This window comes from Lysinibacillus sp. PWR01 (assembly GCF_043359455.1).
Classification (GTDB): domain Bacteria; phylum Bacillota; class Bacilli; order Bacillales_A; family Planococcaceae; genus Lysinibacillus; species Lysinibacillus fusiformis_F.
The window spans coordinates 57,672-115,342 of record NZ_JBHERJ010000080.1; the positions used below are offsets into that span (position 1 = coordinate 57,672).

Below are 57,671 nucleotides of genomic sequence, written 5' to 3' on the forward strand. Positions count from 1 at the left end.
TGAGATGCTATCCTTTATTTTTGCTAGGTTTATCATCTACATTTGGATTTCTATCCACGCTGTGTTGCTCTATCCTCTACATTTGAGGTTCTATCCGCTACTTTTTAGATGTTATCCTTCACTTTCCTAGTTTTATCCTCCACATTTGGACTTCTATCCACGCTTTGCTGCTCTATCCTCTACTTTTGAGGTTCTATCCGCTACTTTTATGATGCTATCCTCCACTTTGCTAGTTTTATCCTCTACATTTGGACTTCTATCCACGCTTTGCTGCTCTATCCTCTACTTTTGAGGTTCTATCCGCTACTTTTATGATGTTATCCTCCACTTTGCTAGTTTTATCCTCTACATTTGGACTCCTATCCACGCTTTGCTTTTCTATCCTCCACTTCTGAGGTTCTATCCTCTACTTTTTAGATGTTATCCTTCACTTTCCTAGTTTTATCCTCCACATTTGGACTCCTATCCACGCTTTACTTTTCTATCCTCTACTTTTGAGGTTCTTTCCGCTACTTTTATGATGCTTCCTCCACTTCGCTAGTTTTATCCTCCGCATTTGAACTTCTATCCACACTTTGCTACTCTATCCTTCTCTTTACTAGTTTTATCCGATTGAAGCACAAAAAAACTACACTAGCTTCAGCACTAGTGTAGTTTTTGGATTGTTTTTTTGACTTTTTTAAACTGGATGAGCATCGCGATACGCCAAGGTACTAACATGGCAAAGGCTAATATCCAGAACATACCTGCTAATTCACCGACATCGATGGAGCTACTTAAAATCATTTTCGCCACCACTCGGAATATTAACAAACCGATTAATATAAATGCGAATGCTTTTGATCGTTTTAAATAAATATCTCGACCCCTTACTTCAAATTTTGAAGTGGCAATTAATATTATCGAGAACACCATTCCTACCGCGGTTGCCTCTAAAATTTGCATCGGTGGCACACGGAATTGTTCGAATAAAAACATCAGTGCACCGGAAGACATCGCTATTGGTGGAATAATAATTTTCTTCTCATTTGTCGGCATTTTGGAAGCTCTCATTCGTATGACCATTACAAAGCTCCCCATAAGAATGGCCATAATGGTCGACCCTATAACATAATAGTGAGAAGGGATACTACTTAACATAAAAAAAATCCTCCTCTAATGTCTAATTAACAATTTTGTCCAAGTAATTGATCAGCTACAGCCTTCAATCTCTCTGGTTCGAAAGGCTTTGTGATAAAATCCTTTGCCCCACTCTCAATCGCCTCGACGATTAATTTTTGCTGCCCTAATGCTGTTACCATAATGATTTTTGCATCTGGAAATTCTGGGACGATTTTTTTTACGGCTGCAATACCTGTCATAACGGGCATCGTTACATCCATTGTCACTAAGTCTGGTTGTAACTCACGATACATCGCCACAGCTTCCTTACCATTTACTGCCTTACCGACTACTTCATAGCCCCATTCTGTAAACATATTACTGATTGCAACACGCATAAAAAGCGTATCATCCACTACTAAAACTGTAGGCACATGTTCATCTCCCTCCACGTTAAAGTTCGGTATGCCTCTTTAGTTTAACAAATTAAAAGCCTGTAAATCCACCGAAAATAGGTTGTAAAACGCGTGTAATATACGTTAAGCCATCAAAGAATAATAAAATCCCAACGGCAATCATGATGTACCCGCCGATTTTTACAATCTTCTGGCTGTGTGTACGAATCCATGTCATGCGTGAAATAAAGAAAGATAACACGAAGAATGGAATTGCGAACCCTAAATAATACGCAAACATATAGCTAAAGCCCGCACCTGGATTTGTACTTGCTAGCATAATAATCGATGCAAGGATTGGTCCTGTACATGGTGTCCAGCCTGCCGCAAAGGCAATACCAATTAAGACGGACCCAAAATAGCCAGATGGTCTATTTTTAAATTGGAACTTTCGATCCTTCATTAAGAAGTCTATTTGCAATAACCCTACAATCATTAAACCGAATACGACGATTAAGATCGCTCCAACCTGTCGTAATAATGTTTGATAATTGAGGAAGAATTCTGCTGCAAATGAAGCACTTAGTCCAATAATGATAAAGATAATGGAAAACCCTAGTAAAAAGAATAGTGTGTGGAAAATGGCACGTTTTTGTAGCATACCTTTTTCTGATTTTAGCTCATCTAATGTCATACCCGTTATGTACGATAAAAATGCTGGATACAGTGGGAGAGTACATGGTGAAATAAAACTTAAGAACCCTGCACCAAAAGCTAAAAATACGTTAATATCAGATCCCATATTTTTTAATCGCTCCTTACAGTTACTGCATCCATCGTACCAAAAAACAAAATAAAAAGCGCCCTTCTAGTTTGTGAACGTTTCATGGCAAAATGATGAGATTTTTGAGAAGTAGCATCAAGCTACTTCTGCATTATGCGCTCCTGTTGATTTTCTGTCAACAAAATCCGCCAATCTTCCCCCTTTTCAAAGAGAGTATAGCTAATTTCTCTACCTTTTTCTTGACATTGTCGATTGCTTGTCGTTAATGTTGAAAGAAGCTTCAATATTTCAAATACACTATCACGCCCATGTTATAGTAAGAAACTATTTATTTTTTCATTCATCAGCAAATCTATCTGAATATCATGTCATCTGACGACCTTATTATAGGCTTATGTGATGCATTATATTTTCCCTAAATTTCGACAGTCCTCTACTCTACACAAAGTGTTCATGTTCAACCATGAGTAAATGACTTATTTTCATGTATAATGATAGGAAATGAGCGAGAAAAAGAGGTGTAGCCCTTGGAATTAAGAAAAATTAAACCAAAAAAAATTTATGAAGAAGTGTCCGAAATCCTGCATGAAAAAATACGAGCTGGTGTCCTCAAGCCAGGTGATCGGCTTGACTCAGTAGAGCAGCTTGCTGAACAATTACAAGTGAGTCGATCCGCTGTACGGGAGGCATTATCTGCTTTAAAAGCGATGGGATTGATTGAAATCAAACAAGGTTCTGGAACATTTGTCAAAAGTGTGCCAGCCAATCAGCTTGATTTTCCTTTATCCACAGCTATGTTAACGAATAGACAGGATATTGCCCATTTATTAGAAGTGCGCAAAATTATTGAAGTAGGCGCAGCAGGACGTGCAGCGCTCCAACGTACAGATCAGGATATTCAGGCAATGCTACAAATTTTAGAGGATATGAAGCAGGCCCATGGGGATGGTGAGCTTGGTGAAAAAGTAGATTATCAATTTCATGCAGCTATTTCCAATGCCTCTCAAAATCCCCTACTCGCTACCCTTTTAGATCAAATTTCGGGATTAATGATTGAAACGATGAAAGAAACGCGACGAATTTGGTTGTACTCCCAGAAAACAACGAGTGAACAATTATATGACGAACATATGCAGATATTCCTCGCGATTAAACAACAAAATGAAGAGCTAGCCAAACATGCAATGGCATCACATTTAAGCAATGTTGAGAAAGTGCTATTACAATATTTCGAAACGGCCGAATCCAATTCCCACTAAAATTACCTAGTACCCTCTAGGTAGTTTTTTCTTTTCTGAAAATTCATTAAAAATGGTTTTATCTCCTTATAATTTATTGTATGATTAAGTTATCGATAAGTCATCAGATGACCAGTTGTTTTAGAAATGGAGGATGCATATGAAAGTCACACTATTTGCCACTTGCTTAGTGGATATGTTTCAGGGGGATGTAGGAAAGGCCGTTGTTGAAGTATTAGAAAGACTTGGCTGTGACATCGATTTTCCAGAGGATCAAATTTGCTGTGGGCAGCCTGCTTACAATAGTGGCTATGTCAAGGACTCGAAAAATGCGATGAAAAAAATGATCTCAGCCTTTGAGCATGCTGAATACGTCGTCTCCCCTTCTGGTTCCTGCGCTTATATGCTGAAGGAATATCCAGAAGTTTTTAAAGGGGACACGACATGGGAGCCAAAAGCGCAAGCATTAGCAGCTAAAACCTATGAATTCACAGAATTTATTGTCAACGTATTAAAGATTGAAGATGTGGGTGCCCATTTAGAAGGCAAAGCTACCTACCATACATCATGCCATATGACCAGATTGCTAGGTGTGACAGAGGCACCCTTGCAATTATTAAAGAACGTCAAGGGCTTACACTATGTGGACCTCCCTGGTAAGGATCGATGCTGTGGATTTGGTGGTACTTTTTCAGTCAAAATGGGCCATATATCTGGAGAAATGGTCAATGAAAAAGTACACAATGTAGAAGAAACAGGTGCTGATATTTTAATAGGCGCAGATGCTGGCTGTTTAATGAATATCGGCGGTCGCATTCAACGTCAGGATAAGCCAATTAAAGTGATGCATATTGCAGAAGTATTAAATTGCCGATAAGAGGGGGAAATAAACATGGCCATGAAAACAAGTGATGATCGGTTTCAGCAACGTGTCACAAAAGAGCTAGATAATCAGTTTATGCGTCGTGCGGTTTCGAGTGCCCAAGAACGTTTTCAAACACGTCGCCTTCAACAAGCAGAGGAGTTAGGACATTGGGAAGAATGGCGCTCACATGGAGAGGAAATCCGCAAGCATGTTTTAGCTAATCTTGATTATTACCTCTATCAATTAAGTGAAAATGTTGCCAAACGAGGCGGGCATGTGTTCTTTGCGCAAACTGCACAGGAAGCAACCGACTATATTCAAAGCATTGCTAGAAAGAAAAATGCAGCAAAAATTGTGAAATCTAAATCAATGGTGACAGAAGAAATTAACTTAAATACGGCTTTAGAAGCACTTGGTTGTGAAGTGATTGAGACAGACCTAGGTGAGTATATTTTGCAGGTGGCAGATCACGAGCCCCCTTCGCATATTGTGGCGCCAGCCTTGCATAAAAATAAGGAGCAAATTCGAGATGTTTTTAAAGAAAAACAAGGCTACAGTCAAACAGAAAAGCCAGAGGAGCTTGCCCTTTATGTACGTGAAAAATTACGGCAGGAATATTTAAAGGCCGATATTGGGATTACAGGTTGCAACTTTGCTATTGCCGAAAGTGGCTCGATTACACTCGTCACGAATGAAGGCAATGCTGATTTAGTAACAGCATTACCAAAAACACAAATCACAGTTATGGGGATGGAAAGAATTGTTCCTACCTTTGAAGAAATGGAGGTCCTTGTTAGTTTATTAACAAGAAGTGCAGTTGGTCAAAAGCTAACGAGCTATATTACAACGTTAACAGGCGTAAAGGACGAAGAGGATACGGATGGACCAGAGGAATTCCATTTAGTCATTGTCGATAATGGGCGCTCTGCTATTTTGGGAAGTGAATTCCAGCCTATTTTACAGTGTATTCGCTGTGCTGCCTGTGTCAATGCTTGCCCTGTCTATCGTCATGTTGGTGGGCATACGTACGGCTCTATTTACTCAGGTCCAGTAGGTGTTGTCCTCTCCCCACTTTTGGGGGGCTATGATGATTTTAAAGAACTGCCCTATGCTTCTACATTGTGCGGTGCTTGTACAGATGCATGTCCTGTTAAAATTCCTTTACATCAGCTCATTCATCGCCATCGTCAAGTCATTGTTGAAAATGAAGGCAAGGCACCTGTTTCTGAAAAGCTTTTAATGAAGGCATTTGGTTTTGGGGCTTCCTCCCCTACCCTTTATAAAATGGCGACAAAAATGGCTGCGCCTGCAATGTCTCCATTTACTAAAGACAATACCATTTCTAAAGGTCCTGGCCCATTAAAAGCATGGACTGAGGCAAGGGATTTTCCTGCACCAAGTAAAGACAGCTTTAGAGACTGGATGAAGCATCGTACAAAAGGAGGCGGGCAATAATGACTGATATGATTCAGCATCGAGAAACCTTTTTAGCAAACATTGCGAAGCAACTCGGACGTTCACCTAAGACAGAGCTGCCACGACCAATTTGGCAGTATCAGCCACAAGATCGTGTGCTCAAAGATGCGACAAAGGACGAATTGGTAGAGATTTTAATCAAGCAATGTGCCAACATCCATACTCATATTGTCATTTCTAGTACTACTACACTTCCACAGGATTTACAGACTGTTGTTGACAATTATGGAGGGCAGTCCGTTATTACATGGCAGGATAAACGGTTCCAAGACTACGGATTATCTGCACTCATGAACGAACAATGGCCACAAGCCAATATTCAGCTTTATGAATGGGACCCACAGCAACCCGAGGAAAATATCCGCCAAGCTGAAAAAGCAAATATCGGGATAACCATTAGTGAAATGACGTTAGCAGAATCGGGAACAGCCGTGCTCTTTAGCAGCAAGGATAGAGGGAGAAGCATTAGCTTTTTACCAGAGAAGTCGATCATTTTAATTCCTAAAAGTACGATTGTGCCTCGTATGACACAGGCAGCTCGTTGGATTAGTGAAAAAATCCGTCGGGGTGAAAAAATTGCCTCCTGTATCAACTTTATTACGGGACCAAGTAACTCAGCCGATATCGAAATGATTCTTATCGTTGGTGTCCACGGCCCCATTCAAGCAACCTATATTGTCATTGAGGATCAGTAAAACAACAGGCATGCATTTCACTGCATGCCTGTTATTTTAAGTTGTTGTGTTAGCGACCCTTTCCGGTAGAGCTGCTTTTTCATAATACTCTGGATGTGCCTCTTTTAAAATAGAAGAGCGCAGCATCACGAGTGAAATGATAATAATAATGACACTCGTTACTGGTAAAATAATCGTAGCTGGTAATGTATCATATAGCATGCCATAGACTACCATACCGATTGGCATCATAGACATCGCCATTGTTTCCATTAGTCCAAAGACACGCCCACGATACTCTTCCGCTATAATTTTTTGCATATATACCCCAATCGGCATATTAATACCCATTTCGAAAATTGCGAAAATAAAGTAAATGATGAGGTAGAAGATCACGATCGCTATATAGGAAAAATCAGTGACTAATGGGATGACTGCTAAGCCAACACTTCCCGCCAATAGCAGTAAGCTGATTTTCGAAAAGCGTAAAGGTACCTTTACTTCAGGTCTTGTTGCGAAATAAAGGGAGGCCAAGAGCATACCTAATGCACCTGACGCTTCAATAAAGCCAAAGTGTGTGGATTTGATTTTTAGCAATTCAATGATGATGTACGTTCCTCCAACAGCGATGGCAGAAAAGAATAAGTTAATCCATAATGCTACCCACATAATGGTTTTAATGACGTTTCGTTGCTTGATGTAATAAAAACCGCTTTTCAGCCCTTCCCACATCTTTTCTTTTTTCGTATCTTCCCCTCTTGTACTATAGAGGTTAAAATCCATTGTTGCCTCAAGACAAAAAGCAATCGCATAGGCCACCATATTCACCATTAAAAATACATCCATATTAAAAAATCCATACATCATACCACCAATGACTGGTCCCCCAATCGCAGCTACGGACATTGACATTTGGTTAAATGACATCGCACGCTGTAATCGTTCTGGATTAACAAGTGTGGCAATAGCAGATGAAAACGTTACACCCGAAAAGGCTGAGCAAATTGTATTAAAAACAGTAGCTATGTATATAGCATAAACAGACATTCCTACTGTTTCTGTATAAAGCAATAATCCTCCTACTGTCAAAATGGTGCCTGCCTGCGCTATTAATATTGTGCGTTTTTTTGAGAAATTATCTGCGACATAGCCTGCTAAGGGTGCCACAAGTGCGCGTGGTAATACGGAACAAATCATATTCGTCGCAAAGCTCATCGCCGACCCAGTCATCGCTAAAATATATAGGCTAAAACCGAATGCCATCACATTTGCACCCAACATGGCAATCATTTTACTCGCTGTGAACGTCCATAAATGATAGGTCGCCTTTTTTAACTTTTCCGCTTCATTCATCTAAACCCCTCCGTTATTTAACTAAATTAAAAAGTTTAATTAGGTTAAACAAAATATACCATAGTTCCCCCTTTTCATGCAAGCAAAAGTTTAATATAATTAAACAAAAGGAGGCGAGGCAGTGGACTCTTTAGGCACACGAATTCGCAAATTAAGGAAAGAACAAAAATTAACATTAGAGGCACTTGCCGGTGATCGTCTAACTAAAGGAATGTTAAGCCAAATAGAAAATGATAAGGCCAAGCCTTCCATGGAAAGCCTTGACTATATTGCTGAACGTTTAGGTGTAAAAGCTAGTGAATTACTGGAAGAAGTAACCCCATCCTCCATTCGCCAGTTGTTAGAGCAGGTGGAAATTTTATTTGCAGAAGTAAAACGTGGTGATACAGACCATCATCAAGAAATTGTCGATTTGATTAAGCCGTCTGTGGAGGGCCTACCTCAAAGCTATGAAGCAGGTCGCTTATTATATATTTATGCAGATGCCCAATATGAAGCAGGATTATCGACATGGGAAGCCCCGCTTTTGCAGGCACGCACTATTTTTAAAGAAATTAATTTACTTAGCCATTGGTTTAAAACATTTGTCCTACAAATGGCTATTATAGCGGAAAAGCGTCAATATGAATTAGCCTTCTCCTATATGTTACAAGCAAAGGAAATCATTGAACAGGAAGACTATCAGCTTGATTCGCGTGACACCTTATTAATGGCCTATTACACAGCCACGCTACAGCTTGCTATCGGTAAACATGAGGAAGGAAAAAAGTTAATTAACGAGACGATTATCAATGCCCATAAAAATCAACTGTTCTATCAAATCGATGATATGTATCGAATTGGCGCTTATTGTGCCATGGTTGACCATGACTTTGAGCAGGTTGAGTATATGCTGATGAAGCTTGATCAATACCGTGCTTTTGCTGGGCGGGATGAGGTTGATGCGTTAATTTTTGTCATACGAGCACATTATTACAATAATTACGTTCATCATTATGAGCAGGCACTTATAGAAGTAGAGCGTTTTAATCAACTTAAACATAAGCAATTTGACAAGCTAGATCCCAACTATATTTATTTTGAAAAAGGAAAATCTTTATATTTACTTGGTCGTTATGAGGAGGCAAAGGCCGCCTTTGATCACTATACAAAAATACCGATCTTTATTAGTCATCCCTATGATATCTTGAGCGTACATGAATGCTTTTCCTATAAAGCCCTTTGCTATGCACATTTTGGTGAGCTCACAACAGCCTATGAAATTGCGAAAATGGCCTACACAGATTCACTGGATTTAGTGGATTTACCCTATAAACGAAAAATTGAGGAAGTCTATCGAACAATTAAGGCACAAATTAATTCCATAACTTAATGCGTAAAGGGATTGCACGAGGCTGTGCAATCCCTTGTTTTTACTGCTGACGATCGTTCTTTATTTGTTTATGGATCTTACGTAAAGCCTTTTTCGATCCCCGTTCGATATCATGCTGAAGCTTACGTTCTTGATAGTCTACAAATAAAGTCTCTAGATCATATCCTTCAGGGTATAACTCCGTTGCGGGTAAGTCTAGGGTAAGTCGCTTCACATTCACCTCAAGTATTTGCCCCTGATAGAATACGCTGACTTTATTGTACGGGTTCATTTCTTCGTACACCAGTCCCACATCATCATAGTCCAATAATTTGACACGATCCCCTTTTGCAAATGCATAAGCCGCTGCCAAGCTTTTTTTCTCTTCTTTAGGCTTTCGAATTTTACTGTCCTGAACGAGCGTCAGCTGATATTCTTTGTTATTTATATAATCCTTTGCTCTTTGTAAAACAGCTTCGCGAACATTCATTTTCTTGGAAATCCATAACGCATTGCTTTCTCCAGACGTGCCGATGAGTAATTGATACAAAGGCTCTAATGTTTCAGGATGGAAGCGCATTGCCGCATTCATAAAATCAGGATGCATCTCAGAAAATCGTTTAATTTCACCATAATGTGTAGTCGCAACAGTAATGCAGCCCATTTGATAAAATTCCTCTAATATCGCAATGGCCAGTGCGGCTCCTTCATTTGGCTCTGTTCCACTGCCAATTTCATCAAACAGCAATAGCGTATGATTATTAGCGGCTCTCATAATATCGGAAAGATTTTTCATATGCGATGAAAACGTACTTAGTGCATTTTCTATACTTTGATTGTCGCCAATATCAACAAAGATATGATCAAATACCGCCATTTCCGTTCCTTCGTCCGCTACAATATGGAAGCCCGACATCATAGCTAATGTTAAGAGGCCAATGGTTTTCAACACAACCGTTTTGCCACCAGCGTTTGGTCCTGTAATAATGAGACTACGATAGTCTTTCGCGATGGAAAATTGAAGGGGCACCGCATTTCCTGGTAGTAATGGATGCTTGCCATTGATCAATTGAATATAACCGTAATCATTTATACGTGGCTCCCTACCACCAATTTGTCTACTAAACTTCGCTTTCGCAAAGACCATATCATATTGGCTAATTAACTCCATGTTAATCGTGATAGCATGCAGATGTTCCATTAATAGCCCTGATAAAGTCGCTAAAATCTGATATTCCTCCACCGCTTCCTCAGCCTTTAAGGTAGCCAATTCTACATTTAATTTAGCCACCACACTCGGCTCCATAAAAACGGTTGCCCCTTTTGAGGATATTTCCACTACTGTTCCCTGTACATGATTTTTATAGGTTGCCTTAATCGGAATCGTATAGCGATCATCCTTTTGACTGATAAAGAATTCCTGAATATACGGTTTATTGGCACTGTTATTCAAAAATTTCGTTAAGCGCTCTTTCAATTTTTCCTCTGTCGTTTCCATATGATGACGGATGCGCTTCAATTCACGACTAGCAACCGAATCTACACGATTGGCTTTGATCGCAAAATTAATCTCCTCCTCCACGTTCTTCAATTCAGCCATAGAATGAGCGTAAGAAGAAAGAATGGGGGCAAAAAATTCCTTATCTAACATAAATTTTTTGATGTTGCGACAGCCTCGTAAAAAATCGGAGATACTCACTAGCTCACTGGGGTCAAGAATCATCCCCTTCTCAAGCTTCGTCATGATATGCTCAATATTCGATACCCCTAAAAACGGAACATGCCCCTCTGCATCCAAAATGGCACGAGCTTCTGTTGTTTCATTCAATCGATTTTTTACCACTGCTAAGTTTGAGCTTGGCATTAATTTATCTAAAAGTTGTTTTCCTAACCCGCTGACACAGTAGGATTTAACGATGTCCTTTAATTCATGATATTGTAATTTTTCAAGCGTAGTTTTATTCATTTGTTATGCTCCTCATTGTAATGTTTTATCATACATGAAGATACCTACCCAATATTAGATAGCAATGATGGTTTAAACAACATAAAAAAGCTGTGAGGAATCCCCACAGCTCTATCTTTAAAAGGCGCATTTTCCCGGCATCACAAATAAAACTTCATCTAATTGAAGTTTCTATCCTGTATGCCACGCTTGATAAAGTATTGTAGGTATCTACATAGGTTGTTGAAATAGGTCCATGACAAAATAAGGGGTGTCCATAACATAAATCCCCGGCTGTCGTCATTGCCACTATTTCATTCAATTTTTACCTAGTTAGAACCTACCGCACTCACAAAAAAGCACCTCTCATTAATTGATCATTGTTATCTAATTATTGACATTTTACTATATGTCGGTTTGAAAGTAAAGGTGCCAATGCTTCAAAAGGTTTTCTCCTATTTTTGTCGAATCTATCAATAAGACTTTATTTGGAGGGAGTACCTAAATGCAACAAAGAATTATCCATTGCCTATTCACCTTTCTTTTCTTCTTTATTTTAATAATCCCTACAGCCTCTGCCTCTGCCACTGTGATTGGTGAAAGAAATGCAATGGGCTTTCATTATGTAGTCTTACAGGAGAATGATCACTTTAAGTGGGATATTGCCCATAAAGACAGCCAAAAAGTCATTGTGGAGAGTCAAGACAATGCGGGGTTATTAGCGCAATATAGAGAAGCCGTGAATGAGTTGCACTCTACACTCATTGTTAGCCTCATTATTCTCATCATCGTCTTAATTGCTGTCATTATTTGTTGGCTCTTCTTTAGAAAGCAAAAGCATGAGCTGAAAAATCCTGCAGCCATCGTATTCGTTCTACCATTCGCTCTAGCGATTATGATAATTTTCAAACAGTCACTCCATCTCAATCAGACAATTCAACAAGCTACCTATATTTTTCACCATATTAGTGGATGAATTTTATCGATCTATCGGAGACGATTAAACAAAATAGCAGGCAATCCAACAGCTCAATCCAATAAGGAAGTAAAAGACTTTTGTGTACTAGGGTAAATAAATCCCAAATGAAAGAGCCGCTAGAGCCCAATCCCTCATCTTTATGTACGCTCGCATTATGTCTCATCCCAAAGGCTATAAAAGCCAGCCCAAAAATGGCTAGTAAAATATGTTCCAACTTATTACACCTCTTTATTCATATCTCCATTAGAGTAGCATGCAAATCATACAAAACGAAGAGGGAAAAATTACATAAAAAAGACCTGTAGAAAAATCTACAAGTCTTTTACGAAACTGATTTATGATGGGCTTTTCTTGTCTCGATAATTTTGGAACCAGAGAATAAGAGTAATGCCGCCCAAATAATGCTGAATGCAAGGAGCTCAACTTGACTAAATGGCTCTTTGTATAGCACGATACCTAAAATCAAGACAATGGTTGGCGATACATATTGGATAAACCCTAGTAAATATAAAGGAATATTCTGTGCCCCCTTCGCAAATAAAATAAGCGGGACGGCTGTTACTAAACCACTGAAGATCATTAAGATATCTGTTTTAACATCGACATGTAAAAACAAGGCTTGATGGGTAGTAAACAGATACACATAATAGCCTAATGCAAAGGGTAAAATCAATAACGTTTCAATGGCTAACCCTCTTGTAGCATCCAGTGTAATTTTCTTTTTCAGCACACCATAAATAGCGAAAGATAGCGCAATCAATAAAGCTACCCAAGGTACTGAGCCGTAATTGATTGTTAAAATAATCACCGCAATAAATGCAATTCCTGTCGCTACCCATTGTGCACGACTGAGCGATTCTTTAAAGAAAATTACCCCAAAAATAACAGACAAGAGCGGATTAATATAATAACCTAAGCTCGTTTCAATGAGATGATTATGTGTCACTGCCCAAATATACAAATACCAGTTCATTGAAATGACAAAGGACGCACCTGCAAGCTGCCAGAACTGCTTTTGATGTGACCATAAATATTTTAGATCTGCTACGAGATCCTGACGCATTCGAAATACGATAACTGCAAGTACCGTAAAGACAAAGGACCAAATGACACGGGATAATAAAATCTCCATACTTGGTACATGCTCAAGTAGTTTCCAATATAGAGGGAATGCTCCCCAAAAGGCATAGGCAAAAAAGGCAGCCAAAACCCCTTTTTTCTCATTTGACATGGACACTAACGCTCCTACTCTGATTGAAATCGATAAACGATTTCCTATAATCTTAAACTAGTTAAAGAATAGACTCATTATAGGACTTTGAATGGCTGCTGTAAATGCCAAATTTCTAGTGCCTTTTAAAAGCTGTTAACCTTTCTGTTCCGACTCTAGCTCAGAAATATACTTGCGTACAGTACTATAGCTAATCTCGGGATTGATTTGGCGCTTGATGCGAATATGGATTTCTTTAATCCCAACCCCTTGCTCACGCATATCTCGAATCATCGACTTCAAAGGCCCCGTCAGTGACTCTCTTGACATCGCTGTATATTTACTTAGTTCAATGAGAAGATCCGTATTTTGTTGGCGGAGCACCTTCATTTCTTCCACCACACAATTATATTCTGTTACCTTTTTCTGTAAAACTGTGTTTTGCTGCTTGAACTTTTGCAGCTCTTCTGTTAGCTGTGCATTTTGCATTTTTAGCATTTTTCGTTCTCGTTCTAACCCATTTTGCTTGTTATCTAAATCTCTATTCATCGCATTATATAACTCTTCCGTATGCAGCAGCTCTAAATAGCGGCTTTGCGGCACAATCATTAAGCTATCTGTCGTGTATAGAGCAAGCGTTCCGTCTTTAAAAGGCTCATATGACAATGTAGAGGGCTTTATTTTATTCGCCATTTATTTTTCTCTCCTCCACGAAAAAATACATGATATCGAATTGCTTTGTTTCGCATCTTTCCGCTTCCTTTTTCATTTGATAATCATTCTCATTTAACTTTATCATAATCACTATTTTGCTTTTTGTCAAAGAACATTTCCATCTTAGCGAATATTATGGCAAACCCTTGGAAAGAGCCTCTCTACCTGACAACACATTCCATATAAAAAGCCTCTTGCAACAATAGCTGCAAGAAGCTTGTGCCTTACATTTTTTTCAGTTTTTCATATTCCAACTGCAAACGTTCAATACGTTTACGACCTTCTTCACGGTTTCTTGCTGTTTCTGCTTGAATTTGCTTCGTTTCTTGAATACCAGCCATAATTGTTTGCCACGTTGTTTCAATCGTTTCGATTTTAATGCTTGGGCTACCAGCTTGACGTGCGATATTCACACTGTTCTTACTAATATTTTCAGCATTACGGACAAGCATTTCGTTGGTACGGCGGTCCAGTTCCACCATAGAATCAGAAATCAGCTTTTGACGCTTCAATGTGACTGCGTGGATCAGCCCTTGCTTAAAGATCGGAATCGTTGTGACAAAGGCAGAATTAATCTTGGCAATCAAATGATTGTTCCCTTGCTGCATTAAGCGAATTTGTGGTGCTGATTGGAAGGATACTTGTTGTGCCATTTCCAAATCATAGCGACGTTGCTCTAATAATTCCACAGCGCGAAGCATTGTTTCATATTCCATAGCTGCCAGTTGATCACCTGTTTGTGCTTTTTGCTCAAGTGCAGGTAATGATGCGCGAACCTCTTCTGTTTTTACTTCAATCGCAGCAACAAATTTACTTAATGATTGGAAGTAATTTAAGTTCTGATCATACAGATTTTCAAGGTCAATGGTATTACGCTTCATTTCCCCTTCGTATTTTTGGATTTCACGGTAAATGACATCCACTTCTTTATTCATACTGTCATACTTAGATAAGAACCTTTCCAATTGCTCTTTTCCTTTGTTAAAGAGCTTGGAGATGAAACCACCCTTTTTCTCTTCCGCAAAATCCTGTGGATCGAATTTATCCATAATTTTATTCAGGTTATTTAATAGCACACTCGATTCTTCCAGCTTACTAGCTTTCATCGTTGCGAGCATTTTATCTGAAAAGGTAGAAATGCCACTTGCTGTTTCTTTACCAAGCTCTAGCATGGCAATTTGATCTTTGACATCAATTTTTTGTGCAAGTGTATGAACCTCTGGATCTTGCTTTAACATCAGCTGATTTTGAGCGATTTGTGATAGCTCCTGCTCAGATACAAGTACCGGCTTTTGCTCAGGCGCCTGCTGTAAAAGTGGATTTGGCTGTAATAAAGGATTTTCTGAAGCGAATGGGTCCTTGGATTTTAAAAGATCATTGTTGAATTCAGACATACGTTTTACCCCCTGCAATTTATCTCTACTAATTACTTACGATTACCATGTAAAAAAGTTTCATTTTCTATAGTATGAAAAAATATGAGTCTGCTATACGATAGCCATTTTGGTGAAGCTTATATTGCACGGTGTATTGGTTAGGGTGAGTATTATCAACAAAAATGTCCATCTCAGTACGATGGTGGAGAATTTCTTCTATTTCATTATTCATGAGACAAAGCTGCTGAAGTTTTTGAAAGAACTGCGCTTTTTCCTCAGGTGTTACTAAACGTTGACTTGGTGGGAGGGCAAGGAGCGCTTCCACCTCTGATTTAGCTATCATGGTCTCACCCCTTTGTTAAATTATAGCTTCTTTCTATACAAAATTCGACTAATTCCGTAAATTCCTTTACATTGTTTGCTAACTGTGGCTTCTTGTGACCAAAAAAGCAGCTACATCATGATGTAGCTGCCCTAGTGTTATGTTGTTACCTTTAATACCGTTTTAATTTTTTGAATGACGCCGCCAGAGCTATATGTCAATACACTACGTTTATAGAACGATAAACTAAATAGGTATACGACAATAATCGTTGCGACTAAAATTCCTAATGAAAGTAACGGTACAATGCCACCGATATCTGTAGCGCCAATACGCATTGGCATGATCATACCAGAAGTTAGTGGGATATAAGAGAATATTTTAATAATAATTGTATCTGGATTACTCATTCCTGAAATCATAACATAAAAACCGATCATTGTAATAATAATGGCAGGCATTAATACTTGACCAGCTTCCTCTACTTTCGATACTAAAGAGCCAAATAATGCGCCAATAATTAGATACAGGATGATTGTTAGCAATAGGAATACGATTGCGTAAATGACATAGCCAACAGACAATTCCTTGACAATACTAGCCGCCGCATCCCAAACCATTCCACCTTTAATAAACCTCGCATAGATAAGGAACACTACAGCAATAATGCCCATCTGTGTTAAAGCGAGCAATAAAACGCCTGCAATTTTTGCTTTAAAATGTGTCGTTGGTTTGACACTTACTAAAAGCATTTCCATTGCTCGTGAGCCTTTTTCAGAGGCAATTTCAGTTGTAATCATCGATAGGAATGTAGAAATAAAGAAATAGATTAAAATCCCAACCGCATAGGAAACAACTAGCCCTGATTGCTTTTCTTCCTCACTTTTTCCACCCGCTGATTCCTCATTTAAGTTTTTCGTTGAAATCGTTGTTTGAGCCGCCATGATTTGTGCTGCTTGCTCAGGCGATAACGATAGTTGCTGTACAGCATAATGCTGACCTGCATACTGTAATAAGGATGACAATGTAGATTGATCATTCAATTTTAGTGGTGTGAACGTAGCAATTTCCGCATGTAACTGACCATTTTGATCGTTAATCGTCACAATAGCATCGAGCTTGCCGTCCTTCACTCTTTTTTCGAGGGCCGAAACATCTTGTTCATCCTGAATAAAGGCCATGTCTCCATTCGAGACAAAAATACCACTTAAATCGGCAGAGGTTTCATTGATAATCGCGATTTGCTGTGCTTCATCATCGCCTGTGAATAGCTCCTTAATTTCTGACCAGAAGACAGCCACAGACATGACAAGGACATATAAACATGTCATTAAAATAAAGGATTTTGATTTAATTTTAGCTTTGTATAATTGCTTCATTAATAAACTAAACTTCGACAACATGGCCACCTACCTTATCTTTAAAGATTTCATCTAACGATAAATAATCTAAGCTGAATTTTTCAATATACTTCCCATTGGACAGTTGCTCAAAAATACTTTGGGCAAAGCTTTCGTCTGCTAATGTAAGCACCGTTTGCTCCTTCTCTACGCGCACATCCTTAACACCCTCTAGTGCCAATAACTGTGTCGTCGACCAATCCGTACGAACAGCAAGCTTTGTTTTACCATATTGTTTCTTTAAATCTAGTAAGCTTCCAGAAAATAAAGAAATACCTCGTTTTAATAAGCACAAATGATCACAAAGCTCCTCGACATTGTCCATTTGGTGACTGGAGAACAAAATGGTCGTGCCCTGCTCTTTCAATAGTAAAATAGCATCCTTTAGTAAATCTTTATTGACTGGATCTAGCCCACTGAATGGTTCATCTAAAATTAAAAACGCTGGTTTATGGATGAAGCTTGCAATCAGCTGTACCTTTTGCTGATTCCCCTTTGACAGTGTTTCTGCCTTATCCTTGCGCTTTTCTTCTAATTCAAATCGTTGAATCCAAAAATCAATTTCCTTTTTCAGCTCTGCTCGTTTCATGCCACGTAGCTCGCCAAAAAAGTAAAGCTGCTCCTCCACCTTCATCGTCGGGAAAATACCACGCTCCTCAGGTAAATAACCAAGGACATCTCGGTTAATGGCATTGACTGGCTGGCCATCCCAAGTAATCGTCCCCGCCGTTGTCTCCTGTAAATCTAAAATCATTCGGAATGTCGTCGTTTTCCCTGCACCGTTTTGACCAATTAGACCAAAAATTTCACCCTTTTCAATGATAAAATTTAAATCATCCACAGCTGTAAAATCCTTGTACTTCTTTGTAACATGCTGTAACTGTAACGTCATGTTGTCATCCTCCTTATCCTTCAAATATATGTAAGTCTTGTTTCAAGCCTTTTTTACGATTTTCATTTTTTACTATAGGAATGAATAGCAGTAAGGCTACGATCAAATTCATGCACCCTACACTCGTGTTTATAGGTCCTACAGCAGATTCTCGTAAACCTAGCGATAGATTATAAATACCCATGATTAAATTTAACAGTAACACTGTGATAAAAATGCGATTCATTGATTTGATATAGTTAATTTTCGAGGAAGCATCAGTAAATATCTCAAAAGGGCCCTCTGATTTTGGTTTTCGATAATAGGCCCATCCACCGAACTTGGACACACATTCGATATTCATAGCGTCTAGAAACTCAAAATAATCCTTCGATTTTCTATTAACAAATTCATTTCGATAAATATATTGTCCTGGTGTGCCTTGTTCAAAAACAAAGTAACCTACGACTGTTTTTTTCAGATTCCACCCCCGATCTGCCATGTCATTGACCCATCGTTCTTCCTTTTCGAAATCCATAAAAAAACGATACACTCTTTTTTTCATTTGCATCACCCCAACTATAAAGTTACGCTTCCTTTTTCATTATTTTCTGATTTCCCGGAAAATAATAGACGCTTCGTTAATCCGAAAATACATTTAATTCTCTCTTTAATCGATTACGTATACGCATAAGCTTATAGAATGGGAGGGCGAATAATACAACAACCACAAGATTCAGCGTATTTAACGCGAAACCAACCCAGTCTGTTGTTTGCTCCGAAAAATCACCAATTAAACCGATGAGACCAATGAACAAATTAAGAAGAATAAGAGAAAGCAAGATCATCATCTTTTTTGACAGGTTACCAATCTTCGTTTTTTTATCTGTATACAGCTCAAATGGACCTGCCTGTGCTGCTTTTCTAAAAAACACAAAATTGCCAGAGCGATCTACTTGCTCAATGCCAGAGGATTTGAGAAATTCGAGATAATCCTCTTCATAGTGCGTACCGAACCGCTCTAATTCATCATGGCGATAAATATAGCTATTTGGTTCTCCACGTTCAAACGTAAAGCGAATCCATGTGAATTTTTTCAAATGCCAGCCCTGACAAGCCATGTCATTGACCCACTTCTCTATTGCATAGGGATTAATCATCAATCGATATTTATGCATATTATTCAACTCCTCTCGTTATACGGATACCATTGTCAAAAAGTTCCCTTAATCTCAAAATTTCATATTCAACCATTGTTTTTCCAGTTTCGGTAATCATATATTCTTTCTTTCTGCCATCCTCATCGAGCGCCTCTATCCAGCCTCGTTCCAGCAATGTTTTAATTGCGCCATATATGGTACCTGCCCCTAAACGCACTCGCCCATTGCTCATTTCCTCCACCAATTGCATAATGCCATAGCCATGCCTCGCCTCATATAATGCTAATAAAATATAATAAACGCCTTCTGTTAATGGCGGATGCTCCTGTGTCATTCAAATCCTCCTCTATATCGCCTATCAATATATCGTCAGTCGATACATTTAAAATATATCAGCAGTCGATATAATTGTCAACGCTCATTTGTGATGTTGCAGTTCATCGTACACTATGCTAAGATGTAAGTAATTACTTGCATGGAAGGAAGTATATTTTTGACAACGAAAGGAACTGCACAACGAATTATCGAAGCTGCTCTACAATTGATTAGTGAAAAAGGCTATACAGCTGCAACTACCAAAACCATTGCAGAATTAGCAGGTGTCAATGAGGTCACTCTTTTCCGTCATTTTGGCAACAAACGCGGTTTATTAAAAGCCATCATTGAGCAATTTTCTTATTATCCTCTTCTACAGCAGGAGATCAATCAAAATGTAACGTGGGAATTAGAAAAGGATTTATTAAATTTCTCATTGAAGCATTTTCATTTTTTAATGTCAATTAAAGATTTTGTCATGATTGGCTTTAAGGAATCTATTCAGTTTCCTGAAATTAGTGAGGAAATCGCCAATCTCCCACTCCTCATCAAAAAGGAGCTTATTCACTACTTTCAAGAGATGCATCAGCAAGGAAAAATAAGAGAAGTTGATTTTGAAGCAGCAGCTTTATCGCTGATTGCTTTGAACTTTGGTCATTTTATGTCACGTGCTCAACTTGGAACAATCGTGTCTGACTTACCAACTGAAGAACTTTTACAAACTAGTGTTGCTATTTTTTCTAGGGGACTCGTTTCCTAGAAAAAATTTTTCTAATCAATGCAAGTAAGTACTTACTTAATTAGGAGGAATAAAATATGACAGGTTTACAAGCATTATTGCGAGTTCGTGAAACCTATATCGGCATTGTTGCAACCATTGCCTTTCAATTAATCTTCTTTACGATTTGGATGACTGCCTATGATGGTGTCAATGAAAGAGCGGAACAGTTAAGCATTGGCCTTGTTGTGGAAGATACCGCGATGGGGCAACAGGTAGCACAGAACATCAAAGGCTCCATCCCCTTTTCAATGGAGGACTATTCATCAATGAAGGAAGCAGAGAGTGCATTAAACGAACGTCAAATTAATATGATTATGCAAATTCCCACTGATTTTACAAATCAAATACAAGCGGGGAAAGAGGCAGAAATTGTTTATGCGATTAATCAAGCCAATGCAAGTGTAGCGAAAAATATGATGGAGGGTGTAGCAAAGCAATTAACAGAAGAGATCAATCAAACCCTTTATCCAATGCAACAAAATCAAGCAGTTGAGGCCTTTGCTCAACAATTTGCTCAGCTTCCCTTCGAGCAACAAACTGCCCAACAAATTACCACTTCTGTCAAAACGACTGTAATGAATGTCAAAGACCATGCCGTCGACGGAACCATTGTTAAAACCAATGATGTGAAAGGATTTGCCGCAAACTTTGTGCCACTTATGGTCATCATCTCCTCCTTTGTGGGCGCGATGGTCATGATTATGCAACACCAGCAAGCAGCACAGCTCGTTCAAGAAAGCCTATCAAAATGGCAATTATTCCTCGCACGACAGCTACTCAATGTGGGCGTAGCCTTTATATTGCCATTGCTAACAATTGGGCTGATGCACCTTTTTGATATCGCTAGCCAGGAAAGCCTGCTGTCGATATATTTCTTTCAAGCTGTGATGTATCTCGCTTTCCTTAGCTTGGCCCAAGTATTTGTCATCGCCTTTGGGAATTTAGGGATGGTATTTAATATTTGTGCCCTCTCACTCCAATTAGTAACATCAGGCGTCCTTGTACCAAAAACCATGCTATCTGAAGGTTACAAGCAAGTCGCTGCTATGCTACCAGCCACTTACGGAGCAGATGGCTACTACACGATTATCTTTGGTGGTAGTACCGATAATCTCCTGCAAAACAGTAGCTCCTTAGGCATCATCATCTTCGTAACACTAGCCATTGCTACGTTGATCGTCACATTCAAGCCTGCCCCCGTTCGATAAATTTGATAGAAAAGAGAAGGTCTACAAGTTGATGTAGACCTTCTCTTTGGATGGGTTATCCGCTACTTTTTCAGTTTTATCCTTCAATTTGCACGGGCTATCCTCTACTTTCTCTGTTCTATCCTTCAATTTGCGCGGGCTATCCGCTACTTTCTCTGTTCTATCCTTCAATTTGCGCGGGCTATCCGCTACTTCTTACTCTATCCTTCACTTCAAGCGGGCTATCCGCTACTTTTCCTGTTCTATCCTTCAATTCTGGCGTCCTAACCACTACTTCTTACTCTATCCTTCACTTCAAGCGGGCTATCCGCTACTTTTCCTGTTCTATCCTTCACTTCAAACGTTCTATCCGCTACTTTTCCTGTTCTATCCTTCAAATCGAGCGTTCTATCCACCGCTTCTTACCCTACCCTTCACTTCAATCGTGCTATCCCCCACTTCTCACATTCTTCAAAATAGCTGCTAGCTGCTGATTTAACATGGTCACACTATCGCTGAAATCGCCACGATACCATTGGATGATGAGACCGATGATGGCGTTTGCTTGATAGGCGCTATAATAGTCAATCGAAATATGATCCTCCATTTGATGTATGCGATGTGTGGTAATATCTCGTTTTAGCAAGGAATAAATGCCATCAAAGAGCATGTAATAGTAGGTCAGCGGAACATTTTTAGAAAAGACAATACGGTAAAACATTTTAAAGCGTTCAATATGATGAAAAATACGGATTGTATTGGGATCTAATTGATTGGTGTCCAGGGTGGTGACGGCACGATAGGGTTCTTCATAGGATTGATATAAATCCTCCATAATCTCCTGAAAGTATTCTTCAAAGAGCCCCTCTTTTTGCTCGTAGTGTAAATAGAACGTGCCCCGATTGACCTTTGCTTCTCTACAAATTTCTGCAATGGATATTTGCTCCAAAGGTTTTTGGCTAAGCAAGGTCAATAAGGCATCGTGGAGAGCTTGTTTCGTTTTAATAATTCGTAAATCCGTTGTACGCAATTTTTTCAGCTCCTTATTAAACAGTTTGTCCAAAAGTGTTGATTACTCAACACTTCCCGTTTTTTTGCATATTGAAATCGCTTTCAACTTTATTATATGATTTTAATGAACAGATGTTCAATAACTAATAAAATTACCATGAGGAGGTCTTTGAGATGAGATTAGAAGGTAAAGTAGCCATTGTGACAGGTGCAGCTTCAGGTATGGGGAAAGCTATTGCAGAAGGCTATGCAAAAGAAGGCGCTAAGGTTGTCGTTTCAGACTTAAATTTAGAGGGTGCTCAAGCGGTTGTGGATGGTATTCAAGCGGCTGGAGGGACAGCATTTGCCATTCAAACAAATGTCGCATCAACAGAAGACTTACAACGTTTATTTGATGAAGCGAAAACGAATTATGGTCAATTAGATATTTTAGTCAACAATGCGGGTATTATGGATGGTATGGAGCCGGTTGGAGAAATTTCTGATGAACGATGGGAAAAAGTATTTGCAGTGAATACAACAGCCGTTATGCGTTCTATGCGTATGGCAACAGAAATTTTCCTTGCACAAGGACACGGTGTCTTTGTCAATAATATTTCTGCTGGTGGCTTATATGGAGCACGTGCAGGAGCGGCTTATACAGCTTCCAAACATGCAGTTGTTGGTTTAACAAAAAATACTGCGTTTATGTATGCGGATAAAAATATTCGCTGTAATGGTATTGCGCCAGGAGCAGTGATGACCAATATCGCCTCTTCTATGACAAATATGAGTCAAACGGGTGCTGCACGCCAAGCACTTGGTCTATCCATTAATCCGCGTGCTGGTCAGCCAGAAGAAATCGCTCAATTAGCTATTTTCCTAGGCTCAGACGAAGCAAGCTTTGTGAATGGACAAGTGATTGCCGTGGATGGTGGCTGGACAGCTTACTAATCCATTAAAAAACACGCACAGAGACATTTTCTGTGCGTGTTTATTCATTAGATAACTTTTCGAGAAGGCATCAGGCTTCCAATTACCGCACCAATTAGTGCAGGTAATATCCATCCTAAGCCGACATCATAAAAAGGCAGCATTGTGGAATAGTACTTCTCTACAGCGTCTAAAACACCTAACTTCGCGCCTGGCACACTTTCAACCAAGGCTTTATAGCCATCAATTAGGCTAATGAAAAATGTAAAAATCATCGCAATGGCATACACTGTTTGCTTATTCCTAAAGAAGGATGAAGTTAGAGCAAGCAAAATTAAGACGATTGCTAATGGATATAAGAACATTAAAACAGGGATCGCAAATTGGATGATATTGTTTAAGCCAAAGTTTGCAATCATAAAGGATACTGCACACAATAGGAACACAAACCATTTATAGCTGATTTTTGGAAATACTTCGTGGAAAAATTCACTACAAGACGTAATTAAACCGATACTTGTCTTTAAACAAGCCAGTACGATGATGACCGCTAATAAAATAGCTCCAAATGAGCCGAAATAATGATCGGCCACCGCGGCAAAGATTAAACCACCATTATCAAAAGTACCAACAGCATTAATACTAGAAGCGCCCATATACGTAATGAGACCATAAATAAGCGTCATTAAAGCCATCGCAAAAATACCTGATGTCCATGTAGCCTTGGCAATTTCCTTGCGATCAGTAATCCCTGCACTTTTAATGGCGTGAATGACAACAATCCCGAAGGCCAGTGATGCTAGGGCGTCCATCGTATTATAGCCCTCTTTAAAACCTGTCATAAAGGCTGCATCCCTATAATCACCGATAGGCTGCTGGAAATCGCCCATTGGCTTCATGATGCTTGTAATAATTAAAATAAATAATACAACTAAAAAGGCAGGCGTTAAATATTTGCCGATATAATCCATTATTTTCGCTGGATTTAAAGAGAAATAGTAGACAATCGCGAAAAATACAAAGCTAAATACAGCTAGTAGTAGTGTTGCATGCTGTGCTTGAATATATGGCTCAAAGCCTACTACAAAAGGTACAGTTGCTGTACGTGGGATAGCAAAGAATGGACCGATTGTTAAGTACAATGCCAATGAAAAGATGATGCCAAATAGAGGATGAACACGATTGGCTAGATCTCGTAAACCATTACTACCTGATAAGCCAATCGCCAAAATTCCGAGGAATGGTAAGCCGATAGCAGTCACTAAAAATCCGATTAATCCAAACCAAAAATTAGTCCCGGCAAATTGACCCATTTGAATAGGAAAAATGAGGTTCCCTGCTCCAAAATACAGTCCAAATAACATTGTTCCAATGACTGCGTAAGTTGAAAAAGGTATTTTTTGTTGCATAATTGATGTGCTCCTTAGAAGTTTTAAACTATAGCAAATTATTTTAATCGAATGATTTTTCACTACAATTTCATCATGTTATCAAGCATTTATTATAATTACAATAGTTTTTTCGTTTATCCAGAGAGATTCAACAAAAAAAGAGCTGCCTACTGACAGCCCCCTCCTTAGTTTGCAACTGACCATTCAATATGATCTAAAAATTTGTAAACATCTTCATACACTTTATCGCGTTCTTTATCTAATGTAATAATGTGACCAGAATTTTCATACCAAATGATTTCTTTGTCATCTGTTTCTACCGTATTTAAAATAAAAGGTGCACTTTCTTGGTAGAGGTCATCATCTAATGAACCTTGTAACACAAGTGTTGGTGCTTTGATTGTTGATAATTCTTCGCGCGTTTCCGTTGTTAAACGTGTTACGCCATCCAATGAATCTTTTGGTGAAATACGTAATTCATGTAATTCTGAAATAATTTGATCTTTTGATTTATTTTCAAAGTGTTTATATAAACGAGCATAGTGGTACAGACGTGTGAATAAGCCTTTTGAATTATCACGTGTAATCGGTGCACACATCGCTACACATGCTTTTACTGGGAATGTCTCTGCCACTTTTAATGAAAAGACGCCACCAAGTGAAATCCCAACTACAGCGATTTCTTCATAGCCTTTCTCTTGTAGGAAGTTATATCCTTCTACTACATCGTTCCACCAGTCTTCTGGTTTTGTTTCTAATAATGCTTCTGGTTCTACACCATGCCCACTATAGATAGGTGCATGCACAGTATAACCGCGTTGAGATAAAAATTCTCCTAGCTTTTTCACATCTTTTGTGCTACCTGTGAATCCATGCAGTAATAGTACGGCTTTATTGCCTCCCTCGATTGTTAGAGGTTGTGGCTTTGTTAACTTCATTTTATGATATCCCCTTCACGGAAATTGATAATTGTGTATTTTATGTGTCTATCTTATCACCCTTTATTCATAATGTACAATTTATAGTTTTTATCAAATCAATGTGTATTGTGCATGAATGATGTCAACTTAACGGCTGTACTATCACACTTTCAGCTACTTAACTTTTCCATTCTGCTAAATAATTGCAACGTCCTTTTAAAATTTTTTTGCTCCCTATACTTCCCGTCTGTTTCCCGTTATAATGCAGATAACTTAAAAATAACGAGAAAAGAGGTGAAAAAATGGAGTGGCAACAATTAGAATATTTTGTAACCGTTGCAAAGTTAGAGCATATGACACGGGCTGCCGAAGCATTAGCGATTTCACAGCCAGCACTTAGTCGTTCAATTTCAAAGCTGGAGGAAGAATTAGGTGTACCGCTTTTCGACAGACAAGGGCGCTCGATTATGCTAAACCGATATGGAGAACTGTTTTTATATCGTGTACAGCGAATGCGTAAAGAATATGAAAAGGCTGTTTTAGAATTACAAGAGCTGAATAATCCAGAGCTTGGAGAAGTATCACTCGGTTTTTTACATACACTTGGAACGAGTATTGTACCGGACTTGATTCGCGCTTTCCGTCAAAAACACCCCCATATCCGTTTTCATTTCACACAAAACTACTCCCATTCACAGCTAAAACAATTGCTGGCGGGTGAGTTAGACCTGTGCCTACTAGCTGCGATTGATACAGAGCCGCCAGTTTGCTGGAAGGAATTATGGCGAGATGAGCTCTTTATAATGGTCCCGATTGACCATCCACTTGCCGATCGTAAAAGCATCAAAATGAAAGAATTGGAGCATGAAAGTTTTGTCTTAATGAAAAAGGGCTATGCACTTCGCCGCTCTGCTGATCGCTTATTAAATGCTGCGGGCATAAAGCCTAAAATTTCTTATGAAGGTGACGAAGTATCGACCATCGCTGGATTTGTTGGTGCGGGGCTTGGCGTTTCCTTGCTACCAGATGATGAGGATTTAAACCCGAAAAAAATCGTTAAAATCCATGTTGAGGATATGGTATGTGAACGCATTATTGGCATGGCTTGGATAGAAAATCGTTATTTACCACCATCTGCACGTCAGTTTAAACAATTTGTTTTCGATTTTTATGACAATAAATAGAAAGAGCGAGTAACAACATCATCTAGATGTCCATGTTACTCGCTTTATTTTCTAAAAGGCACTGTTTCACCATACTAGGGAGGTAATAATTTGAATTTATTACTTAATACATTAGGTTTCTTTGTATTTTTATTTACCTTGATCGTATTGTTCATTTTTGTTATCAAATTAATGATTTTCTTTTTTAAACAGAAAAACTTCCCTAAAAAAACACTAACAGCACTATTGACAGGTTTAGTCCTGTTTTTGGGAATATTTATATATATCCAATATTTTTTTACGTTCAGTACTTTAGATAAAAAAAATACGCAAAAGGTGCCCGAATCTGTGTCATCTCCTACAGGAAAATATACAGCGCACGCTTATTATGAACCATATGGTGGTGCAGGTCCAAGTGGTGGTGTTCATGTATGGATAGAAATTTTAAATCATAAAGCTCACACAAACAAAATCGTCTATTATGCAGAGGCAAAAAGTCAATTCTCGATGAAATGGCTAGACGAAGAAAAATTATCCATTGTTAATAAAGAGCCTAATTATACCAACTCAAATAGAAGTATAGTATTAAGTATTGATAAAGAGATTTATCATGAAAATGGCTTGGCTTGTCAAAGTTTGTTGATGGAAGCTGAATATGAAAAGTGCTATCAACATGAAAACGGTTAAATTAATAGCCGTACACCCCAACTTGAACCAACAGCATCATCATTTGGAACAATAAAAAATCAGGCTTTGTTCGCCTGATTTTTTACTGTTCATTCATTTAAATGTATTAAAGTAATTTAACCTGATAGGAAAAAATATCCGATGTATCGCCTTTCATTGCAAATACGCCTTGTTCAACGAGCGTTAGCAAGCGATACTCTACAAAGTCATTTCCTACATAATGGACAAATGTTTCAAATGTCTGTGCCAAAATATGCGTGGGCATTAGCCACTCTTCATTGTGCTGTATATGCAAATTTTTTGCACTGGCGATAATGTAGGCATCCATTGCATCTTCCTCTACATGATGCAATCGTTCATTTTTCCACAGGCGTAGTGTACCTGGCTGTTCTATGATGTGCGCCCATTCCTTAGCGAGTTGCTGACATTCTTGCACAGAGAATCGTTTGGCACTAGGGCGTAGCTTCATTAGCATTTCTGAGGAAAGTTCTCCTGTATGGCGAATGTCCATATTGGGTTGAATACTCTTCATTGCCTCTGTTGCATCAATGCCATACACCATACTGCATTTATGAATTAACTCACTCATTACATAGCGCAGTCCAATTTGTTCATGTGTGTTGTGACTATACCAAATCCACACATCCACATCGCAGGGTAAATTGGCGATTTTCTTCTTCCAGTTTTCATACATATCATCGTACAATTGCTGGTCATCTTCATCCAAAATATGCGTGGCTAACCAAGTTTTACGTTCGTCAAAGTTTTGAAGAGGTCCAATCGAGAGATCGTCATGGACACTTAGAACTGATTCATTTCGCTGCAAACGATGTTGACGAATTGCAAGTTTCATAGAACCCTGTGTTGCTAAGCTAAAGGTAATATGTAAAATAGCCATGTCCATTCCTCCCTACTGTTTGCTGATAGCAATTTGTATTCCAATAAATGTAAATAAGATACCTTGAACCGTATTCAATCGCTTAGCAATCGCAGGTTTCCCAATAATGACTTGTCTAACTTTCCCTGCAAATATACTAAACAATGAAAATAATACAAGTGCTTGTATTAAAAATACAATACCCAAAATAAGCATTTGAAACGCCACATGTCCTTGCGATGGATTGACAAACTGTGGTAACAGCGCTAGGAAAAATAACGATACTTTAGGATTTAAAATATTCATTAATATTCCTTTTTTATATAATTTAATATAAGCTTGCGTATTTTGCTGTTGCAACGTAAAAGGGTCTCCCTTAGCACGAAAAGATTGCCAAGCTAAATATAATAAATACGCTGCTCCTGCAAATTTAACGATTGAAAAAATAATAGTCGATTGATAAATAATCGCAGAAATACCGAGTACTGCCGCACTAATATGAACAAGTAGGCCCGTGCATAATCCAAGTGATGTCGCAATACCCGCTTTTTTATCCTGTGTAATACTTTGGGCAAGCACAAATAAATTATCGGGCCCTGGCATAATGGTTAAAATAATCGCAGCCCCTAAAAACGCAAATAACGTTGAGATTTCCAAAACTTTCCCTTCCTTCAACTTCTTTTAAAAAACTATTTACATTATACTACATGACGTTGTTCACACTAGATGTAAGTTTATGACTTTATCCAAAACTTTTTTTGAATTTTCGTTTCACAAATTATGCTCGTTCAAGCGATACTTTTCTCCCCTAATCCATTATAATAGTAGAAACTCATGATAAAATAGATAACTTCCATAAGAGGTGATTGATAATGGCAGTAAGTGATATTGTTTCGCAATATGAGGATGAGCATGGACAGGTGTACTATAAAATGAAATCCCATGACATTGAGGTGAAGGCCACCCAGAACGCTGGTTTAGCCCCTGTCATCACGTATTGGATGGCTGACAAAGAGATTACGGATTCCATTCGAAATTTACGCTTCAGTCCACGTGCCCCATCTAGCTATATTCAAGATTATGAAGAATTTCAAGCAATGCTTTATGCGAAAGAGCAACGAGCCATTAACCAGCTTTATGAACAAATGAGCATCAAACCAAAAAATATGTCCTCTGGGAAACAAGTCATTTGGAGCTTCTTTGTCATTGTGTTGGCTATGCTTCCCCTTTTCATCGCGATTTGGTGGTTTAAATAATCGTATAGGTTGCCTCTTCATCATTTTAGGACATCCCTTTCTTAATTTATCAAAACTTTCAAGTAATTTATCCATTCAGCTTGACAGACTACTAGAAGTAGTGCATCCTTTAGTCAATAGATGAGAAAACGAACGAAGATCAGTAGTTAGCCACTGCTTGAGAAGAGAGCGATGCCCATCGGCTGCAAGGCATTGTACAAGAAAGACTGATGAAACCTACTTCGTGAATCGTCCTAGCCAAACTAGGCGCAGTCTCTAGCGTTATGAGAAAAGTGGAATGTCGCATGATATTCAATGTAGGTGGTACCACGGAAGGCAAGTCTTTTCGTCCTAATTTTTAGGATGAGAAGGCTTTTTTTGATTCAGTAATGATGGAGGTAGTGAAATGGAGAGAAAAAGGATCGTTGTTAAAATTGGCAGTAGCTCTTTAACGAACGCAAAAGGTGAAATCGATAAAGTCCGCTTAATGGACCATGTACAGGCAATCGCTGAATTGAAGAAACTGGGACATGAAGTTTTACTTGTCTCGTCAGGTGCCGTAGCGGCGGGCTTTAAACAACTTGGCTACCCTGCTCGTCCTGTGACGGTGAAAGGAAAGCAGGCAGCTGCTGCTGTAGGGCAGAGCCTACTCATTCAAACGTATAGTGCTTTATTTAGTATTTACGATATCATGCCTGCCCAGATTTTACTGACACGCACGGATTTTTCTAAAAAAGAATGCTATAAAAATGCCTATGCCACTTTCGAGGAATTATTAGAACGATCAATGCTACCGATTATTAATGAAAATGATACTGTGTCTATTAGTGAGTTAACCTTTGGAGATAATGATATGCTGTCCGCACTCGTAAGTGGGCTTGTCCATGCAGATCAGCTCATCATTTTAACTGATATCAATGGCCTTTATAATGCCAATCCCAATAAAAATCCAGAGGCAGAGCGCATTGATCGGTTAACAGCCATTACGGATGAGCTGTTAAGCTTTGCAGATGGTACAGGGTCAAAAGTTGGCACGGGTGGCATGGCCTCTAAGCTATTGGCAGCACGAACAGCGCTCCGTGCAGGAGTGAAGGTATTTATTGGAACAGGTCATGGTGCACAGAAGCTCGTCGATATTTTAACAGGACATGGTGATGGCACGTATGTGGAGCATGATGAGCTTGCCGTGTTAACAAATCATAAACAGTGGATTGCACTTACGGAAGTTTCTGGTAAAATTTTTATAGATAGTGGCGCTGAACAAGCTTTAATGGACAATGGCAAAAGCCTATTACCTGCTGGCGTCTATCGTGTTGAGGGTGATTTTGTCAATGGTGATGTTGTAGAAGTTTATAGTGAGAAGGACTTATTAGGACGTGGCGAAGTGCTGTACTCCTCCCAAGAGCTTATCTCTGCCATGGGAAAACGGACAGATACATTGTCGAAATGCCCTATTGAGGTGATTCACCGAGATAAGTGGCTGAAAATTCAAACAAATTAAGGAGGAATGACAAATGACAAATGAAATTCAAGAAAAAGGACAACGCGCTAAGGCCGCAAGCTACGTGTTAAATATTAAAACGACCTGCGAAAAAAATGAAGCACTGAAAAAAATTGCTGAACAGCTATTAATTGATCAACATGACATCATGGCTGAAAATGCCAAGGATTTGGCACAGGGTGAGCAACAAGGCATGCCTGCTTCTACGTTGGATCGCATTATGCTCAATGAAGAGCGTATAGCAGCAATGGCAGATGCCATTCATTTACTCATCTCCTTAAACGATCCAGTAGGCACAATTGTTGAACGTATTGATAAAGACAACGGTCTACGCATTGAAAAAAGAATCGTGCCGCTTGGTGTCATCGGTATGATCTATGAGGCTCGACCAAATGTCACAGTCGATGCAGCGACACTTTCTCTGAAAACGGGCAATGCAGTCATTTTGCGCGGAAGCTCCTCCGCTAAGTTTTCAAATATCGCTCTTGTCGCAAGTATTCATCGCGCACTTGCTAAAACATCCATCCCTACCGATGCTGTGCAATTAATTGAGGATACAAGCCGCGAAACAGCCAAAGAACTATTTCATTTAAAAGAGTACTTAGATGTACTCATTCCTCGTGGTGGCAAAGCGCTGATTGATTTAGTTGTCAATGAAGCGACTGTCCCTGTACTCGAAACAGGTGCAGGCAACTGTCACATATACGTGGATCAAATGGCGGATTACATAAAAGCAGAAAAAATCTGTCTAAATGCTAAAACACAGCGTCCTTCTGTTTGTAATGCAGCAGAAAGCTTACTCATTCACCCTGCTTGGTTTAAGGAACACGGTGGCCAGCTTTTAACGTCCCTTCATAACGCAGGCGTAACGATCATTGGTGATGACCAAGTATGTCAGCGTTTTGAAGCTGCCCTTCCAGCTACGGAGGAAGATTATGCGACAGAGTTCCTTGATTTAAAAATAAGCGTTAAATTGGTGGAAAATGTCTATGAAGCTATTGAGCATATTCATTACTTTGGGACGAATCATTCTGAAGCCATCATTACAGAAGATCAATTAACTGCCGAGACGTTTTTAAACAATGTCGATGCGGCGGCAGTATATCATAATGCCTCTACCCGCTTCACGGACGGCTTTGAATTTGGCTATGGAGCAGAAATCGGCATTAGTACGCAAAAGCTACATGCCCGTGGACCTATGGGCTTGCCTGCATTAACATCAACAAAATATGTTATTCATGGCAATGGCCAAATTCGTGAATAGTTCTTATAGTTTCATAAAATAATAGAAGGAAGGTTTCGTATGAACATCTCAGCAATCATTAAACTAACAGTCTCCATGGCGCTGTTTGGTTCCATCGGCTTTTTTACCGTTCATACTGGTGTTCCCGCTACAGAGCTTGTCTTTGTTAGATGCATTTGCGCAACCCTCTTTCTAGGAGGCATGTGGCTCATCACGGGTGGACATAAAACAGAGGTTTGGGATAAGAAAGAAATTCTCCAAACACTTATTTGCGGTGTCTTTATTGTGTTAAACTGGGTATTTTTATTTAAAGCTTTTGAAGAAATGTCCATTTCAATTGCCATTTCCATCTATAATTTAGCCCCTATATTTGTGTTAATTTTAGGCGCTATTTTTTTGAAGGAAAAAATGACCATTCAGGCACTTGTAGCAACAATCACTTGCTTTATCGGTAGTATTTTTATCATTGGTCTCAATAATTTTGTGTCGTTATCAGAGTTTATGCAATCTGGTTTTGTCTGGGCATTACTGTCAGCAGTATTTTATGCCCTCACCATGCTAACAAGCAAAACCATTACGAAGCTTAGCTCCTATGCGTTAACCTATATTCAAACAACGGTTGGAATCGTGATACTACTTCCTTTTATCGACTTCTCGCTGTTTGATGGATTAACGACAAGCAATTGGTTTTATATACTTGGCACAGGCTTTATTCATACAGGATTTGTTTACTATTTATTTTTTGATAGTATACGCAGTCTTTCTACCATTCTTGTATCCGTATTAGTTTTCGTCGACCCTGTTGTCGCCATTTTACTAGATATGCTACTGCTTGATTTTATGCCAAGCTTTATGCAAACGATGGGGATCCTTCTCATATTTGCTGGTATTTTTTATACGATTTATGTTCCGAAGAAAAAGCGGCTACCACAGGAGGTCTCATAATGGGCAAGCTCTTCACAATTGGGGAATTATTAATTGACTTTACACCGACACAGCAACGCGGCTCCCTTGCCAATATCGAGCATTTTACTAAACATGCAGGAGGAGCCCCTGCCAATGTAGCCGCTGTCTGTGCAAAGCTAGGTCAACAGGCAACTCTTCTCACACAAGTAGGTCAGGATGCCTTTGGTGATTTCCTGATTAAAACGTTGCAGCAAGCAGGTGTAGATACGCAGTTTATTCGTCAAACAACGGATGCCGAGACAAGTCTTGCCTTTGTTTCATTAAACGAACATGGCGATCGAGATTTTCAATTTTATCGCCGACATGCTGCAGATCTCTTGTACAAACAGGAATACCTCCCCTCACAGCTATTAACAGCGCAAGATATCGTTCACTTTTGCTCTGTTAATCTTGTGGAGAGTCCTATGAAGCAAGCACATCTTGCCTTTATTGAGCAGGCACATCGAGCAGGGAGCCTCGTATCCTTTGATCCGAATGTGCGCCTTCCTTTATGGCAGGATGAAGCTGCGTGTCGTGAAACCATTTTAGCCTTCTTACCTAAAGCCCATATTGTCAAGCTTTCAGAGGAAGAGCTATTGTTTTTAACTGCACTAGAAGATGAACAAGAAGCTGTCCAAATATTATTCCGGGAGCATGTAGCCATCATCATCATTACACATGGCGCTGCTGGGGCTACTTTATATACGAAGAAGCATCATGTGAAGGCTCCTGCTGATAAGGTACAAACCGTTGATACAACTGGGGCTGGTGATGCATTTATAGGCGCTATTTTAAGTCAATATCTTCATCATGGACTATCGGTGGATTATGTGGTAGCCTATTGTGAGCAGCATGCGATGTCACTGCTATCTTTTGCAAACCGTTATGCAGGCATTTCGACAACAAAGCACGGGGCGATTCCCTCCTATCCTGATATGAATCTAGGATAAATCGAAACTTTTTGTCCTTATTGTTCGTATGTACTAGTGACAGGTCAATTAAAGGAGGACTTATATGGAATCGATAACAAAAAAACGCACAGCAGCATTTTTAATCGATACAGCTATTTCAACGGCTGTCACGTTTGGTGTTGAACACTTCCTACGAAAAAAAGTGAAAAATGAGGCTGTTCATGCACTTGTTACGCCAACTGTCGTATTGTGGGCACTAGAATATGCACAACTTCGTAAAAACGGACAAACCATTGGCTACAAAGCAATGGGATTAACACTTGAAAATGAAGATGGTCGTCCATTAACAGAAGGGCAAATTATGAAACGCATGGCTTATCGAGACACCATCAGTACGTTTGATTATCTAAAAGATCGCCAAGCCTTTGAGCAACAGCATGGACAACGTCTTCCTCATGACAGCTTTGCTGGTACAGTTGTAAAGGAAAAATAAATGAAAGCTGCCTAATTAGATTGGGCAGCTTTCTTTAATTGGAGCATTTTGCTAAAGTGTTAATCTTCCTTATCGCCTGAACCATTACAAAAAGTAGGAAGGAATTATACTGCCTCTTTAGAGAAGTACGCTAATCTTTCGCAATAAACTGCTGTATATCATTCGATAAAATCGCTTTATCTGAAGGAAACCAAAAATAAGTAGTGCCATCAAATTGGATGCCATATTGAAAAGCAATGGCTTCGTCTGTATAAAGGAGTACATCATAACGACTTGTATCACCATTTGGTTCAAAGGATGGGGCTAGTTTACTGTTGGCTAAAATCGACTGTATATCTTCCATGTCAGACGGGTCTGTATAGCTAGCCGTTTTTCGATTGCCTTCTTCCAGAGAGAATGTGTAAAATTCTATTTTCTTCACTTGTGCTAATGGAACCTGATCAAAATGCCGTCGTGGCGGAGCCTCATCTCTTACCATATAAATTCGATAGCCATTAATCACCGACTGATCCTCTACCGCAATGGCATCGTCAAGACCCTTTATCGCATAAAGCTTCGTTCCTTTCTCATGAAAGGCTGCATCGCCATCCTTAAAACGATAGGAGGTCCTTTTGATCTGATCAGCCACCTTAAAATTAACTTCCCCTATTTCCTTATCAATGAATGAACGATCGGCTAACGCTACTTCATAAACAGCTTCATATTGTTTACCATCCCATTTGATTAAATCGACCCATTCGATTATGACTTGACTACCGCAAGCAGTCAGCAACAAACACATGGTACAAAGGAATATCCATTTCTTCAACAACATCCCCCCTTTTTAGCAGTAGACCCAAGCAACAATTGAAAAGTTACAAAGTATTCCGCTAATCTGGCATGTTAGTGAAAAACGGTGATTTCATCCATTACCAGTATTTCTTCATTAGAATATGGGGGATGCCACAATCCATAAATTCTTCGCCTTCACGCTGATAGCCTAATTTTTCATAAAAGCCCTCCGCATAGGACTGGGCATTTAATTTTGCTTTTGTTAGTCCTTTATCTCGTGCAATTTGCTCTAGGCCCACAATAATCTCCTTGCCAAGGCCAAATTTGCGGTATTCTTCCAATATACAAATACGCTCTAATTTGCCATAGCCCTCCACAACTCGAAGTCTACCTGTTCCAACGGGTTGCTCATTGTAATACACCAAAATATGGTCGCATGGAGCATCTAGCGCATCAAATTCATCATACTCTTCTTCCTCAGGCACTTGCTGCTCTTCAATAAAAACGTTTCGTCGAAAATCGAACGCTGTTTGTAATTCCGCTTCAGTTGTTACTTTTTTTATACGCATAACTAATCCTCCTAGTCTCTCCTGCCTTATCATCTTCCCTAGGTGCAATTTCACTTCGAAGATGATAGTATTAGTATAGAACGATTTTTATTGCAATTACAATAAAAATCTCAGGAGGATCGAACATGAAAGAAATCTTACGTGAAATAGGTGCCATTGCACGGGCATTGGACTCAATTAGCAATATTGAATTTAAGGAATTGGATTTGACGAAGGGGCAATATTTATATGTCATCCGTATTTGTGAAAATCCTGGTATTATTCAAGAAAAGGTCGCAGAGCTATTGAAGGTGGATCGTACAACGGCTTCACGGGCTATTCAAAAATTGGAGACCAAAGGCTTTATTGAAAAACGGATTGAACAAGGCAATAAGAAAAATAAATTACTCTTTCCAACAGCCAAAAGCATGGACATCTATCCTTTTTTAAAACGGGAGGGCGAATATTCCAATGCTCGTGCGCTTGAGGGATTTTCCAATGAGGAGATGGACAGCATTCACAGTCTACTAACACGTGTGTTGCATAACATCGAAATTGACTGGGAAGAGGTAAAGAAAGGACATAAACGACAGTATTAAAGGCGATCCCTTGTGGTTTATCGCACACTTGGAATCGCCTTAAGCTAGACATTGGCTGCGAATACTCTTTTTAATACAGCAACCATAAAGTCAAAGTCCTCGTCTGTACAGCAAAGCGGTGGACTTAACGTAATGATATTATTGAAACCTTCGACTGTATCACCATTTCTTCCAACAATTAAGCCATTTGCTTGACAATCAGCCATAATTTTCGCTATAAGCTCCGGCTTGGCAGGTGTTTGAGATTGTTTATCTTCGACCAGCTCGATGCCAATGAGTAACCCAAGCCCACGTATATCGCCAACGAAGGGCAGCTCTAATAAGTCTTGTAAATCATGTAGGAATTGAATTCCCAAATCTCTTGCTCGTTGCACAAGTCCTTCTTCTTCCATGATTTTTATATTTTCTAAGGCCACTGCACAAGCTGCCGGATTGCCGCCAAATGTATTAATATGGCGGAAATGACTATAGCCGTCTGTCTCTTTAAATTTTTCATAAATGTCTTTGCGTATCGCTGTTATGGATAAAGGTAGGTAGGCACTCGTTAATCCTTTCGCCATCGTAATGACATCTGGTCGAATGTCGAAATGCTGATGGCCAAATAACTTCCCTGTCCTTCCAAAACCACATATGACTTCATCCATGATGAGTAATACCCCATGCTTTCTACAAATACGCTCTACCTCTTTGACATAAGTAGGATGTGGAATAAGCACTCCTCCACCAGTGATGAGTGGCTCCATAATCACAGCCGCAATCGTTTCTTTTTGCTCCCAAATAATCTTTTCTTCCATTTCTCGGGCAAGTGCTAAGCTGTATGCCTCAATGGACTGCCCTTTTGGACGACGATAGTGATCAGGTGGAGCAACATGTAAGAAGCCTGGTGTTAACGGCTCGTACTTAAATTTACGTAATGCTTGTCCTGTAGCAGCTAAAGCCCCAAGTGAACTGCCATGATAGCCCCGATAGCGAGCAATGATTTTGTAGCGGTTCCCTTCCCCATTTTGTTGATGGTATTGACGTATTAACTTAAACGCCACCTCATTCGCATCTGAGCCACTATTGGAATAAAACATCATGTAGTCATCATCAAGTAAGCTGTTAATTTTTTCAGCGAGTCTGATGGCAGGTTCATGGCTTTGTGTTAGGGGAGCATAGCAGAGCTTTTTCAGCTGCTCATACGCAACCTTAGCAAGACGCTCACGCCCATACCCTACATTCACTGCCCATAAGCCTGACATGCCATCTAAAAAGCGATTGCCTAAACTATCTGTAATCCATGCCCCTTCTCCCTGTTCAATAATGGGAGGTGCTTTGTCGTTGTGCATGGACATGTGATGCCAAACATTTTCATGATCTTTTTGTTGTAAAGTATGTGTAAACTGATCATTTCGCTCCATATCATGACCTCCAATCGTCTATCATCGGTGCCTTTTTGTCTATCACCATTTTCCCTATTAAGCTAGTTAATATTGAAATTTTCTGATTTCTCTAACATAATGAAATAGACATTGTACATTCGAAGGGCAGGTGCTAATTGATGTCGAAACATCCTCTACTCGTACGTGATGTCCTCAAGCGCAAGCATTTTGAATCGGCGAAGCTTATCGCAGGGCAGCATGGCCTTGATCGACAAGTATTGTGGACACATATATTAGAAATTAAAGATTTTGACACATTGATCAATGGTGGTGAATTAATTTTAACCACCGGTGTCGGTTTACAGCTAGAACGAGAAACACAAATCGCCTACTTACAAAACCTTATTCGTAATGAGGCAGCTGGTCTTTGTATAGAAATTGGAGACTATTTTGACCATGTCCCCGTAGAATTGATTGCCATGGCAAATGCCCATCATTTCCCTATCATTATCTTTGAAGAAATTGTACGATTTATTGATATTACGCAAGATTTGCACACGTACATAATTAATCAACACCAACAGGCACTTACACAGCTAGATACACTATCCAAAACTTTTATGGAATTATCATTAATGCCCAATGGTATTTTAAAAATATTACAAGTGCTCCACCAAGATACTGATGCGCCATTTTTATTTGTCTCAGAAGATACAAAAAGCTTTTATTATCCGATGGAAGCTAAAAAATACTTACGTGTCATGGAAGAGCATTGTCAGCAGTTAGAACTACAAGAGCCCTTGCACCTTTTGTCCTTGGACAAAGACCATTTTGTCATTATTCCTGTTAATGGGCTTGGACAAGTTTGGGGCTATTTATGTATGCATTCTGGACTGCCAAAGCCGAGTGATTACACCTTGTTAAATCTTGAACGGGCGACCATGTCGATAGCCCATATTTTAATGCGTAACCGTATGCTTCAGGAGCGACAGCAAAGCCGTGAGGATGAATTTATCCTAGCCTTAATTCAAGGTCAGCCAGTAGATATTCAATACTATCAAAGCTATTTACCAATCGAAAGTCGTAATTTATTTTACCGAGTCGTCGTGTTCAATCTACATGATGAGGCCAATACTGTGCCTGAAGAAGAATGGCAGGAAATACAGCTCCAAAATGCCATGTATGTTCGTTCGATTCTGAAAAAGCTAGGGTTTTTCCCTACTGTTTCTGTAAGACAGCATGAGATTATTATTTTAGCCTTTTACATTGCGGCAGATTATATGAAAGACAATCGCGACGCCTTTGATCAAGCGATTTCACAGATTGTTGCACGAAAAGCAGCACAATTTTTTGAGCAACTTACCCTTAGCTGTGGTATTAGCAATGTCTATCAAACGATTGAAAGTGTTCATCTGGGCTATAAGGAAGCCAAATCAGCCATCCACATGCAGCATCATCAATTGACGAGCTCCATCTATTATAAGGATTTAGGTGTTTATCGATTGTTATTACAGCAGGATCAAACAGCTCTCCTACAATTTGTAAAAGATTACTTGCAAGAAATTTTAGTATTAGATCAAAAAAGTAGCCATGATTTATTTCAAACATTAGCTGTGTATCTAACCTGTAATGGGGCTAAAAATGATACGGCAGAACAACTGTTTATTGTCCGTCAAACACTCTATAAACGAATTGAACGGCTGGAAAGTATATTAGGTGCTGATTTTTTACAAGCTCCCCATCGCCTCAATATTGAAATGGCTGTTAAGGCATATGAACTGTTGCAAAAAACAGCACCTGATCTATTACGATTTTGAACGTGGGTCCATAAAATCTCGTAAAGCATTACTGAGCATATATAAGCCTAGAACAAGAATCGTAATGGCTCCACCAGGGGCGTACGTATACCATGGGGCACCGATTAAATAGGCTTGTGAATCTTTTAACATTCTGCCCCAGCTAGGGTTTGGTGGCTGTACCCCAAGCCCTAAATAGCTCAATGCTGCCTCGGCCAGCATAGCCGTCGCAAATGTTACGGTTGCCGCAACAATAATTTGCGATGAAATGTTCGGCAAAATATGGCGGAACATGATGCTATAAGGCTTGACCCCAATTAATTTCGCTGCCAGCACATATTCCGAGTCACGTTGTTGCACAAAGCCACTGCGGGCAATCCTGGCAATAGCAGGTATCGCGATAATGCCAAGCGCTATGGCTGTATTCGTTATTCCTGGGCCGAATACCGCTACAAGCATTAATGCTAAAATGATCCCTGGAAAGGCCATTAAAGCGTCCATCGTGCGCATAAATATTTCATCGACCCAGCCACCAACATAGCCTGCAATCCCGCCTATGAGAATGCCAAACACCGTTCCGATTGCAACCGTTAATAGACCAACGGCAAAGGCTGTTTGTGTCCCCTTCATAATGCGGCTAAAAATATCTCGCCCGAATTCATCTGTTCCAAACATATAAGCACCACCTGGACCACGCAATTTTTCCGGTATATTCATTGCGTTGACATCATGGGGTGTATAAAAAAAGCTAACAAGCATGACGAGCAGAAAGCCAACAATGACGAGGAGACCAATGACTAAATTGATTTTTTTAGTATAGCGCTGTAGTTGTTTCATGGTAGTCACCTCTTAACGTAATCGAATTCTAGGGTCCAGCACAGAATATAAAACATCGACGATAAAATTAATCATGACGACAGCTACTGTAATATACATAACGATCCCTTGTACGAGTGGAAAATCGCGATTACTGATAGCCGTAATCAATAATTGACCAATCCCTGGCAATGAAAACACTTGCTCCACAATAATCGTCCCTGCTACAACCTCCGCCATAATCAAACCAAAAACCGTCAATATCGGGATCATTGAATTTTTCAAAACATGCTTATACATCACATTTTGTTCAGACATCCCTTTACTGCGTATTGTACGGACATAATCGAGCTGGACCTGCTCCAATATAGCTGTACGGACATAACGAAAATTCACCGCAATTTGGGGAATCGCAATCGTTAAAGCTGGAAGTATGAGCGTACTGAGCGCCCCTGCTACACTTTGTGTCCAAGGAATATAGCCACTAATTTTAAAGAAGCTGAACTGTAAGCCAATGTAAAGAATAAGCATCATCCCAAGCCAAAAGGAAGGCACGGCCATACCGATTTGGGTTACAGTCGATAAGGACACATCACTTAATTTATTTTGTCTTCTTGCTGCAAACATCCCTAAAGGTAAGGAGATGATTAAGACAATGATAAGGGTGAGCCCTGCTAATGACATTGTGACAGGAAGTCGATCAAATAGTAATTCTTTTACTGGCATGGAAAATCGAATGGAATTCCCTAATTGCCCTGTCAATAAGCCCTTCATCCAATCCACATATTGTTCATAAAGAGGACGATCCAAGCCAAGCTCAGATCGTAAATTTTCAATTTGAGTGGGATCCGCTTCTGTCCCTAGCATCGTTCGAACCGGATCACCAGGTAATATTTGAAAAACACCAAATGTAATAATGGATACTAGAAGGATGGTTGTTATTAACAGGATGATTCGACGTAGGATATACATCATAAGCACTCATCCCTTTCTAGTTTGAAAACTTGACCTCTGACATATCGTGGAACCAGAATGGATAGCTCTTCAGCCCCGTCACTTGTTTATCAGAGCCCCAAACGATTTGATAATCCGCAATATATACCGCTGTCGCCTGCTCTGCTAAAATTTCCTGTGCACGATGATAGTAATCTATTTGTTTGGCTTGATCTGTTTCCTTTAAAACATCGGCCATAATTTTGTCGTACTCTTCATTTTTAAATAAGAAGAAGTTTTCACTATCATTTGTAGAAATGTAATCATTCAACACTTCAAAAGCAGATGCACGACCCGTTAAATCAATCGTTGTCATTGCATAATCACGACCAAAGTAAACGCGATCTAGCCAAATTCCCCATTCCACGACTTCAATTTCTACATCAATTCCGATTTCTTGCAAATTAGCCACGACAATCTGTGCAATGTTTGAGTAAATATCATTGTGTGAAGACACTGTAATTTTTGTTTTAAAGCCATCAGGATATCCCGCTTCCGCTAATAAGGCCTTCGCTTTTTCCACATCTCGCTCATACATGCTTTCTAAGCCCTTCTTTTGGAAATCGCCCATTGCTGGACTCATATTAGAGCCAAGTGGCACGGCATAGCCTGCAAACACAGAGTCAATAATATCAGCTTTACTAATAGCGTAATTGATTGCTTGACGAACCTTCACATTATCAAATGGTGCCTTTGTTTCGTTAAATGTCACAATAAGAGATGAGTTATTATTTTGATGTGATAAATTATAGCTTCCCTCTACCTCGCTCACACGGTGCCAAGGAACACTCGTTAAATCCACTTCATTGGCCATCAAGCTCATAATGGCTGCCTGATCATCTGATTGGAAGGCAAACGTTACTTTATTCAAATAAGGTAATCCTTCCTGCCAGTACTGCTCATTTTTCTTAAGCTCTAAATTTGTACCTGGTGCATATTTCACAAAGGCAAATGGGCCTGTACCAATTGGATTTTCATTATGCTTCCCATCATTGCTCTTCGGAATAATAGCTGATTGTCTTCCTGTTAATGAATAGAGGAAATTTGAATTTGGCTCTTTTAGCTTGATCACAAATGTACTCGCATCAGGTGCCTCTGTAGATGCCACGTTATCAAAGCTATTGGACATTTTTTCCCCACCATTTTTTCCCATTAAACGGTCAAAGGAATATTGAATATCCTCCATCGTTAAGTCATCACCATTATGAAACTTCACACCTTGGCGAATTTTAAACGTATACGTTAAGCCATCCTCAGAGATTTCATAGCTTTCAGCAAGTCCCTCTTTTAACGAGCCATCTGTTTCAGGAGCCATTAGCCCCTCAAAGATATTAAGAATCATTTGATACGAAATGGACGCTGTTGCTTTATGTGGATCTAAAAAATCTGGATCATCATTGACACGTACAACAATTTCCTGTGGAACATCTGCTGCCGTTTGACCATCCGTAGTACCTGAAGTTGTCGTATTTTTCTCTCCATCACTTGAACACGCCGCCATAACGATTGCCATTAACACTGTTATTAGTATCAATCCGCTTTTTTTCCATTGCATGGCCGTTCCCCCTTTTCCTAAGTGCTTATCTTTTGAATGCTTGTATAACTTTCAACATCCGCCAATCGATCAGCGGCTTTAATACCAGCAAGAATCGCTTCCTCCATCACCTTTGTTGCTAGTTGACCTAAATAATCAAGTGCATAGGATTGATCGCCCGTCCCGAGCACAAAAATCGTATCGCCATCCAGCATCGTATGAACAGGATAAATCGTTCGTGCTAAGGCATTTTGCGTAAGCTGCGCAATCTTTTTAGCCTCTGCCTTCGTTAGCTTGGCATTCACTGCCACAACACCAATGGTTGTATTGGTACCAGCTAATGCCTCTGATTGCGCATGCTCCTCCAGATAGGCACAGCAATCTACCCATTGACCAGAATGCGCATCTCTTGCTCCAGCTAAAATTTGCCTTGTCGTAGGATCCTTGACATCTCCTACTGCATTGACAGCCACGATAGCACCTGCTACGAGACCACCTTTCCCCGCATAGGAAGCACTACCAAGCCCACCTTTCATCGCAAACGCTGGACCTGCTAATTTGCCTATAGTTGCTCCGTAGCCAGCGCCTACATTGCCATTTGGAAATAACCCAACTTGTGCTGCTTGTGCCGCTTCATAGCCCATTTGTGCAGTAGGTCGAGCATGCGGATCACCGATAAATAAGTCAAAGAGGACCGCACTTGGCACAATCGGTATTTTTGCCACACCTGCATCGACCCCAATCCCTTGCTCCTCTAAAAATTGCATCACACCTGTAGCAGCGTCTAATCCAAACGCACTGCCACCAGCTAAACAAATGGCATGGACTCGATCAATTTCATTGATGGGATCTAACGCGTCTGTTTCACGAGTACCTGGTGCAGAGCCCCGAACATCCACTCCACACACCGCCCCGTTTTCCACTAATAGCGCCGTGCAGCCAGTGATGCCCTCCTTGTTTTCACGATGTCCCACCTTAACACCTGGCACATCTGTTATATTGCCAAACATCATCAACACCTCGATTCTTAAACAAATTTAATATTCTGATTATTTATTATACAAAAAGCAAGCTACGCGTTGATGATCATTTTCATTCTGAAGCACCGGTCTTTCCTGATGACATCTTTCCATCACAAACGGGCAGCGTGTATGAAAGACACAGCCGACAGGTGGATTCATCGGACTTGGTAACTCGCCCTGTAAAAGTATTTCTTGTTTTGGCTCATCAAAATTAACCACTGGTATCGCAGATAGTAATGCTTGTGTATAGGGATGTAATGGATTGGCATATAGCTCCTTCTTTGTCCCAACTTCTACCACTCTACCTAAATACAGCACTGCCACACGGTCACTAATATGCTTCACAACGCTTAAGTCATGTGAGATAAATAAATAGGTTAATTGAAATTCATCCTGTAAATCCATCATGAGATTGAGCACTTGCGATTGCACCGACACATCCAGTGCAGATACGGGCTCATCGGCAATAATGAATTCTGGATGAATCGCTAATGCCCGTGCAATCCCAATTCGCTGTCGTTGTCCACCAGAAAATTCATGCGGAAACTTTTGCATGGCATCCTCAGGTAGCCCTACCTTTTGTAACAGCTCCTTCACACGCTCTTTTCGTTGCTCCTTCGTCAAGGTTAATTGCAGCTTCATCGGTTCTTCGATAATAGAACCGATTCGCATCCGAGGATTGAGAGAGGCGAAGGGATCCTGAAAAATCATTTGCATTTGATTGCGGTAACTTTGCAGCTTATTTCCCTTTAAATGCTGGATGGGCTGTCCTTTATACAATACTTCCCCTGCCGTTGGTTCAACGAGCTTTAAAATTGTTCGTCCAAAGGTGGATTTTCCTGAACCTGATTCGCCAACTATACCAAGTGTTTCTCCTCTATAAATCTCTATTGAAATATCGTCAACTGCCTTGATGACTTTTTTCTCTTCCTTCATCGACTTGCGCTTCACAGGAAAGTAGGCTTTTAAATGATTAATTTCCAGCAAAACTTCTTTCTTCGTCATGAGCCAGCTCTCCTTTCTCTGTGAATAAATGACAGCGCACCTTATGTGCCTCTTGAATGTAATGAACTGCGGGTTGCTCCTGATGACAATGCTGCATCGCATGTGGACAGCGAGGGGCAAAGCGACAGCCGTCAGGTAATGCATATGCTGGTGGCACAGTCCCAGGAATCGACGGCAGCCTTTTGACATCTGTTTCAAGGCTTGGCATCGTCTTTAAAAGAGCCGTTGTATAAGGATGCTGTGGATTTAAAAATAGCTCTCTTACTGGCGCTTCCTCGACTATCTGCCCTGCATACATCACCATGACACGGTCAGCTGTTTCTGCGACAACACTCATATCATGGGTGATGAATAAAATGGCTGACCGATGCTCTTCCTTCATTTTCAGCATCAGCTTTAATATCTGTGCCTGTACCGTGACATCCAGCGCTGTAGTTGGCTCATCCGCAATCAGTAGCTGCGGATTATTGGACATTGCGATGGCAATCATGACACGTTGCCGCATCCCGCCTGATAATTGGTGAGGATATTCAGCGATGACCTTTTCTGCATTCGCAATCCCGACTTCCTTTAAGAGCTGAAGCGCTTTATGCCACGCCTCTTTTTTTGATACCTTTTGATGTCTGCGTATGCCTTCTATCATTTGATTGCCAATCGTAAAAACGGGATCTAAAGAGGTCATGGGCTCTTGAAAAATCATACTCATTTCATTACCACGAATACGGCTCATCTCTTTATTTTTATAGCTAAGTAGATTGTTGCCGTTGAAGGTTATAGAACCTGCTGTAATTTCTCCTGGTGGTATGGGCAGCAACCGCATGATGGCTAAGGATGTAATGCTTTTGCCACTACCCGATTCACCTACTAGTGCAACGGTTTCTCCTTTGTGAATGGTAAAGTTCACATCTTCAACAACTTTTGCCTCTTTGCCATTTTTTAAATGGAATTTGATTGATAATTGATTGACCTCTAAAAGCACTTCTTTTTCTTTTGGCTGTTCCATATGCGTCCCTCCATCTCAGTGTTGATTAGGTGGTGCATAGCGTATAGCGATGTTTTTCATTTGCGTATAGTTTCGCAGTGCAACAAAGCCCTTCTCTCGACCAATTCCGCTTTTTTTATAGCCTCCAAACGGCATTTGAATGCCACCAGCAGCCCCATAATTATTGACAAATACTTGGCCAGCCTGCACACGACTTGCCACATAATGAGCCGTATCAATATTTTGCGACCAAATGCCCGCCACTAAGCCATAGTCTGTGCTATTGGCTAATGCGATAGCTTCTTCTACACTGGAAAATGTCAAGACGGTTAACACAGGGCCAAAGATTTCTTCCTGCGCTAATGGATCTTTTGGATCAACGCCATCTAGTATAGTTGGCTGTACATAAAAGCCATTTTCATAGCCTGCCAATGTCAATGGTTCTCCACCCGTAACTACATAGCCATCTACCTTTGCTTGCTGTAATAATGCAGTGATTTTCGTATATTGTTGTTCATTTAGTAGCGGCCCCATATCCATATCCGCTTCACCTGGCCCTACTTGTATGGCTTGGAATTTTTGCGCTAATTGTCCAATGAAGGACTCTTTGATACGTTCCTCAATGAGTAAACGTGCCCCTGCTGAACAAGTTTGACCAGCATTTTGGATAATCGCACGTACAACCCCCTCTAATGCCTGCTCGATGTTAGCATCTGCAAAAACAATATTAGGTGATTTCCCTCCAAGCTCTAATGTCACTGGCACAACATTTTCCGCTGCCGCCTTCATCACCGCAATCCCTGTTGGAACAGAACCTGTAAACGTAATATGATTAATATCGGGATGTGATGTTAAATAAGGGCCAACTTCTCGTCCTAAGCCTGTAATATGCTGGAAAATCCCTTTTGGTAGCTTATCCGCGAACCATTGTGCAATGGCATGGGTTGTCAGCGGTGTATCCTCCGCACTTTTCACAATGACTGCATTACCAGTCGCTATAGCCGCTGCGACACTTCTTGCCGTAATTTGAATCGGATAATTCCATGGCACAATATGTACCGTAATGCCAACTGGCTCTAGCACTACTGCATTTAATAGCCCATCCTCAATCGGAATGGTATCCCCCATCACCTTATCCGCTGCACCGCCGTAAAATTCAAAATAGCGAGCCGCTGCTTCAATATCTGCTCTTGCCTGTGATAAGGGCTTTCCTACATCCCGACATTCGAGTAAACTCCATTCCTCAGCATGCTTACGAATATAATGAGCAAATTCGATCAATAACTGCCCACGTTCATAGGCTTTCCATTGACGCCAGTCCTCTCGTTCAAAGGCTACACGGGCTGCACGTACTGCCTCTTCTACATGTTCTTTACTCGCGTTACTAATTTGTGCAATCACTTCACCTGTTGAGGGATTCTTAACATCTAGGTATGCCTCTGCATCACCGTGAACCCACTCGCCATCTATCAACATAGGAATTTTTTTCATCGTACCCCTCCTATAATCCACGACCACCATCTACATGTAATGTCGTCCCTGTAACCATGCTTGCTGCGTCCGACAGTAAATAACTAACTGCCCCTGCTATATCTGATGGCTTCACCAATCGCCCAAGTGGGACAGACTGCACAAACACACTTTGCTTCGTTTGCTCTACATCAGCACCCTGTGCGGCAAATTGACCAAGCATCTGCGTGTCGGCTGGGCCTGGATGAATCGTATTAACACGAATCTGACTGGAAGCAAGCTCAATCGCAAGCCCTCTCGTAAAGCTCTCTGCTGCACCCTTCGACGCAATATAGGCTTGTAAGCCCGGTCTAGGTCGCACCGCTGAAATCGAGGCAATTGTAATAATAGAACCCCTTTGCTGTTTTTTCATAAAAGGGACCACTGCCTTTGTCGTGATAAATAAACTTTTCACATTCACATCCATCAAACGATTCCATTCATCCATCGTGACCTCTTCAATCGGTGTAGCTGACTGGGCAATTCCCAGTGCATTTACAAGGCCATCAATTCTGCCATACTTGTCAAAAATCTGCTGGCAGATGGCTTGCACACGGTCCTCCTGTAACACATTGACTTCAAAGCATTGGAGGGCATCCTGTGCAATATCGGATAAGGCATCGATCGATAAATCAAGCCCTACGACTCGGTTGTCCTGCTTTAATTGCTCTTGAATAATGGCCTTGCCCATACCGCCTCCTGCACCAGTAACCACAATCACCTTTTGCTCAACTGTCATGCTAAACACCTCCTGCTGTTAACGTTCTATTAATGATTTCCTGACAAATCGCATCGCCCATTTGTGCTGTTGTCGCTTGTCCACCAATATCTGCTGTTTTCACAACGCCTTCTTGCAGCACTGCTGTAATAGCTTTGACAATGAGCTGTTCTAAATCTGGTCTACCCTGATGTCCAAGAAGCAAGGCAAGCGACCAAATTTGTGCGATTGGATTGGCAATGCCCTTGCCTGCAATATCTGGTGCTGAGCCATGAACAGGCTCAAACATCGATGGAAAATCCTTTTCTGGATTCAGATTGGCCGATGGAGACAGACCAAGTCCTCCGACAATGGCAGAGCCTAAATCAGATAAAATATCGCCAAACAAATTGGACGCCACCACCACCTCGAAATCCTGTGGTCGTTCTACAAAATAGGCAACTAATGCATCGATATAAATGGATTCAAGCTGCAGTGCTGGTGAGCTTTGTGTCACTGTTTTTCTTGTATGCTCGTCCCAGAATTTCATCGAATGAATAATGGCATTCGATTTTGTCGCACTTGTAATTTTGGTTTTACCGTGTTGCTTCGCATAATCACAGGCAGCTTGGACAATCTTTTCAATCCCCATTCGCGTCATGATGGTATTTTGAATCGTCATTTCCTGTGGCTGCTGCTGGTACAGTCGACCACCACTGTCTGAATATTCGCCCTCTGCATTTTCACGGAAGATTACAAAGTCAATCTCTTTTCCGCTAGCCAACGGAGACACGATCCCTGGCAGTGATTTAATAGGACGGAAATTCACATATTGCTGGAAATGTTTCCGAATGGGCATAATCAATTCCCAAACGGTCACATCATCTGGCACACGTGCATCACCAATAGCGCCGAATAAAATCGCATCAAATGTTTGAAGTGTTGCCAGTGCATCCTCAGGCATCATATAGCCATGCTGCACGTAGTAATCGGAGCTCCAAGGAAAAATGGTTGTTTCGATGTGTAAGGAGCTATGTTGTTCTTGCAAACAATTTAAAACTTTTAACGCTTCCTGCATCACTTCTTTTCCTATACCATCTCCTGGTATTACCGCTATTTTGATCGCCGTCATTGTGCATCACCCGCCAAAAATTTTAAAGCTGCCAAACGGTAAATTGCCGTTGTTTCTGCTAATTCTTCAATATCTACATACTCATTGATTTGATGAGGGATTTCTCGATCTCCTGCACCAACCGTTACAATCGGAATACCATGCACATGAAGAAACGTACCATCTGTCGCACCTGGAACACCGTTATATTTTGGTTCCTTTTCTGTTACTTCTGCCACAGCTTCATAAATAGCCTGTACAACCGGGTCTTCCTTCGCTGTTGCTGTTGCAGGTCGGTTATCAAGGACCGTTAATTCAACTTTGAAATCAGGATCATCTGCTTGTAATCGTTTAATAATCGCTTCGATTTTGCCTAGCAGTTCATCATGATCCTGCGCAGGCACCGTACGAATATCGAGCGTCGTCATACAATGGTCCGGAATGACATTGATTTGTGCATCGCCTTTTACCGGCGCACGTAAAATCGTTGGTGTAATAGAAGGCCAATTCAGCATTGGATCACGCCCTAACCGTGCTTGCTCCTCTTTTTCTAATTTTTCAAGCTCTACGATGAAACGTGCCATACGCCAGTTAGGATTGATACCGCTCCACGAAATGGCACCATGCGCCATTTTACCGAAAATATCTACCTGTAAACGAATAGCCCCACGCTGGGCAATACACACATTATTTTCCTGTGGCTCACAGATAATCGCCCCATCCACGCCATCAGCCCAGCCATTTTTAATAAAATGTTTAATGCCAAGCATAAGCCCTTCTTCATCACAAGGAATACATAAAATAATCTTGCCCGTAAACGCCTCTTGATCTAGTAGCAAAGACTGACAAGCTGTAATCATACAAGCAAGATTCCCCTTTGTATCATTCGTTCCCCTGCCATACATACGCCCATCGACAATTTCTGCTCCAAATGGATCATAGGCCCAAGCCTCTCGATTGCCCTCTGTCACCACATCCGTATGTCCTTCGAAAAGTAATGTTTTCCCAGGCTTGCCCGAATCAATAATACCAATGACATTCGGTCGCCCTGGCACAACCTCCTCGATATGCGTCTCGATCCCAATATCTCGTAAATACGCCGCTACAAAAGTTGCCACCTCTTGCTCATTGCCCTTCGGATCGTTCTCACGGTAAACGCTTTCAATGCGTACGAGCTTCTGTGTTAAGGTAATGACCGCCTCACGATCACGCACATACGATTTCGTTGTCTTTAAACTAGTTACTGTCATGCAAAGGACCTCCTATTTTTAAAGAATATTCTGAATTTATGTTATTTTAACATTGTCCTTTCTCTATGAAACTAGACAATATGTTAATGATTCAAAGTACGCCCTTAACTTTTTGTTTAGCAATAAATCACTAGAAAACAACATTTTTTTCTGTTTTACGCGTTTTTTCGATCAATTCATTGAATGCAGGAGATGATTGGTTTCGATTTTAGGAGTGGTTTTGGGTGGTTGATAGATTTTTAGTTTGGAAGAGGGTAATACTTTTTTTGGAGCGGGGTTTCGCTTCTTAGGAGCGGCTTTCTTACTTTTTGGAGCGGGGTCCCACTTCTTAGGAGCGGCTTTCTCACCTTTTAGAGCGAGTTCTCACTTCTTAGGAGCGGCTTTCTCTCTTTTTGGAGCGGGCTTTCGCTTCTTAGGAGCGGTCTTACCCCTTTTTAGAGCGGGTTTTCACTTCTTAGGAGCGGCTTTCTCACCTTTTAGAGCGGATATTCGCTTCTTAGGAGCGGCTTTCTTAACTTTTTGGAGCGGGCTTTCGCTTCTTTGGAGCGGCTTTCTTACTTTTTGGAGCGAGTTCCCACTTCTTAGGAGCGGCTTTCTCTCCTTTTAGAGCGAGTTTCCACTTCTTAGGAGTGGCTTTCTCACCTTTTAGAGCGGGCTTTCGCTTCTTAGGAGCGACTCTCTCTCTTTTTAGAGCGGGCTTTCACTTCTTAGGAGCAGCTTTCTCACCTTTTAGAGCGGGCTTTCGCTTCTTAGGAGCGGCTCTCTTACTTTTTAGAGCAGGTATTCACTTCTTAGGAGCGGCTTTCTCTCCTTTTAGAGCGAGTTTCCACTTCTTAGGAGTGGCTTTCTCACCCTTTTAGAGCAGGTATTCGCTTCTTAGGAGCGGCTCTCTCTCTTTTTAGAGCGACTCCTCATTTCTTACGAGCGGCTTTCTCTCTTTTTAGAGCGGGTTCTTACTTCTTACGAGCGGCTTTCTCTCTTTTTAGAGCGGGCTTTCGCTTCTTAGGAGCGGCTTCATCATTTTTGAGGGCAGGTCCTCATTTCTACGAGTGGCTCTCTCTCTTTTTAGAGCGGGTTCTCACTTCTTACGAGCGGCTTTCTCTCTTTTTAGAGCAGGTATCCGCTTCTTAGGAGCGGCTTTCTCTCTTTTTGGAGCGGGTATTCGCTTCTTAGGAGCGGCTTTCTCACCTTTTAGAGCGGGTATTCGCTTCTTAGGAGCAGCTCTCTCTCTTTTTAGAGCGGGCTTTCACTTCTTACGAGCGGCTCTCTCTTTTTGGAGCGGGCTTTCGCTTCTTAGGAGCGGCTCTCTCTCTTTTTAGAGCGGGCTTTCACTTCTTACGAGCGGTCTTACCCCTTTTTGATCAGGTTCTCACTCTTTAGAGCGGCTCCTCACTTCTTACGAGCGACTTTCCAACTTCTTGGAGCGGACCCTCACTATTCAGGATCAACTTCACCCACTGATTAGAGCAACCCCCAACCATTACAAAACAGAAAAAAACCAGCGTCTGCTGGTTTTTCCTGATTATTGTTGACGGGATTCGGTCATTTGCTTCCAGACCGAGCCTTTTGCTTCTTCGCCCTGTTCGATACGGGCAATGGCCATTTTCACTTGTAGCTTCACTTCGAATTCTTTATCATCCTCAGCAGCCTTCAATGCTGGTAAGGATTGCTCCGTGCCGACTTCATATAAATACATCGCTGCGCGCCAGCGAACCAATTTGTTTTTATCCTGTAAGGCTTGCAGCATGGCTTCTTCAAATTCTACTAAGCCAAGGTCACTCATGCAGTCACCTGCTGTTCGGCGTACCGCTGCACTTTTATCTTGTAGGGCTCTTTCTAAATAAGGTACAACAGCCACATCCTCAATCATGCCTAAGTATACCGTCGCTAGTCGACGAATGGACATTTGCTCATCCTGTAAGGCTAAATCCAATAGCGGTAGATCGTCTAGCTCAGGGTCAGCCATTTGGTCGAGTAATTGGAAGCGTTTCTCCCATTCAGGTTGCTTGAACTGCGCCACCGTCACTTTTAGTTTATCCGTTTTCAAAACTGCTTTTTCGCCATCATTATTGATAGCTGCGACAATTTCTGCTAAACGGTCAGCAGAATAAGTGACATCAATCTCCTGTTGGACGGTTTCTGCAATTTCTTCAAGCTCACCGTAGCGAACACCATAATCAATCCACTTACGTTGGAAAATATAGTTTTCATCTACTGCTGATTCAATGATTTGATTAAACGCATCGACAAAACGGTCACCACAGCTAATACGATACTCGCGTTGATTATCAAAAACTTTTACTTGTAAAGGCACCTGCTTGTAAAACTGTACATGCACGTAAACCTCTCCATAAAATTCATTGGCTACAACGGTTTCTTCTTGTGTTTGGACATCTTCCCCTAACACTTGACGAATACTTGCTAGAATGCCTTCCCATGCATATTTGGCATTACGCTCAACAGCAAAGAAATCGGCTACGTGGTAAACGCCCTTTACTCCTTCAATCGCTAAAATAGCAGCAGCCTCGCCAGTTGCTTCGTCTTTATTATCTTTTGTAAAATTATAGCTTTTCCCGAACGGTAGCTCTGTATCAACAACAATCTTCATAGAATTGGGACTTGGCGTCGGTTCAATTGTAATAATCTTCATGTCTATCGCTCCTTATCCGTTAACTATTTCATCTAAATAAGACCATCTTTCAATCAGATGCTCATAGTGTGCATTTAGTTCATCTAACTTGGCCGTTAATTCCTGTAACTTTGTAAAATCTGAGCCTGCATTCGCGATTCCTTCTTCGGTCTCCATAATGGCCGTCTCCGTTTTTTCAATCTCGTCTGCAATCGTTTCCCATTCTTTTTGCTCTTTAAACGATAGCTTTTTCTTGTCTGATTTTGGCTTTTCGGACTTGGCCTTTTCCACTTTTGGCGTTTCTACTTTGACAGTAGCAGCATGCTCACGTTTCTCCAGGTACTCACTGTAAAGATCCAATGTTTCTTCTACCTGTCCCAGACCATCTAGTATCCATAGCTTTTTCGCAATACGGTCTAGGAAGAAACGATCATGGGAAATCGTGATAACAACGCCAGGGAAATGCTCGATGAAATCCTCTAGCACACCCAATGTTTCAATATCCAGGTCATTGGTAGGCTCGTCCAGCAACAGAACATTCGGTTGCTCCAACAATAAACGTAATAAATGAAGACGCTTGCGCTCACCGCCCGATAATTTTCCAATTGGTGTGCCATGAGCATGCAGCGGGAATAAAAAGCGCTCCAGCATTTGAGCGGCTGAGTAACGAACACCCTCTGCATCCGTAATATCATTTGAAGCCTCACGTATATATTCAATCATGCGCTCATTTTCATTCATTTTCGGCAATGTTTGCTTGAAATGTGCCAGCTTCACTGTTGATCCAACAAGAATTTCGCCTTGATCTGGTGTCAGCTCTCCTGCTAGCATGTTCAATAAAGTTGATTTTCCTACTCCGTTCGCACCGATAATGCCAATTCGGTCACCCTGCTGTAGTAAAAATGAGAAGTTTTCAAGGATTTTTTGCTGTCCAAAGGCTTTCGAAATAGTCTCAGCCTCCAGCACTTTACGACCAAGGCGTGTTGTCGCAAGTCCCATATCCAATGAAACATCCTCTGATTTGCGTTCTAGGTTTTCTTCTAGCTTTTCAAAGCGTTGAATACGAGCCTTTTGCTTGGTTGAACGCGCCTTCGCACCGCGACGAATCCATTTTAATTCTGAACGGTAACGGTTGCGATCCTTCTGCGCAGAAGCAGCTTGCATTTCCTCACGAATAGCTCGTGCCTCTAAATAATCACCATAATTCCCAGTATGACGATACAAGGTTTGATTCGCTAACTCGTAAATATGTGTCGATAATTCATCTAAGAAGTAACGATCGTGGGTGATGAAAATCACTGCACCCTTTAGTCGTAATACCATCTCTTGAAGCCATTCTGTAGACTGCACATCTAAATGGTTGGTAGGCTCATCCAATAAGTAAAGATCCGCTGGTTCAATTAACACCTTCGCTAATGCAACCCGTTTTTGCTGGCCGCCTGATAAAGTTAGTACCTCTCTTTCAAATGTTTCAATCCCTAGCTTTGTTAAAGCCGTTTTCGCAAGGGCATTGACATCCCATGCCTGCGCTTCATCCATGCGCTGTTGCAGGCTAAATAACGTCTTTTGTAAACTTTCGGATGTAGGGTTACTTGCTAGTGCAGCAACCGTTTCCTCATATTGACGATTAAGCTGTAAAATGGGCGAATCGCCTGCAAAGACAGCCTGTAAAACCGTTTCCCCAGCATTAAATGTCGGCTCCTGTGGTAAATAGGCGACACGGTATTTATTCGGGCGATCTACTGTCATCGTATCCGCTTCCATGTCCCCAGCTAAAATGGATAACAGGGTTGATTTTCCCGTTCCGTTTATACCGATTAAGCCTGCTCGCTCTCCCTCATAAATGGTAAATTCAATATTTTGAAAAAGCGTTTTATCGCCCACCGTTTTGGTTAAATTTTGTACGATTAAATGACTCATTCCACTATTCCATCTCTTTCATGTTAGGTATTGTCCATGCCCACACGATTTTTATGTAGACGATTATTGATATCCACTATTCATCATAACATCAAACGGCAGGTAAACAAAGAACAACAAACTATCAACGAGCTGGTGAAATGTCCTGTAAATAGGATTCCATAAGCTGACAAAGCTTGATGATTCCTTGTGTTAAGTCATGCGGTTCAGGATAAGAATAACTAATTCTCATATGGTGATATTGAGGCTCTCCTGGATAACAAGCTGAGCTTGGTAAAAAGGTAATATGGTTTTGTTGAGCCTTCCATAACAGCTCATCCGTATTACCATTATGAGGTAAAGACACCCAAATAGTAAGCCCACCCTTTGGTTCGATCCACGTAACGCCCTTTGGTGCATGCTTATTCAACAATGCAATCGTCTGATCCCTTCTTATCTCAAGTGCAATACGCAGTTTTTCTAAATGGGCATGCATTCGGTCTGAACGTAAGAATGGAATCAGTGCCTTTTGTGTTAATAAGGGGTTACCCGAATCGGCACTGGATTTGGCAGATAAAAGTCGTTGATGAACGGTACCTTTTGAAAGGATAGCGCCGATTCTACAACTTGGGGCTAACGCCTTACTAAAGCCTTTTAAATAAATAACATGACCACTTGTATCTAAAGCTTTGAGCGTTGGTGGTGGGGGGTTATCGTCAAAATAAATTTCATTCCATGAATCGTCCTCTACAATAAGAAAGCCATATTGTTGGGCAAGATCCAGCAACTCTCCCCTTCTCGCTTCACTTAGAACTGTGCCTGTAGGATTCTGAAATGTTGGATTTGTATAGATAAGCTTTGGTTGTTTGCTTAGGCATAGTGTCGCTAGAAGAGTTGTCTGCATTCCCTCCTCGTCTACTGGTATGGGAATAATGTGGGCCCCACGATTTCTAAAGACATCGATGGCTACTGTATATGTAGGGGCTTCGGTAATAACAATATCTCCAGGGCCAATAAATGTTCTAGCCACTATATCTATCCCTTGTTGTACACCATTTGTCACAATAATTTCTTGTGGTGTTGTGGCAATGTGATTATATTCTTGGACATAGTCTTGGATCGCCTTTCGTACTTCTTCATCACCCTGTACAGTTCCATAACGAGCCACAATCTGAGGATCTGCCTGTAATATCGCCACAATTTCATTCACCAAATAAACAGAGGGTAATAACCCTGGGTGGATGGTGGCACTTGAGAATTTCATCGCGTATTCCATTCTTTTATTTAACATAGATTGAGAACGTTGAATGTAATCAGGGATCGTTAATTGCCAGTTATAATCACTGCAGGTCTCATTTGTGCCTCTTTGTCCTTTTTTTCGAACAAATGCCCCCTTGCCATGTATCACTTCAATATAACCATTTCTTTCTAATAAGGCATACGCCTTACTGACCGTTACAGGGCTCACTTGATTTTCTTTTGAAAAGCTCCGAATAGAAGGTAATTGGCTCCCTTCCTGTAAATATTCTGACCTTATTTTTTCTGCAATGATAGTTGAAATCTGATTGATTAAAGATTGATCGGACTGACGATTCAGCTTTATTTCCATTGGACCTCCAACTGTTATAGTCTTCATTTGACTGTTATACATATCACTATATAGTGTAGAGGCAGAAATAGCTAAGTTAAAATGAAGGGAAATGATGACACATGACGAGCATGAAGCAAGATCAGGAAAAAATAAAAACGCTTTTAATGGATGTAGTTGATCATGCAGCCAATTTTTTTACTAATTTGGAGCATAGAGCTGTAACGAACCATTCCTCTAGCCTTCCTACGTCAATACTTCCAGAAGTGGGTGAGGGTGCTCAGGCAACACTTCAATATTTTACAAAGCAATTTGCTGAGGGCTTAAATAGTAGTGCAGGTTCAAGATACTTGGGTTTTGTCACAGGTGGATCTACCCCTGCTTCGATTGTCGGAGATTGGTTAGTAAGTATTTACGATCAAAATTTATCCCATTCTAAGGGCTCTATTGCTGGTTCAATGGAGCTTGCGACAATTGACATGCTAAAGGAGTTATTGCTACTGAGCGATGATTATCGAGGAACATTTGTCAGTGGGGCTACGATGGCTAATTTTGTAGGACTGGCTCAAGCAAGGGAATGGATTGCACAATACTATGGAAAAAACACTGCTTTGGATGGTCTATATGGTATCCCTCCAATAAAAATTGTTAGCGGAACGCCCCACTCAAGTATTGTCAAAGCAACTTCTATGCTTGGCATGGGTAGAAATTCCATTCACACTATCCTATGTCAGGAACAGCGGGAAGCAATTGACATTACAAAATTCCAGCAGTT

At 40.5% G+C, this 57,671-nt stretch carries 56 protein-coding genes (1 of these 56 only partly in view); 21 read left to right on the forward strand and 35 right to left on the reverse strand.

The features are described 5' to 3' along the window. Positions 1-645: 645 nt before the first annotated feature. The 3 genes from ACEVFT_RS17845 to ACEVFT_RS17855 are packed head-to-tail and all read right to left on the reverse strand — an operon-like array spanning position 646 to position 2,298. Positions 646-1,140, reverse strand: coding sequence for a CcdC family protein (locus ACEVFT_RS17845; RefSeq protein WP_393950901.1), 495 nt, complete (start codon positions 1,138-1,140; stop codon positions 646-648). A gap of 26 nt (positions 1,141-1,166) precedes the next feature. Further along, complete coding sequence (locus ACEVFT_RS17850; RefSeq protein WP_205442678.1) at positions 1,167-1,553, reverse strand: response regulator; 387 nt, start codon at positions 1,551-1,553, stop codon at positions 1,167-1,169. A gap of 34 nt (positions 1,554-1,587) precedes the next feature. After that, positions 1,588-2,298, reverse strand: coding sequence for a cytochrome c biogenesis CcdA family protein (locus ACEVFT_RS17855; RefSeq protein WP_205442676.1), 711 nt, complete (start codon positions 2,296-2,298; stop codon positions 1,588-1,590). Between the two features lie 509 nt (positions 2,299-2,807). Here ACEVFT_RS17855 and ACEVFT_RS17860 point away from each other — a divergent pair. The 4 genes from ACEVFT_RS17860 to ACEVFT_RS17875 all read left to right on the forward strand — a co-directional run bounded on the left by ACEVFT_RS17860 (position 2,808) and on the right by ACEVFT_RS17875 (position 6,554). Then, positions 2,808-3,539 carry a FadR/GntR family transcriptional regulator gene (locus tag ACEVFT_RS17860; RefSeq protein ID WP_393950902.1) on the forward strand — a complete coding sequence of 244 codons (732 nt, stop codon included), beginning with the start codon at positions 2,808-2,810 and terminating at the stop codon, positions 3,537-3,539. Between the two features lie 139 nt (positions 3,540-3,678). Next, positions 3,679-4,395: a (Fe-S)-binding protein gene (locus tag ACEVFT_RS17865; RefSeq protein ID WP_393950903.1), complete on the forward strand. Its 717-nt coding sequence runs from the start codon at positions 3,679-3,681 to the stop codon at positions 4,393-4,395. A gap of 15 nt (positions 4,396-4,410) precedes the next feature. Next, a complete protein-coding gene (locus tag ACEVFT_RS17870; protein WP_393950904.1) occupies positions 4,411-5,838 on the forward strand; it encodes a LutB/LldF family L-lactate oxidation iron-sulfur protein in 1,428 nt (475 codons plus the stop codon). Then, positions 5,838-6,554 carry a LutC/YkgG family protein gene (locus ACEVFT_RS17875; protein ID WP_393950905.1) on the forward strand — a complete coding sequence of 239 codons (717 nt, stop codon included), beginning with the start codon at positions 5,838-5,840 and terminating at the stop codon, positions 6,552-6,554. The genes ACEVFT_RS17870 and ACEVFT_RS17875 overlap by 1 nt, the downstream gene beginning before the upstream one ends. Before the next feature lie 36 nt (positions 6,555-6,590). On the opposite strand, the gene ACEVFT_RS17880 is transcribed toward ACEVFT_RS17875, so the two are convergent. After that, complete coding sequence (locus ACEVFT_RS17880) at positions 6,591-7,886, reverse strand: MFS transporter (protein ID WP_393950906.1); 1,296 nt, start codon at positions 7,884-7,886, stop codon at positions 6,591-6,593. A 121-nt stretch (positions 7,887-8,007) separates the two neighbouring features. On the opposite strand from ACEVFT_RS17880, the gene ACEVFT_RS17885 reads away from it, so the two are divergent. Further along, on the forward strand, positions 8,008-9,258 hold the full coding sequence (locus tag ACEVFT_RS17885) for a helix-turn-helix domain-containing protein (RefSeq protein ID WP_393950907.1): 1,251 nt from the start codon (positions 8,008-8,010) through the stop codon (positions 9,256-9,258). A gap of 40 nt (positions 9,259-9,298) precedes the next feature. Here ACEVFT_RS17885 and ACEVFT_RS17890 read toward each other — a convergent pair whose 3' ends face one another. Next, on the reverse strand, positions 9,299-11,203 hold the full coding sequence (locus ACEVFT_RS17890; RefSeq protein ID WP_393950908.1) for an endonuclease MutS2: 1,905 nt from the start codon (positions 11,201-11,203) through the stop codon (positions 9,299-9,301). Between the two features lie 484 nt (positions 11,204-11,687). Here ACEVFT_RS17890 and ACEVFT_RS17895 point away from each other — a divergent pair, with 484 nt between their 5' ends. Beyond that, complete coding sequence (locus ACEVFT_RS17895; protein WP_393950909.1) at positions 11,688-12,158, forward strand: hypothetical protein; 471 nt, start codon at positions 11,688-11,690, stop codon at positions 12,156-12,158. A 325-nt stretch (positions 12,159-12,483) separates the two neighbouring features. Here ACEVFT_RS17895 and rarD read toward each other — a convergent pair whose 3' ends face one another. The 9 genes from rarD to ACEVFT_RS17940 form a co-directional block, all read right to left on the reverse strand. After that, on the reverse strand, positions 12,484-13,392 hold the full coding sequence (rarD, locus tag ACEVFT_RS17900) for an EamA family transporter RarD (RefSeq protein ID WP_205442663.1): 909 nt from the start codon (positions 13,390-13,392) through the stop codon (positions 12,484-12,486). Between the two features lie 135 nt (positions 13,393-13,527). Then, complete coding sequence (locus tag ACEVFT_RS17905) at positions 13,528-14,064, reverse strand: hypothetical protein (RefSeq protein WP_205442660.1); 537 nt, start codon at positions 14,062-14,064, stop codon at positions 13,528-13,530. A gap of 245 nt (positions 14,065-14,309) precedes the next feature. Then, on the reverse strand, positions 14,310-15,479 hold the full coding sequence (locus ACEVFT_RS17910; RefSeq protein WP_004229508.1) for a toxic anion resistance protein: 1,170 nt from the start codon (positions 15,477-15,479) through the stop codon (positions 14,310-14,312). Positions 15,480-15,546: 67 nt separating this feature from the next. After that, positions 15,547-15,804, reverse strand: a complete 258-nt coding sequence (locus ACEVFT_RS17915; RefSeq protein WP_393950910.1) for a hypothetical protein — start codon at positions 15,802-15,804, stop codon at positions 15,547-15,549. 137 nt (positions 15,805-15,941) lie between these two features. After that, positions 15,942-17,186, reverse strand: coding sequence for an ABC transporter permease (locus ACEVFT_RS17920; protein WP_393950911.1), 1,245 nt, complete (start codon positions 17,184-17,186; stop codon positions 15,942-15,944). After that, entirely contained in the window at positions 17,170-18,075 is a 906-nt protein-coding gene (locus tag ACEVFT_RS17925; protein WP_393950912.1) for an ABC transporter ATP-binding protein, read from the reverse strand. Before ACEVFT_RS17925 ends, ACEVFT_RS17920 begins: the two co-directional genes overlap by 17 nt. A 13-nt stretch (positions 18,076-18,088) precedes the next feature. Beyond that, positions 18,089-18,619: a DUF2812 domain-containing protein gene (locus tag ACEVFT_RS17930; protein ID WP_205442655.1), complete on the reverse strand. Its 531-nt coding sequence runs from the start codon at positions 18,617-18,619 to the stop codon at positions 18,089-18,091. A gap of 76 nt (positions 18,620-18,695) precedes the next feature. After that, positions 18,696-19,232, reverse strand: coding sequence for a DUF2812 domain-containing protein (locus tag ACEVFT_RS17935; protein WP_393950913.1), 537 nt, complete (start codon positions 19,230-19,232; stop codon positions 18,696-18,698). Position 19,233: 1 nt separating this feature from the next. Then, entirely contained in the window at positions 19,234-19,548 is a 315-nt protein-coding gene (locus ACEVFT_RS17940) for a PadR family transcriptional regulator (RefSeq protein WP_205442652.1), read from the reverse strand. A gap of 141 nt (positions 19,549-19,689) precedes the next feature. Here ACEVFT_RS17940 and ACEVFT_RS17945 point away from each other — a divergent pair, with 141 nt between their 5' ends. Beyond that, positions 19,690-20,289 (forward strand): TetR/AcrR family transcriptional regulator, encoded by a 600-nt coding sequence (locus ACEVFT_RS17945; RefSeq protein ID WP_205442651.1) that lies wholly within the window; start codon positions 19,690-19,692, stop codon positions 20,287-20,289. Between the two features lie 56 nt (positions 20,290-20,345). Next, positions 20,346-21,518, forward strand: coding sequence for a YhgE/Pip domain-containing protein (locus ACEVFT_RS17950; RefSeq protein WP_393950914.1), 1,173 nt, complete (start codon positions 20,346-20,348; stop codon positions 21,516-21,518). 427 nt (positions 21,519-21,945) lie between these two features. Here the strand turns inward: ACEVFT_RS17950 and ACEVFT_RS17955 are convergent, their stop codons facing one another. Continuing rightward, entirely contained in the window at positions 21,946-22,527 is a 582-nt protein-coding gene (locus ACEVFT_RS17955; protein WP_342443190.1) for a TetR/AcrR family transcriptional regulator, read from the reverse strand. A gap of 155 nt (positions 22,528-22,682) precedes the next feature. Between ACEVFT_RS17955 and ACEVFT_RS17960 the strand changes: the two genes are divergently transcribed. Beyond that, positions 22,683-23,441 (forward strand): SDR family oxidoreductase, encoded by a 759-nt coding sequence (locus tag ACEVFT_RS17960; protein ID WP_393950915.1) that lies wholly within the window; start codon positions 22,683-22,685, stop codon positions 23,439-23,441. A 47-nt stretch (positions 23,442-23,488) separates the two neighbouring features. Here the strand turns inward: ACEVFT_RS17960 and brnQ are convergent, their stop codons facing one another. Beyond that, entirely contained in the window at positions 23,489-24,829 is a 1,341-nt protein-coding gene (brnQ, locus tag ACEVFT_RS17965; protein WP_393950916.1) for a branched-chain amino acid transport system II carrier protein, read from the reverse strand. A 167-nt stretch (positions 24,830-24,996) separates the two neighbouring features. Further along, positions 24,997-25,749, reverse strand: coding sequence for an alpha/beta hydrolase (locus tag ACEVFT_RS17970; protein WP_004229542.1), 753 nt, complete (start codon positions 25,747-25,749; stop codon positions 24,997-24,999). Positions 25,750-26,033: 284 nt separating this feature from the next. Between ACEVFT_RS17970 and ACEVFT_RS17975 the strand changes: the two genes are divergently transcribed. Then, entirely contained in the window at positions 26,034-26,915 is an 882-nt protein-coding gene (locus tag ACEVFT_RS17975; protein WP_205442642.1) for a LysR family transcriptional regulator, read from the forward strand. A gap of 90 nt (positions 26,916-27,005) precedes the next feature. Further along, positions 27,006-27,581, forward strand: a complete 576-nt coding sequence (locus ACEVFT_RS17980) for a DUF5412 family protein (RefSeq protein ID WP_393950917.1) — start codon at positions 27,006-27,008, stop codon at positions 27,579-27,581. A 106-nt stretch (positions 27,582-27,687) separates the two neighbouring features. On the opposite strand, the gene ACEVFT_RS17985 is transcribed toward ACEVFT_RS17980, so the two are convergent. Next, entirely contained in the window at positions 27,688-28,479 is a 792-nt protein-coding gene (locus ACEVFT_RS17985; protein ID WP_205442640.1) for a DUF1835 domain-containing protein, read from the reverse strand. Between the two features lie 12 nt (positions 28,480-28,491). Further along, entirely contained in the window at positions 28,492-29,115 is a 624-nt protein-coding gene (locus ACEVFT_RS17990) for a LysE family translocator (protein WP_205442639.1), read from the reverse strand. A 215-nt stretch (positions 29,116-29,330) separates the two neighbouring features. Between ACEVFT_RS17990 and ACEVFT_RS17995 the strand changes: the two genes are divergently transcribed. The 6 genes from ACEVFT_RS17995 (at position 29,331) to ACEVFT_RS18020 (ending at position 34,786) form a co-directional block, all read left to right on the forward strand. Beyond that, on the forward strand, positions 29,331-29,714 hold the full coding sequence (locus ACEVFT_RS17995; RefSeq protein ID WP_205442637.1) for a sodium:proton antiporter: 384 nt from the start codon (positions 29,331-29,333) through the stop codon (positions 29,712-29,714). Positions 29,715-30,099: 385 nt separating this feature from the next. Beyond that, the gene (gene proB, locus ACEVFT_RS18000) at positions 30,100-31,194 is read left to right on the forward strand and encodes a glutamate 5-kinase (protein WP_205442636.1); all 1,095 of its coding nucleotides are present in this window, start codon (positions 30,100-30,102) and stop codon (positions 31,192-31,194) included. A gap of 13 nt (positions 31,195-31,207) precedes the next feature. Further along, the gene (locus tag ACEVFT_RS18005; protein ID WP_393950918.1) at positions 31,208-32,458 is read left to right on the forward strand and encodes a glutamate-5-semialdehyde dehydrogenase; all 1,251 of its coding nucleotides are present in this window, start codon (positions 31,208-31,210) and stop codon (positions 32,456-32,458) included. Positions 32,459-32,497: 39 nt separating this feature from the next. Beyond that, on the forward strand, positions 32,498-33,382 hold the full coding sequence (locus ACEVFT_RS18010; protein WP_393950919.1) for a DMT family transporter: 885 nt from the start codon (positions 32,498-32,500) through the stop codon (positions 33,380-33,382). Further along, complete coding sequence (locus ACEVFT_RS18015) at positions 33,382-34,332, forward strand: carbohydrate kinase family protein (RefSeq protein WP_393950920.1); 951 nt, start codon at positions 33,382-33,384, stop codon at positions 34,330-34,332. The genes ACEVFT_RS18010 and ACEVFT_RS18015 overlap by 1 nt, the downstream gene beginning before the upstream one ends. A 64-nt stretch (positions 34,333-34,396) precedes the next feature. Further along, entirely contained in the window at positions 34,397-34,786 is a 390-nt protein-coding gene (locus ACEVFT_RS18020) for an RDD family protein (RefSeq protein WP_205442631.1), read from the forward strand. 130 nt (positions 34,787-34,916) lie between these two features. Here the strand turns inward: ACEVFT_RS18020 and ACEVFT_RS18025 are convergent, their stop codons facing one another. Together ACEVFT_RS18025 and ACEVFT_RS18030 are read right to left on the reverse strand one after the other, a co-directional pair. Continuing rightward, entirely contained in the window at positions 34,917-35,594 is a 678-nt protein-coding gene (locus tag ACEVFT_RS18025; protein ID WP_393950921.1) for a hypothetical protein, read from the reverse strand. A gap of 100 nt (positions 35,595-35,694) precedes the next feature. Beyond that, on the reverse strand, positions 35,695-36,126 hold the full coding sequence (locus ACEVFT_RS18030) for a GNAT family N-acetyltransferase (protein WP_342443181.1): 432 nt from the start codon (positions 36,124-36,126) through the stop codon (positions 35,695-35,697). Positions 36,127-36,251: 125 nt separating this feature from the next. On the opposite strand from ACEVFT_RS18030, the gene ACEVFT_RS18035 reads away from it, so the two are divergent. Continuing rightward, positions 36,252-36,704, forward strand: a complete 453-nt coding sequence (locus tag ACEVFT_RS18035) for a MarR family winged helix-turn-helix transcriptional regulator (protein ID WP_205442628.1) — start codon at positions 36,252-36,254, stop codon at positions 36,702-36,704. 44 nt (positions 36,705-36,748) lie between these two features. On the opposite strand, the gene ACEVFT_RS18040 is transcribed toward ACEVFT_RS18035, so the two are convergent. Next, positions 36,749-38,104, reverse strand: coding sequence for an aspartate aminotransferase family protein (locus tag ACEVFT_RS18040; RefSeq protein WP_393950922.1), 1,356 nt, complete (start codon positions 38,102-38,104; stop codon positions 36,749-36,751). A 140-nt stretch (positions 38,105-38,244) separates the two neighbouring features. Between ACEVFT_RS18040 and ACEVFT_RS18045 the strand changes: the two genes are divergently transcribed. Further along, complete coding sequence (locus ACEVFT_RS18045) at positions 38,245-39,882, forward strand: PucR family transcriptional regulator (RefSeq protein ID WP_393950923.1); 1,638 nt, start codon at positions 38,245-38,247, stop codon at positions 39,880-39,882. Here the strand turns inward: ACEVFT_RS18045 and ACEVFT_RS18050 are convergent. The 10 genes from ACEVFT_RS18050 to ACEVFT_RS18095 are packed head-to-tail and all read right to left on the reverse strand — an operon-like array spanning position 39,871 to position 50,780. Next, positions 39,871-40,698 carry an ABC transporter permease gene (locus ACEVFT_RS18050; RefSeq protein ID WP_205442624.1) on the reverse strand — a complete coding sequence of 276 codons (828 nt, stop codon included), beginning with the start codon at positions 40,696-40,698 and terminating at the stop codon, positions 39,871-39,873. The genes ACEVFT_RS18045 and ACEVFT_RS18050 overlap by 12 nt on opposite strands. A 12-nt stretch (positions 40,699-40,710) precedes the next feature. After that, on the reverse strand, positions 40,711-41,652 hold the full coding sequence (locus tag ACEVFT_RS18055) for an ABC transporter permease (protein WP_009374228.1): 942 nt from the start codon (positions 41,650-41,652) through the stop codon (positions 40,711-40,713). A gap of 16 nt (positions 41,653-41,668) precedes the next feature. Continuing rightward, positions 41,669-43,225 (reverse strand): ABC transporter substrate-binding protein, encoded by a 1,557-nt coding sequence (locus ACEVFT_RS18060; protein ID WP_342534338.1) that lies wholly within the window; start codon positions 43,223-43,225, stop codon positions 41,669-41,671. A gap of 17 nt (positions 43,226-43,242) precedes the next feature. After that, positions 43,243-44,214 (reverse strand): P1 family peptidase, encoded by a 972-nt coding sequence (locus ACEVFT_RS18065; protein ID WP_393950924.1) that lies wholly within the window; start codon positions 44,212-44,214, stop codon positions 43,243-43,245. Between the two features lie 39 nt (positions 44,215-44,253). Continuing rightward, positions 44,254-45,231 (reverse strand): ABC transporter ATP-binding protein, encoded by a 978-nt coding sequence (locus ACEVFT_RS18070; RefSeq protein ID WP_393950925.1) that lies wholly within the window; start codon positions 45,229-45,231, stop codon positions 44,254-44,256. Continuing rightward, a complete protein-coding gene (locus ACEVFT_RS18075) occupies positions 45,200-46,234 on the reverse strand; it encodes an ABC transporter ATP-binding protein (protein ID WP_393950926.1) in 1,035 nt (344 codons plus the stop codon). Before ACEVFT_RS18075 ends, ACEVFT_RS18070 begins: the two co-directional genes overlap by 32 nt. A gap of 15 nt (positions 46,235-46,249) precedes the next feature. Then, entirely contained in the window at positions 46,250-47,704 is a 1,455-nt protein-coding gene (locus tag ACEVFT_RS18080; protein WP_393950927.1) for an aldehyde dehydrogenase family protein, read from the reverse strand. Between the two features lie 10 nt (positions 47,705-47,714). Continuing rightward, a complete protein-coding gene (locus tag ACEVFT_RS18085; protein WP_393950928.1) occupies positions 47,715-48,461 on the reverse strand; it encodes an SDR family NAD(P)-dependent oxidoreductase in 747 nt (248 codons plus the stop codon). 1 nt (position 48,462) lies between these two features. After that, complete coding sequence (locus ACEVFT_RS18090; RefSeq protein ID WP_393950929.1) at positions 48,463-49,551, reverse strand: tartrate dehydrogenase; 1,089 nt, start codon at positions 49,549-49,551, stop codon at positions 48,463-48,465. Then, positions 49,548-50,780 (reverse strand): M20 family metallopeptidase, encoded by a 1,233-nt coding sequence (locus tag ACEVFT_RS18095; protein WP_393950930.1) that lies wholly within the window; start codon positions 50,778-50,780, stop codon positions 49,548-49,550. The genes ACEVFT_RS18090 and ACEVFT_RS18095 overlap by 4 nt, the downstream gene beginning before the upstream one ends. Positions 50,781-51,024: 244 nt before the next feature. On the opposite strand from ACEVFT_RS18095, the gene ACEVFT_RS18100 reads away from it, so the two are divergent. Continuing rightward, a complete protein-coding gene (locus ACEVFT_RS18100) occupies positions 51,025-51,387 on the forward strand; it encodes a hypothetical protein (protein ID WP_393950931.1) in 363 nt (120 codons plus the stop codon). 915 nt (positions 51,388-52,302) lie between these two features. On the opposite strand, the gene ACEVFT_RS18105 is transcribed toward ACEVFT_RS18100, so the two are convergent. The 3 genes from ACEVFT_RS18105 to pdxR all read right to left on the reverse strand — a co-directional run bounded on the left by ACEVFT_RS18105 (position 52,303) and on the right by pdxR (position 56,917). Further along, positions 52,303-53,430 (reverse strand): conserved virulence factor C family protein, encoded by a 1,128-nt coding sequence (locus ACEVFT_RS18105; RefSeq protein ID WP_393950932.1) that lies wholly within the window; start codon positions 53,428-53,430, stop codon positions 52,303-52,305. 12 nt (positions 53,431-53,442) lie between these two features. Beyond that, the gene (locus ACEVFT_RS18110; protein WP_393950933.1) at positions 53,443-55,329 is read right to left on the reverse strand and encodes an ABC-F family ATP-binding cassette domain-containing protein; all 1,887 of its coding nucleotides are present in this window, start codon (positions 55,327-55,329) and stop codon (positions 53,443-53,445) included. A gap of 124 nt (positions 55,330-55,453) precedes the next feature. Beyond that, positions 55,454-56,917 (reverse strand): MocR-like pyridoxine biosynthesis transcription factor PdxR, encoded by a 1,464-nt coding sequence (gene pdxR, locus ACEVFT_RS18115; RefSeq protein WP_393950934.1) that lies wholly within the window; start codon positions 56,915-56,917, stop codon positions 55,454-55,456. Between the two features lie 110 nt (positions 56,918-57,027). Here pdxR and ACEVFT_RS18120 point away from each other — a divergent pair, with 110 nt between their 5' ends. After that, positions 57,028-57,671, forward strand: the start of a protein-coding gene (locus ACEVFT_RS18120; RefSeq protein WP_393950935.1) for a pyridoxal phosphate-dependent decarboxylase family protein. Its footprint extends 748 nt past the window's final position; 644 of the gene's 1,392 nt are visible here — the first part of the coding sequence; its start codon is at positions 57,028-57,030; its stop codon lies off the right edge, out of view.

Bases quoted from the DNA above. Each gene is read 5' to 3' on its own strand.
- ACEVFT_RS17845 (WP_393950901.1), bottom strand. From the start codon at position 1,140: ATGTTAAGTAGTATCCCTTCTCACTATTATGTTATAGGGTCGACCATT.
- ACEVFT_RS17855 (WP_205442676.1), bottom strand. From the start codon at position 2,298: ATGGGATCTGATATTAACGTATTTTTAGCTTTTGGTGCAGGGTTCTTA.
- ACEVFT_RS17865 (WP_393950903.1), top strand. From the start codon at position 3,679: ATGAAAGTCACACTATTTGCCACTTGCTTAGTGGATATGTTTCAGGGG.
- ACEVFT_RS17870 (WP_393950904.1), top strand. From the start codon at position 4,411: ATGGCCATGAAAACAAGTGATGATCGGTTTCAGCAACGTGTCACAAAA.
- ACEVFT_RS17875 (WP_393950905.1), top strand. From the start codon at position 5,838: ATGACTGATATGATTCAGCATCGAGAAACCTTTTTAGCAAACATTGCG.
- ACEVFT_RS17880 (WP_393950906.1), bottom strand. From the start codon at position 7,886: ATGAATGAAGCGGAAAAGTTAAAAAAGGCGACCTATCATTTATGGACG.
- ACEVFT_RS17890 (WP_393950908.1), bottom strand. From the start codon at position 11,203: ATGAATAAAACTACGCTTGAAAAATTACAATATCATGAATTAAAGGAC.
- ACEVFT_RS17895 (WP_393950909.1), top strand. From the start codon at position 11,688: ATGCAACAAAGAATTATCCATTGCCTATTCACCTTTCTTTTCTTCTTT.
- rarD (WP_205442663.1), bottom strand. From the start codon at position 13,392: ATGTCAAATGAGAAAAAAGGGGTTTTGGCTGCCTTTTTTGCCTATGCC.
- ACEVFT_RS17905 (WP_205442660.1), bottom strand. From the start codon at position 14,064: ATGGCGAATAAAATAAAGCCCTCTACATTGTCATATGAGCCTTTTAAA.
- ACEVFT_RS17910 (WP_004229508.1), bottom strand. From the start codon at position 15,479: ATGTCTGAATTCAACAATGATCTTTTAAAATCCAAGGACCCATTCGCT.
- ACEVFT_RS17915 (WP_393950910.1), bottom strand. From the start codon at position 15,804: ATGATAGCTAAATCAGAGGTGGAAGCGCTCCTTGCCCTCCCACCAAGT.
- ACEVFT_RS17920 (WP_393950911.1), bottom strand. From the start codon at position 17,186: ATGTTGTCGAAGTTTAGTTTATTAATGAAGCAATTATACAAAGCTAAA.
- ACEVFT_RS17925 (WP_393950912.1), bottom strand. From the start codon at position 18,075: ATGACGTTACAGTTACAGCATGTTACAAAGAAGTACAAGGATTTTACA.
- ACEVFT_RS17930 (WP_205442655.1), bottom strand. From the start codon at position 18,619: ATGAAAAAAAGAGTGTATCGTTTTTTTATGGATTTCGAAAAGGAAGAA.
- ACEVFT_RS17935 (WP_393950913.1), bottom strand. From the start codon at position 19,232: ATGCATAAATATCGATTGATGATTAATCCCTATGCAATAGAGAAGTGG.
- ACEVFT_RS17940 (WP_205442652.1), bottom strand. From the start codon at position 19,548: ATGACACAGGAGCATCCGCCATTAACAGAAGGCGTTTATTATATTTTA.
- ACEVFT_RS17945 (WP_205442651.1), top strand. From the start codon at position 19,690: ATGGAAGGAAGTATATTTTTGACAACGAAAGGAACTGCACAACGAATT.
- ACEVFT_RS17950 (WP_393950914.1), top strand. From the start codon at position 20,346: ATGACAGGTTTACAAGCATTATTGCGAGTTCGTGAAACCTATATCGGC.
- ACEVFT_RS17960 (WP_393950915.1), top strand. From the start codon at position 22,683: ATGAGATTAGAAGGTAAAGTAGCCATTGTGACAGGTGCAGCTTCAGGT.
- brnQ (WP_393950916.1), bottom strand. From the start codon at position 24,829: ATGCAACAAAAAATACCTTTTTCAACTTACGCAGTCATTGGAACAATG.
- ACEVFT_RS17970 (WP_004229542.1), bottom strand. From the start codon at position 25,749: ATGAAGTTAACAAAGCCACAACCTCTAACAATCGAGGGAGGCAATAAA.
- ACEVFT_RS17975 (WP_205442642.1), top strand. From the start codon at position 26,034: ATGGAGTGGCAACAATTAGAATATTTTGTAACCGTTGCAAAGTTAGAG.
- ACEVFT_RS17985 (WP_205442640.1), bottom strand. From the start codon at position 28,479: ATGGCTATTTTACATATTACCTTTAGCTTAGCAACACAGGGTTCTATG.
- ACEVFT_RS17995 (WP_205442637.1), top strand. From the start codon at position 29,331: ATGGCAGTAAGTGATATTGTTTCGCAATATGAGGATGAGCATGGACAG.
- proB (WP_205442636.1), top strand. From the start codon at position 30,100: ATGGAGAGAAAAAGGATCGTTGTTAAAATTGGCAGTAGCTCTTTAACG.
- ACEVFT_RS18005 (WP_393950918.1), top strand. From the start codon at position 31,208: ATGACAAATGAAATTCAAGAAAAAGGACAACGCGCTAAGGCCGCAAGC.
- ACEVFT_RS18010 (WP_393950919.1), top strand. From the start codon at position 32,498: ATGAACATCTCAGCAATCATTAAACTAACAGTCTCCATGGCGCTGTTT.
- ACEVFT_RS18015 (WP_393950920.1), top strand. From the start codon at position 33,382: ATGGGCAAGCTCTTCACAATTGGGGAATTATTAATTGACTTTACACCG.
- ACEVFT_RS18020 (WP_205442631.1), top strand. From the start codon at position 34,397: ATGGAATCGATAACAAAAAAACGCACAGCAGCATTTTTAATCGATACA.
- ACEVFT_RS18030 (WP_342443181.1), bottom strand. From the start codon at position 36,126: ATGCGTATAAAAAAAGTAACAACTGAAGCGGAATTACAAACAGCGTTC.
- ACEVFT_RS18035 (WP_205442628.1), top strand. From the start codon at position 36,252: ATGAAAGAAATCTTACGTGAAATAGGTGCCATTGCACGGGCATTGGAC.
- ACEVFT_RS18040 (WP_393950922.1), bottom strand. From the start codon at position 38,104: ATGGAGCGAAATGATCAGTTTACACATACTTTACAACAAAAAGATCAT.
- ACEVFT_RS18045 (WP_393950923.1), top strand. From the start codon at position 38,245: ATGTCGAAACATCCTCTACTCGTACGTGATGTCCTCAAGCGCAAGCAT.
- ACEVFT_RS18050 (WP_205442624.1), bottom strand. From the start codon at position 40,698: ATGAAACAACTACAGCGCTATACTAAAAAAATCAATTTAGTCATTGGT.
- ACEVFT_RS18055 (WP_009374228.1), bottom strand. From the start codon at position 41,652: ATGATGTATATCCTACGTCGAATCATCCTGTTAATAACAACCATCCTT.
- ACEVFT_RS18060 (WP_342534338.1), bottom strand. From the start codon at position 43,225: ATGCAATGGAAAAAAAGCGGATTGATACTAATAACAGTGTTAATGGCA.
- ACEVFT_RS18065 (WP_393950924.1), bottom strand. From the start codon at position 44,214: ATGTTTGGCAATATAACAGATGTGCCAGGTGTTAAGGTGGGACATCGT.
- ACEVFT_RS18070 (WP_393950925.1), bottom strand. From the start codon at position 45,231: ATGACGAAGAAAGAAGTTTTGCTGGAAATTAATCATTTAAAAGCCTAC.
- ACEVFT_RS18075 (WP_393950926.1), bottom strand. From the start codon at position 46,234: ATGGAACAGCCAAAAGAAAAAGAAGTGCTTTTAGAGGTCAATCAATTA.
- ACEVFT_RS18080 (WP_393950927.1), bottom strand. From the start codon at position 47,704: ATGAAAAAAATTCCTATGTTGATAGATGGCGAGTGGGTTCACGGTGAT.
- ACEVFT_RS18085 (WP_393950928.1), bottom strand. From the start codon at position 48,461: ATGACAGTTGAGCAAAAGGTGATTGTGGTTACTGGTGCAGGAGGCGGT.
- ACEVFT_RS18090 (WP_393950929.1), bottom strand. From the start codon at position 49,551: ATGACGGCGATCAAAATAGCGGTAATACCAGGAGATGGTATAGGAAAA.
- ACEVFT_RS18095 (WP_393950930.1), bottom strand. From the start codon at position 50,780: ATGACAGTAACTAGTTTAAAGACAACGAAATCGTATGTGCGTGATCGT.
- ACEVFT_RS18105 (WP_393950932.1), bottom strand. From the start codon at position 53,430: ATGAAGATTATTACAATTGAACCGACGCCAAGTCCCAATTCTATGAAG.
- ACEVFT_RS18110 (WP_393950933.1), bottom strand. From the start codon at position 55,329: ATGAGTCATTTAATCGTACAAAATTTAACCAAAACGGTGGGCGATAAA.
- pdxR (WP_393950934.1), bottom strand. From the start codon at position 56,917: ATGGAAATAAAGCTGAATCGTCAGTCCGATCAATCTTTAATCAATCAG.